At 65.7% G+C, this 56,908-nt stretch carries 55 protein-coding genes (1 of these 55 cut by a window edge); 41 read left to right on the top strand and 14 right to left on the bottom strand.

Features of this window, described 5'->3' with window-relative positions; translation table 11 throughout:
* From HR9077_RS16205 to HR9077_RS16150, 12 genes are all read left to right on the top strand, one after another.
* Window positions 1–596, top strand: partial view of an HD domain-containing protein gene (locus HR9077_RS16205; protein WP_136068139.1) — the 3' portion only. It extends 7 nt beyond the left edge of the window; only the last 596 of its 603 coding nucleotides appear in the window; its start codon lies off the left edge, out of view; it ends in the stop codon at window positions 594–596.
* Window positions 593–2,191, top strand: a complete 1,599-nt coding sequence (locus HR9077_RS16200) for a 5-guanidino-2-oxopentanoate decarboxylase (protein WP_136068137.1) — start codon at window positions 593–595, stop codon at window positions 2,189–2,191. The genes HR9077_RS16205 and HR9077_RS16200 overlap by 4 nt, the downstream gene beginning before the upstream one ends.
* A 42-nt stretch (window positions 2,192–2,233) precedes the next feature.
* Window positions 2,234–3,178, top strand: a complete 945-nt coding sequence (locus HR9077_RS16195; protein WP_458692926.1) for an ABC transporter substrate-binding protein — start codon at window positions 2,234–2,236, stop codon at window positions 3,176–3,178.
* On the top strand, window positions 3,175–3,906 hold the full coding sequence (locus HR9077_RS16190; RefSeq protein WP_136068135.1) for a class II aldolase/adducin family protein: 732 nt from the start codon (window positions 3,175–3,177) through the stop codon (window positions 3,904–3,906). Before HR9077_RS16195 ends, HR9077_RS16190 begins: the two co-directional genes overlap by 4 nt.
* A gap of 9 nt (window positions 3,907–3,915) precedes the next feature.
* Window positions 3,916–5,100, top strand: coding sequence for a pyridoxal phosphate-dependent aminotransferase (locus HR9077_RS16185; RefSeq protein ID WP_136068133.1), 1,185 nt, complete (start codon window positions 3,916–3,918; stop codon window positions 5,098–5,100).
* Between the two features lie 102 nt (window positions 5,101–5,202).
* Entirely contained in the window at window positions 5,203–5,988 is a 786-nt protein-coding gene (locus HR9077_RS16180) for an ABC transporter ATP-binding protein (protein ID WP_136068131.1), read from the top strand.
* 93 nt (window positions 5,989–6,081) lie between these two features.
* On the top strand, window positions 6,082–6,855 hold the full coding sequence (locus HR9077_RS16175; RefSeq protein WP_136068129.1) for a transporter substrate-binding domain-containing protein: 774 nt from the start codon (window positions 6,082–6,084) through the stop codon (window positions 6,853–6,855).
* A 66-nt stretch (window positions 6,856–6,921) separates the two neighbouring features.
* Window positions 6,922–7,626, top strand: coding sequence for an ABC transporter permease (locus HR9077_RS16170; protein ID WP_136068128.1), 705 nt, complete (start codon window positions 6,922–6,924; stop codon window positions 7,624–7,626).
* A 22-nt stretch (window positions 7,627–7,648) separates the two neighbouring features.
* Window positions 7,649–8,380, top strand: a complete 732-nt coding sequence (locus HR9077_RS16165; protein WP_136068126.1) for an ABC transporter permease — start codon at window positions 7,649–7,651, stop codon at window positions 8,378–8,380.
* 493 nt (window positions 8,381–8,873) lie between these two features.
* Window positions 8,874–9,953: a FecCD family ABC transporter permease gene (locus tag HR9077_RS16160; protein ID WP_136068124.1), complete on the top strand. Its 1,080-nt coding sequence runs from the start codon at window positions 8,874–8,876 to the stop codon at window positions 9,951–9,953.
* Window positions 9,950–10,732, top strand: a complete 783-nt coding sequence (locus HR9077_RS16155) for an ABC transporter ATP-binding protein (protein WP_136068123.1) — start codon at window positions 9,950–9,952, stop codon at window positions 10,730–10,732. Before HR9077_RS16160 ends, HR9077_RS16155 begins: the two co-directional genes overlap by 4 nt.
* Before the next feature lie 120 nt (window positions 10,733–10,852).
* Window positions 10,853–12,748, top strand: a complete 1,896-nt coding sequence (locus tag HR9077_RS16150) for a hypothetical protein (RefSeq protein ID WP_210725949.1) — start codon at window positions 10,853–10,855, stop codon at window positions 12,746–12,748.
* A gap of 39 nt (window positions 12,749–12,787) precedes the next feature.
* Here the strand turns inward: HR9077_RS16150 and HR9077_RS16145 are convergent, their stop codons facing one another.
* The 5 genes from HR9077_RS16145 to HR9077_RS16125 all read right to left on the bottom strand — a co-directional run bounded on the left by HR9077_RS16145 (window position 12,788) and on the right by HR9077_RS16125 (window position 17,501).
* Complete coding sequence (locus HR9077_RS16145) at window positions 12,788–14,071, bottom strand: TRAP transporter large permease (RefSeq protein WP_136068121.1); 1,284 nt, start codon at window positions 14,069–14,071, stop codon at window positions 12,788–12,790.
* Complete coding sequence (locus tag HR9077_RS16140; protein ID WP_136068119.1) at window positions 14,065–14,562, bottom strand: TRAP transporter small permease; 498 nt, start codon at window positions 14,560–14,562, stop codon at window positions 14,065–14,067. Before HR9077_RS16140 ends, HR9077_RS16145 begins: the two co-directional genes overlap by 7 nt.
* A gap of 23 nt (window positions 14,563–14,585) precedes the next feature.
* Window positions 14,586–15,587, bottom strand: a complete 1,002-nt coding sequence (locus HR9077_RS16135) for a C4-dicarboxylate TRAP transporter substrate-binding protein (protein ID WP_136068118.1) — start codon at window positions 15,585–15,587, stop codon at window positions 14,586–14,588.
* A gap of 97 nt (window positions 15,588–15,684) precedes the next feature.
* On the bottom strand, window positions 15,685–16,764 hold the full coding sequence (locus tag HR9077_RS16130) for an Ldh family oxidoreductase (RefSeq protein ID WP_168380976.1): 1,080 nt from the start codon (window positions 16,762–16,764) through the stop codon (window positions 15,685–15,687).
* Window positions 16,761–17,501, bottom strand: a complete 741-nt coding sequence (locus HR9077_RS16125) for an SDR family oxidoreductase (protein WP_136068116.1) — start codon at window positions 17,499–17,501, stop codon at window positions 16,761–16,763. The genes HR9077_RS16130 and HR9077_RS16125 overlap by 4 nt, the downstream gene beginning before the upstream one ends.
* Window positions 17,502–17,746: 245 nt before the next feature.
* Between HR9077_RS16125 and HR9077_RS16120 the strand changes: the two genes are divergently transcribed.
* Window positions 17,747–18,742: a GntR family transcriptional regulator gene (locus HR9077_RS16120; RefSeq protein ID WP_136068114.1), complete on the top strand. Its 996-nt coding sequence runs from the start codon at window positions 17,747–17,749 to the stop codon at window positions 18,740–18,742.
* Between the two features lie 20 nt (window positions 18,743–18,762).
* Here the strand turns inward: HR9077_RS16120 and pdxR are convergent, their stop codons facing one another.
* The gene (gene pdxR, locus HR9077_RS16115; protein ID WP_136068408.1) at window positions 18,763–20,196 is read right to left on the bottom strand and encodes a MocR-like pyridoxine biosynthesis transcription factor PdxR; all 1,434 of its coding nucleotides are present in this window, start codon (window positions 20,194–20,196) and stop codon (window positions 18,763–18,765) included.
* Window positions 20,197–20,347: 151 nt separating this feature from the next.
* On the opposite strand from pdxR, the gene HR9077_RS16110 reads away from it, so the two are divergent.
* The 5 genes from HR9077_RS16110 (at window position 20,348) to HR9077_RS16090 (ending at window position 22,882) form a co-directional block, all read left to right on the top strand.
* A complete protein-coding gene (locus HR9077_RS16110) occupies window positions 20,348–20,797 on the top strand; it encodes a GNAT family N-acetyltransferase (protein WP_136068112.1) in 450 nt (149 codons plus the stop codon).
* An 84-nt stretch (window positions 20,798–20,881) separates the two neighbouring features.
* The gene (locus HR9077_RS16105) at window positions 20,882–21,511 is read left to right on the top strand and encodes an FMN-binding negative transcriptional regulator (RefSeq protein ID WP_136068110.1); all 630 of its coding nucleotides are present in this window, start codon (window positions 20,882–20,884) and stop codon (window positions 21,509–21,511) included.
* Between the two features lie 313 nt (window positions 21,512–21,824).
* On the top strand, window positions 21,825–21,914 hold the full coding sequence (locus HR9077_RS16100) for a KGG domain-containing protein (RefSeq protein ID WP_136068108.1): 90 nt from the start codon (window positions 21,825–21,827) through the stop codon (window positions 21,912–21,914).
* 99 nt (window positions 21,915–22,013) lie between these two features.
* On the top strand, window positions 22,014–22,217 hold the full coding sequence (locus HR9077_RS16095) for a hypothetical protein (RefSeq protein ID WP_136068106.1): 204 nt from the start codon (window positions 22,014–22,016) through the stop codon (window positions 22,215–22,217).
* Between the two features lie 350 nt (window positions 22,218–22,567).
* Entirely contained in the window at window positions 22,568–22,882 is a 315-nt protein-coding gene (locus HR9077_RS16090) for a hypothetical protein (RefSeq protein ID WP_136068104.1), read from the top strand.
* A 585-nt stretch (window positions 22,883–23,467) separates the two neighbouring features.
* Here HR9077_RS16090 and HR9077_RS21930 read toward each other — a convergent pair.
* The 4 genes from HR9077_RS21930 to HR9077_RS16070 all read right to left on the bottom strand — a co-directional run bounded on the left by HR9077_RS21930 (window position 23,468) and on the right by HR9077_RS16070 (window position 26,626).
* A complete protein-coding gene (locus tag HR9077_RS21930) occupies window positions 23,468–23,605 on the bottom strand; it encodes a hypothetical protein (protein WP_168380975.1) in 138 nt (45 codons plus the stop codon).
* A gap of 203 nt (window positions 23,606–23,808) precedes the next feature.
* The gene (pncB, locus tag HR9077_RS16080; RefSeq protein ID WP_136068102.1) at window positions 23,809–25,011 is read right to left on the bottom strand and encodes a nicotinate phosphoribosyltransferase; all 1,203 of its coding nucleotides are present in this window, start codon (window positions 25,009–25,011) and stop codon (window positions 23,809–23,811) included.
* A gap of 87 nt (window positions 25,012–25,098) precedes the next feature.
* Entirely contained in the window at window positions 25,099–25,887 is a 789-nt protein-coding gene (locus HR9077_RS16075) for a sulfite exporter TauE/SafE family protein (protein WP_136068100.1), read from the bottom strand.
* 52 nt (window positions 25,888–25,939) lie between these two features.
* Window positions 25,940–26,626 carry a GntR family transcriptional regulator gene (locus tag HR9077_RS16070; protein WP_210725948.1) on the bottom strand — a complete coding sequence of 229 codons (687 nt, stop codon included), beginning with the start codon at window positions 26,624–26,626 and terminating at the stop codon, window positions 25,940–25,942.
* Window positions 26,627–26,767: 141 nt separating this feature from the next.
* Here HR9077_RS16070 and dctP point away from each other — a divergent pair, with 141 nt between their 5' ends.
* The 7 genes from dctP (at window position 26,768) to HR9077_RS16035 (ending at window position 35,770) form a co-directional block, all read left to right on the top strand.
* The gene (gene dctP, locus HR9077_RS16065; protein WP_136068096.1) at window positions 26,768–27,766 is read left to right on the top strand and encodes a TRAP transporter substrate-binding protein DctP; all 999 of its coding nucleotides are present in this window, start codon (window positions 26,768–26,770) and stop codon (window positions 27,764–27,766) included.
* A gap of 88 nt (window positions 27,767–27,854) precedes the next feature.
* Window positions 27,855–28,394 carry a TRAP transporter small permease gene (locus tag HR9077_RS16060; RefSeq protein ID WP_136068094.1) on the top strand — a complete coding sequence of 180 codons (540 nt, stop codon included), beginning with the start codon at window positions 27,855–27,857 and terminating at the stop codon, window positions 28,392–28,394.
* Window positions 28,378–29,706 (top strand): TRAP transporter large permease, encoded by a 1,329-nt coding sequence (locus tag HR9077_RS16055; protein WP_136068092.1) that lies wholly within the window; start codon window positions 28,378–28,380, stop codon window positions 29,704–29,706. The genes HR9077_RS16060 and HR9077_RS16055 overlap by 17 nt, the downstream gene beginning before the upstream one ends.
* A gap of 24 nt (window positions 29,707–29,730) precedes the next feature.
* Window positions 29,731–31,089 (top strand): malonyl-CoA decarboxylase, encoded by a 1,359-nt coding sequence (locus HR9077_RS16050; RefSeq protein ID WP_136068091.1) that lies wholly within the window; start codon window positions 29,731–29,733, stop codon window positions 31,087–31,089.
* The gene (locus HR9077_RS16045) at window positions 31,086–32,615 is read left to right on the top strand and encodes a malonate--CoA ligase (protein WP_136068089.1); all 1,530 of its coding nucleotides are present in this window, start codon (window positions 31,086–31,088) and stop codon (window positions 32,613–32,615) included. The genes HR9077_RS16050 and HR9077_RS16045 overlap by 4 nt, the downstream gene beginning before the upstream one ends.
* Before the next feature lie 132 nt (window positions 32,616–32,747).
* Window positions 32,748–33,641, top strand: a complete 894-nt coding sequence (locus HR9077_RS16040; protein WP_136068087.1) for a glycine betaine ABC transporter substrate-binding protein — start codon at window positions 32,748–32,750, stop codon at window positions 33,639–33,641.
* A gap of 89 nt (window positions 33,642–33,730) precedes the next feature.
* Window positions 33,731–35,770: a CocE/NonD family hydrolase gene (locus HR9077_RS16035; protein ID WP_136068085.1), complete on the top strand. Its 2,040-nt coding sequence runs from the start codon at window positions 33,731–33,733 to the stop codon at window positions 35,768–35,770.
* An 83-nt stretch (window positions 35,771–35,853) separates the two neighbouring features.
* On the opposite strand, the gene HR9077_RS16030 is transcribed toward HR9077_RS16035, so the two are convergent.
* On the bottom strand, window positions 35,854–36,117 hold the full coding sequence (locus tag HR9077_RS16030) for a Txe/YoeB family addiction module toxin (protein WP_136068083.1): 264 nt from the start codon (window positions 36,115–36,117) through the stop codon (window positions 35,854–35,856).
* Window positions 36,110–36,370, bottom strand: a complete 261-nt coding sequence (locus HR9077_RS16025) for a type II toxin-antitoxin system Phd/YefM family antitoxin (protein WP_136068081.1) — start codon at window positions 36,368–36,370, stop codon at window positions 36,110–36,112. Before HR9077_RS16025 ends, HR9077_RS16030 begins: the two co-directional genes overlap by 8 nt.
* Window positions 36,371–37,172: 802 nt before the next feature.
* On the opposite strand from HR9077_RS16025, the gene codB reads away from it, so the two are divergent.
* The 8 genes from codB (at window position 37,173) to HR9077_RS15985 (ending at window position 47,005) form a co-directional block, all read left to right on the top strand.
* Complete coding sequence (gene codB / locus HR9077_RS16020) at window positions 37,173–38,429, top strand: cytosine permease (protein ID WP_136068079.1); 1,257 nt, start codon at window positions 37,173–37,175, stop codon at window positions 38,427–38,429.
* Window position 38,430: 1 nt separating this feature from the next.
* A complete protein-coding gene (locus HR9077_RS16015; protein ID WP_136068078.1) occupies window positions 38,431–39,684 on the top strand; it encodes a PucR family transcriptional regulator in 1,254 nt (417 codons plus the stop codon).
* 10 nt (window positions 39,685–39,694) lie between these two features.
* The gene (gene codA, locus HR9077_RS16010) at window positions 39,695–40,945 is read left to right on the top strand and encodes a cytosine deaminase (protein ID WP_136068077.1); all 1,251 of its coding nucleotides are present in this window, start codon (window positions 39,695–39,697) and stop codon (window positions 40,943–40,945) included.
* A gap of 255 nt (window positions 40,946–41,200) precedes the next feature.
* Window positions 41,201–42,328, top strand: coding sequence for an isopenicillin N synthase family dioxygenase (locus HR9077_RS16005; protein ID WP_210725947.1), 1,128 nt, complete (start codon window positions 41,201–41,203; stop codon window positions 42,326–42,328).
* A 46-nt stretch (window positions 42,329–42,374) separates the two neighbouring features.
* Entirely contained in the window at window positions 42,375–43,475 is a 1,101-nt protein-coding gene (locus HR9077_RS16000) for a BMP family ABC transporter substrate-binding protein (protein WP_168380974.1), read from the top strand.
* Window positions 43,472–44,992, top strand: coding sequence for an ABC transporter ATP-binding protein (locus HR9077_RS15995; protein WP_136068073.1), 1,521 nt, complete (start codon window positions 43,472–43,474; stop codon window positions 44,990–44,992). Before HR9077_RS16000 ends, HR9077_RS15995 begins: the two co-directional genes overlap by 4 nt.
* A complete protein-coding gene (locus HR9077_RS15990) occupies window positions 44,985–46,064 on the top strand; it encodes an ABC transporter permease (RefSeq protein ID WP_136068072.1) in 1,080 nt (359 codons plus the stop codon). The genes HR9077_RS15995 and HR9077_RS15990 overlap by 8 nt, the downstream gene beginning before the upstream one ends.
* Window positions 46,065–46,078: 14 nt before the next feature.
* Window positions 46,079–47,005 carry an ABC transporter permease gene (locus HR9077_RS15985; RefSeq protein WP_136068070.1) on the top strand — a complete coding sequence of 309 codons (927 nt, stop codon included), beginning with the start codon at window positions 46,079–46,081 and terminating at the stop codon, window positions 47,003–47,005.
* Window positions 47,006–47,028: 23 nt separating this feature from the next.
* Here the strand turns inward: HR9077_RS15985 and HR9077_RS15980 are convergent, their stop codons facing one another.
* On the bottom strand, window positions 47,029–47,889 hold the full coding sequence (locus HR9077_RS15980; RefSeq protein WP_136068068.1) for a nitrilase-related carbon-nitrogen hydrolase: 861 nt from the start codon (window positions 47,887–47,889) through the stop codon (window positions 47,029–47,031).
* A gap of 270 nt (window positions 47,890–48,159) precedes the next feature.
* Here HR9077_RS15980 and HR9077_RS15975 point away from each other — a divergent pair, with 270 nt between their 5' ends.
* The 8 genes from HR9077_RS15975 to HR9077_RS22495 all read left to right on the top strand — a co-directional run bounded on the left by HR9077_RS15975 (window position 48,160) and on the right by HR9077_RS22495 (window position 55,602).
* On the top strand, window positions 48,160–48,825 hold the full coding sequence (locus HR9077_RS15975) for an ABC transporter permease (protein WP_136068066.1): 666 nt from the start codon (window positions 48,160–48,162) through the stop codon (window positions 48,823–48,825).
* A gap of 34 nt (window positions 48,826–48,859) precedes the next feature.
* Entirely contained in the window at window positions 48,860–50,026 is a 1,167-nt protein-coding gene (locus HR9077_RS15970) for an ABC transporter ATP-binding protein (RefSeq protein ID WP_136068064.1), read from the top strand.
* 4 nt (window positions 50,027–50,030) lie between these two features.
* Window positions 50,031–50,762, top strand: a complete 732-nt coding sequence (locus HR9077_RS15965; protein ID WP_136068062.1) for an ABC transporter permease — start codon at window positions 50,031–50,033, stop codon at window positions 50,760–50,762.
* 38 nt (window positions 50,763–50,800) lie between these two features.
* Window positions 50,801–51,691: a glycine betaine ABC transporter substrate-binding protein gene (locus tag HR9077_RS15960; RefSeq protein ID WP_136068060.1), complete on the top strand. Its 891-nt coding sequence runs from the start codon at window positions 50,801–50,803 to the stop codon at window positions 51,689–51,691.
* A gap of 39 nt (window positions 51,692–51,730) precedes the next feature.
* A complete protein-coding gene (locus HR9077_RS15955) occupies window positions 51,731–52,618 on the top strand; it encodes a glycine betaine ABC transporter substrate-binding protein (protein ID WP_136068058.1) in 888 nt (295 codons plus the stop codon).
* Window positions 52,619–52,688: 70 nt separating this feature from the next.
* The gene (locus HR9077_RS15950; protein WP_136068056.1) at window positions 52,689–53,531 is read left to right on the top strand and encodes a nitrilase-related carbon-nitrogen hydrolase; all 843 of its coding nucleotides are present in this window, start codon (window positions 52,689–52,691) and stop codon (window positions 53,529–53,531) included.
* A gap of 14 nt (window positions 53,532–53,545) precedes the next feature.
* Entirely contained in the window at window positions 53,546–54,850 is a 1,305-nt protein-coding gene (locus HR9077_RS15945; protein ID WP_136068054.1) for an MmgE/PrpD family protein, read from the top strand.
* 443 nt (window positions 54,851–55,293) lie between these two features.
* Window positions 55,294–55,602: a DUF2845 domain-containing protein gene (locus HR9077_RS22495; RefSeq protein WP_210725946.1), complete on the top strand. Its 309-nt coding sequence runs from the start codon at window positions 55,294–55,296 to the stop codon at window positions 55,600–55,602.
* A 47-nt stretch (window positions 55,603–55,649) separates the two neighbouring features.
* Here the strand turns inward: HR9077_RS22495 and HR9077_RS15935 are convergent, their stop codons facing one another.
* Window positions 55,650–56,759 carry a hypothetical protein gene (locus HR9077_RS15935; RefSeq protein ID WP_136068052.1) on the bottom strand — a complete coding sequence of 370 codons (1,110 nt, stop codon included), beginning with the start codon at window positions 56,757–56,759 and terminating at the stop codon, window positions 55,650–55,652.
* Between the last annotated feature and the right edge of the window lie 149 nt (window positions 56,760–56,908).

Here is a 56,908-nt window from a genome sequence, read left to right as displayed (position 1 = left end):
AGGCCCGCTTCACGCGCTTCGACGAGAGCACCGCCGACGACTGGGCGATCATCGACGCGCACTTTCAGATCTACCAGAACGACGCCAGCCGCCGGGTACTCGAGCACCTGCTGCGCCTCAAGGGCGACAACCACGGCTACCCGATCGACCGCTACGCGCACTGCCTGCAGACCGCCAGCCGCGCGCTCGACGCCGGCGCCGACGAGGAGACCGTGGTCTGCGCGCTGCTCCACGACATCGGCGACGACCTGGCGCCGGCCAACCACGCCGAGATCGCCGCGGCGATCCTCGAGCCCTACATCGACCCGCTCAACGTGTGGATGATCCGTCATCACGAGCTGTTCCAGGGCTATCACTACCGCGCCTTCTACGGTATGGACCCCCACGCCCGCGAGGCCTACCGCGACCACCCGGCCTACGCGCGCACCGTGCGCTTCTGCGACGAGTGGGACCAGCGCGCCTTCGACCCGGACTATCCCACGCGCCCCCTGGAGCACTTCGTGCCGATGGTCGAGCGGGTCTTCTCCCGCGAGCCGTTCGGTAATGCACAGGCGGAAACCTCAGGCGTGGCCAGTGATGCCGAGGTGCGTTCATGACGACCTGCGCGCAACGCCTGCTCGAGCTGCTCGAGGCCCACGGCATCGATACCGTGTTCGGCATCCCCGGGGTCCACACCATCGAGCTCTACCGCGGCCTCGCGGACAGCCCCTTGCGCCACGTCACCCCGCGCCACGAGCAGGGCGCCGGGTTCATGGCCGACGGCTACGCCCGCGCCAGCGGCAGGCCGGCGGCCTGCTTCATCATCAGCGGCCCGGGGATGACCAACATCGCCACCGCCATGGCCCAGGCGCTGGCCGACTCGGTGTCGATGCTGGTGATCTCCAGCGTCAACCGCCGCGATACCCTGGGCCGCGGCCAGGGTCGCCTGCACGAACTGCCCGACCAGCAGCGCACGCTGGCCGGGGTCAGCGTGTTCAGCCATACCCTGCACGGCGCCGAGGCACTGGACGAGGTCGTCGCCCGGGCCTTCGCGGTGTTCGCCAGCGCCCGCCCCGGCCCGGTGCATATCGAGATTCCGCTCGACGTGATGACCCAGCCGGTAGCCGATACGCCGATCAAGCCCGCCGCGGTCTACCCGCCGTCCGCGCCGGCCGCCGGGCTCGACGCCGCCGCGGCCTGGCTGGCCGGCGCCGAACGCCCGCTGGTGCTGCTCGGCGGCGGCTGCGTCGATGCCGCAGCGGACACCCGCGCGCTCGTCGAGCGACTCGATGCCCCGACCATGACCACCATCAACGCCCGCGGCGTGCTCGGCGAGCGTCACCCGCTCGACCTGGGCGCCTGCGCCAGCCTGCCCGCCGGGCGCCGGCTGGCCGCCGAGGCCGACGTGATCCTGGCGCTGGGCAGCGAACTCGGCGAAACCGACTACGACCTGGTCTTCGACGATGGCTTCGCGCTCACCGGCAGGTTGATCCGCGTGGATATCGATGCCCAGCAGCTGGCCCGCAACCAGGCCGCCGACCTGGCGCTGCTCGCCGATGCCGGCGAGGTCGTGCGCGGCCTGCTCGAGCGCTTGCCGGTGGCCGCCGCGCGGGACGCCGCGGCGCAGGTCAGCGCGACCAAGGCCGCCCTGGCGCTGCGCGAGGCCGACGACGTGGCGCCCTACGCCGAGCTTCTCGACACCCTGCGCGACGCGCTGCCCGAGGCGAGCATCGTCGGCGATTCCACCGGACCGGTCTACGCCGGCAACTTCATCGTCGAGATGCCCGCGCCGCGGCGCTGGTTCAATGCCGCCACCGGCTACGGCACGCTCGGCTATGGGCTGCCCGCGGCGCTCGGCGCGGCGCTGGCCGTCCCCGAGCGACCGGTGATCGCGCTGGTCGGCGACGGCGGGTTGATGTTCACCCTCGGCGAACTGGCTACCGCCCGCGACGCCGGCGTACCCCTGGCCGTGGTGATCTGGAACAACGACGGCTACGGCGAGATTCGCCGCTACATGGACATGCACGCGGTCGCCCGGCTGGGCGTCGACCTGCCGGCCCCCGACTTCGCCACGCTGGCCGAGGCCTTCGGCTGCCATGCGGCGCGGGCCGACACCCCGGTGGCGCTCGGCCAGGCACTGGCCGCCAGCCGGGCCGCCACGCGGCCCACGCTGATCGAGATCGACGCCGACGGCTGGGGCCGACGCCGCTGAGGCACGACCTAGCCGATAACAATTTCGAACCGAGGAGAGGCCATGAATTCCCGCAATCGCAACCGCCTGGCGATCGCCGCCCTGACGCTACTGCCGATGCTGGGCCTGCCCCAGGTCCACGCCGCCGACCGCGACACGACGGTCGACTTCATCGTGCCGCCGTGGCCCGGCGTGACCGTCAAGACCGAGATCATGGCGCAGCTGCTGGCCCCGCTGGGTTATGCCAGTGAAAAGCAGGAACTGAGCAGCACGGTGGGCTACAAGACCCTGCAGACCGGCGACAGCGACATCTTCATGGCCGGCTGGCTGCCCGCCCAGCAGGACAGCTACGACGCCGCCATGGCCAATGGGGCGATCGTCGACCTGGGCAACAACGTCAACGGCGCGCGGATGGGCTTCGCGGTGCCCGGCTACGTGTACGACGCCGGGGTGACCAGCGCCGAACAGCTCGATGACCACCGCGAACGCTTCGACGCCCGCTACTACTCGATCGAGAGCGGCTCGACGGTCAGCGATGACATCAACCGGGCCCAGCAGGACGACACCTATGGCCTCGGCGACTGGGAACTGATGGAATCCTCGACCCCGGGGATGCTCGCCGAGGTCCAGGCAGCCTACGACGAGCGGCGCTGGATTGCCTTCTATGGCTGGACCCCGCACTGGATGGTGCCGGCCTACGACATGCACATCCTCGACGACCCGGCCGGTGTCTATGGTGCCGACAACGGCCGCAGCGACGTGCGTACCATCGTCGGCCGCGAATTCAGCGAGGCCAACCCCAACCTCACCCGGCTGCTCGACCAGTTCGTGCTCAGCGCCGAGGACCAGAGCGCGTTCATCCAGGCCTTCGGCCGCGAGGGCCGCGATCCCGAGGCGGTCGCCCACGACTGGCTGGTGGCACACCGCGACAAGCTCGCCGCCTTCCTCGACGGCGTCACCACCCGCGACGGCAAGCCGGCGTTACCCGTCGTGGAGGGCAGCCTGTGAACCGGGACAGTCAACAGCGTGCCCGCCGCGATCTCGCCGCGGCGTATCGGCTGATCGCCCATCTCGGCATGGACGACGGCATCTATACCCACATCTCGGCGCGCCTGCCGGGCGACAGCGAGCATTTCCTGCTCAACCCCTACGGGCTGCGCTTCGATGAGATCACCGCCGACAACCTGGTGAGCGTCGACGCCGACGGCGCGGTGATCGACGATCCGCTCGGCCGCGGCGTCAATGCCGCTGGCTTCATCATTCACAGCGCCATCCACGCCGCCCGCGCGGACGTCGGCTGCGTGCTGCACACCCATACCGTGGCCGGCGTCGCGGTGGCCTGCCAGGAACGGGGTCTGCTGCCGCTCAATCAGTGGGCGCTGCAGTTTCACCGTCGGCTCGCCTATCACGACTACGAGGGTATCTCGCTGGATCGCGCCGAACGCCAGCGCCTTGTCGCCGATCTCGGCGACCAGCCGGCGATGATCCTGCGCAATCATGGCCTGCTGACTTGCGGTCGCAACGTCGGCGAGGCCTTCCTGCGCATGCGCGACCTGGAGCGCAGCTGTCAGGCACAGCTCGCCGCCCAGGCCAGCGGCGCCGCGCTTCGCGAACTCGATCCCGCCCTGTGCGACCACGTCGCCGGCCAGTACGTACAGTGGGCCGAGCGCGACACCGCCGACGGCGACGACCCCGCCTGGCTGGCCGAGCTGCGCCGTCTCGATACGCGCCCCTGAGGAGACGACATGCACTATTCCCGACTGACCACCCGTATCGCCGGCGAAGGCGCCGCCGCCTGGGACATCCATTACCGCGCCCTCGAGCGCCAGGCCGGCGGCGACGACGTGATCATCCTTTCGGTGGGCGATCCGGACTTCGCCACCCCCGGGCCGATCGTCGACAGCGCCATCGCCAGTCTGTGCGCCGGCGCCACCCACTACGCCGACGTGCAGGGCAAGGCCTACCTGCGCGAGCTGATCGCCGCCCGCCATCGCACCCATGGCGGCTCGGCCGGCCCCGACAACGTGGCGGTGATGGCCGGCGCCCAGTGCGGGCTCTACGCGGTCGCCCAGTGCCTGCTCGACCCCGGCGACGAGGTGATCGTCCCCGAGCCGATGTACGTGACCTACGAGGCCGCGCTGCAGGCCGCCGGCGCGACGCTGGTACGCGTGCCGCTGCGCGCCGGGGAGGGCTTCCAGCCGCGGCTGGCCGATCTCGAGGCCGCCGTCACCCCGCGCACCCGGGCATTGCTGATCAACAGCCCGCACAACCCCACCGGCCAGTGCCTGGGCCGCGACACCTGGCAGGGCATCGCCGAGCTGTGTCGGCGCCGCGACCTGTGGCTGATCTCCGACGAGGTCTACGCCGAGCTGGTCCACGACGGCGAACATCTGTGCCCCGCCACGCTGCCAGGCATGGCCGAGCGCACCGCGGTGATCGACAGCCTGTCCAAGTCGCACGCCATGACCGGCTGGCGGCTGGGCTGGGTGATCGGCCCCGAGGCGCTGATCGATCACCTGAGCAACCTGGCGCTGTGCATGCTCTACGGCAGTCCCGAGTTCATCCAGGACGCCGCCTGCGCGGCGCTGGCCAACCCGCCCGAGCAGTTGGCGTCGATGCGCGAGACCTACCGCGCCCGCCGCGACACGGTGTGCCGCGCGCTCCGGGGGAGCAGCGCGGTCGAGGTGCTGCGTCCCGCCGCCGGGATGTTCGTGATGATCGACATCCGCCGCACCGGGCTCTCCGCCCAGGCGTTCGCCGACAGGCTGCTCGACGAGCAGGGCGTGTCGCTGCTCGCCGGCGAGGCCTTCGGGCCTTCGGCGGCAGGCTTCGTGCGGCTGAGCCTGACCGTCGACGCCGAGCGCCTGGGTGAAGCCTGCCGGCGCATCGAGCACTGCGCCCGGGATTGCCTGGCGACGACCCTCGACTGATCGCACGCGCGGCCCCGTGGCGCGTCTTGCCCGGAGCCGCACTCTTTCCACCGGCAACAGGAGGGGTATGGCCAGCGCGACACTCCACCCCCGACAGCATCCATGACCCAACATACCGACAACGACGGCCTGGCGATCGATGCCCGGCATCTGGTCAAGCGCTACGCCGAGCATGAGGTCCTCCGGGACGTCTCGCTGCGCGTGCGCGAGGCCAGCGTGGTCTCGATCATCGGCTCCAGCGGCTCCGGCAAGAGCACCCTGCTGCGCTGCATGAACCTGCTCGAGACCCCCGACCGCGGCGAACTGACCGTCGCCGACGAGGCGATCCGCTTCACCCGCGACGCCGAAGGCGCCAACGTCGGCCTCGACCGCCGCCAGATCCAGCGCCTGCGCGCGCAGGTCGCGATGGTCTTCCAGCAATTCAACCTGTGGCCGCATCTCACCGTGCTCGGCAACGTCATCGAGGCGCCGCTGCGGGTGCGCGGCCTGCGCCGCCGCGAGGCGGTCGAGATCGGCGAGCATTTCCTCGCGCGGGTCGGGCTGGCCGACAAGCGCGACGCCTACCCCGCCTATCTTTCCGGCGGCCAGCAGCAGCGCGTGGCGATCGCCCGGGCGCTGGCCATGCAGCCCCGGGTGCTGCTGTTCGACGAGCCCACCTCGGCGCTCGATCCCGAACTGGTCAGCGAGGTGCTGGGGGTGATCCACGGCCTCGCCGACGAGGGCCGCACCATGCTGCTGGTCACCCACGAGATGGGCTTCGCCCGCGACGTTTCCCACGAAGTGGTGTTCCTGCACCAGGGCGTGGTCGAGGAGTGCGGCAGCCCGCGCGAGGTGTTCGAGAACGCCGCCAGCGAACGCTGCCGGCAGTTCGTCTCGAGCGTCGCCTGACACTACCGGGCATTCCGGCGTCGCCGTCCACGTGGCGGCGCCTCTTTCCGGGCCGCCCGATGCGGCTCGTCACAACAACAAGGGGAAACCTTGATGAAACGTACCTTGCTTCCTGCCCTGACCGCCGGCGTGCTGGCCCTGACAGCCATCACCGCAAGCGCCGCCGAACCGCTGAAGATCGGCATCTCCGCCGAGCCCTACCCACCCTTCACCTACAAGGGCGCCGATGGCGACTGGACCGGCTTCGAGGTCGAGCTCGGCCTGGCGCTGTGCGAGGCGATGCAGGCCGACTGCGCGATCACCCCGACCGGCTGGGGCGGCATCTTCCCGGCGCTCGACAGCGGCAAGATCGACATGATCATGAATTCGCTGTCGATCACCGACAAGCGCAAGAAGGTGATCGACTTCACCGATCCCTACTACTACACGCCGGGCGCCTACGTCGCCGCCAAGGACGCCGACTTCGCGATCCCCGACGGGCTCGACGGCAAGGTGCTGGGCGTGCAGGGCGCGACCACCAACGCCAGCTACGCGCGCCGCGCGCTGGCCGACAGCGGCGTCGAGATCAAGATCTACGACCGCCAGGAACAGGCCAACCGCGACCTGCTCGCCGGGCGCGTCGACACCATCCTCGCCGACAAGATCGCGATGACCGAGTTCGTCAAGCGCGACGCGGCCCGGGACTACGAGATCCGCGCCACCGCGCCACGCCACAAGGCCTTCGGCGAAGGCGTGGGGATCGGCCTGCGTCAGGACGACGACGCCCTGCGCGAGGATCTCGACGCGGCGATCGCCCGGGTGATCGACGACGGCACCTGCGCGTCGCTGTCGCAGAAGTATTTCGAAACCGATATCTGCGGCGGTTGAGCGCCCTGCCCCGGCGACGTGCCCGGCATCGGGTGCGTCGCTGCCACGTCAACGGAATGATCGCTTATGGATAGCGCTTCGAACGACGGCCTGCTGGCCTGGATGGGGCCGATCCTCCACGGCGCGCTGACCACCGTGGAGATCGCCGTGCTCGCCTACGCCATCGGCCTGGCACTGGGGCTGATCGGTGCCGGCGCAAGGCTGAGCCCGTGGCCGGCGCTGCGCGCGCTGGGCACCGGCTATTCGACGGTGGTCCGCGCGATGCCCGAGCTGCTGCTGATCATCCTGCTCTACTACGCAGGCAGCCAGGCCTTGACCGCCGCCTATGCGGCGCTGGGCGGCGACGGTCAACTGGCGATCGGCGGCTTCGCCACCGCGGTCGGCGTGCTGGCGTTCGTCCAGGGCGCCTACATGACCGAGGTGTTCCGCGGCGCGATCCTGGCGATCCCCCGCGGCCAGCTCGAGGCCGCCGACGCCTACGGGTTCTCTCGCGCCTGCCGCTTCCGGCGCATCGTGATCCCGGCGATGTTGCCCAACGCCCTGCCGGGGATGTCCAACCTGTGGCTGATCCTGGTCAAGGACACCGCGCTGGTCAGCGTGATCGGTTTCGAGGAGCTGTTCTTCACCGTTCAGCAGGCCGCCGCCAGCACTCGTGAGTACCTTTTGTTCTATGCCGTGGCCGGGGCGCTCTACCTGGTCATGACGCTGGGCTCCAACGCCCTGTTCGCCCGCGCCGAGCGCCACGTGCGGCGCGGGCAGGCCGGCACCTGAGGGCCGAGAGGAGGGCATACCGATGGATTTTTCCTGGCTTACCGATCCGTTCTACCAGCGCTATCTGTGGACCGGCTTCGTCAATACCCTGTGGCTGGTCGCCGTCTCCGGCAGCCTGGGGCTGGCACTCGCCGTGGGCGTGGCGCTGGCGCAGATTCGCGGCCCACGCCCGCTGGCACTGCTGGTGCGCGGCTTCACCACGGTGATCCGCGGCACGCCGCTGCTGGTCCAGCTGTTCTTCTTCTACGATGGCGTCGGTCGCCTGCTGCCGGCGATCCCCGGGGTGCAGGAAAGCCTGCTGTGGCCGCTGCTGCGCGACCCGTTCTTCTACGGCGCGCTGACCTTCACGCTGAGTGTCGGCGCCTATTCCGGCGAGGTGATCCGCGGCGCGCTGCTCAGCGTGCCGCCCGGGGAGCTGGCCGCGGGTCGCGCCTTCGGTCTGTCGCGCTGGCAGATCCTCTACCGGCTGTGGCTGCCGCGCGGCATTCAGATGTGCCTGCCGACGCTGACCGGCGAGATGATCCTGCTGCTCAAGTCGGTGCCGCTGGTCTCGACGATCGCCCTGATGGACCTGCTCAAGGCCGCCAACCTGGTGCGCGACGAGACCTTCCTGGTCTACGAGCCGCTGCTGCTGATCGCCGGCATCTATCTGGCGATGACACTGGTGCTCACCGCCGGCATGCGCCTGGTCGAGACGCGCTTTCCCGGCGCGCGGCCGGCCAGGTCGCGGCGTCGCCGGCTGCTGCCGGGATGAGCGTGGCAGAAAAGCAAGTCGTGCTCTCAACAAGTCGTTCTCTGAGGAAAGCGTTTCGCGGGACGATCAAAAATTTCCGTGAAACATGGGGCACTGTTAGCAAGCACTATCAACCGGATAGGCGACTTTCTTGGCCTAACCCAGGACTATGGACACGTGCTTTGTCGGCAATCGCTTACAGGAATATTTAACCTGGGTTAGATCGGGCTACTCTGAGCGGGCGTAGAGTGCCTACATCGACGCAAGGAAAGCGCCAGCAAGGAAGACCGAGCCAGGATGGCTCGACACGCCAAGGATGCATGGGCTGGATGCCCATGCATGTGCCGCAAGGACACGCAGCGCTCATGGCCCGGTCGCAGGACCGGGTCTTTTTTATGGGCGTTTTTCGCCCCTGTGGCATCGTGGCGATGGACAGGCCGCACCCGCGGCGGTTACACCTGGGGCACCCTGTTCCCGGCGACCGGCCAAACGAGCCCTGAATGATTCCAGCCCCATGAATTCACCGCTAGCCGTCTCATCCGACCCGCCGACACCGGACAGCGTGGCGCGTTACCTGGCACGCCGTCGCCGTCATTGCTGGCTGATTGCCGGCGTCGCGCTGCTGGCACTGGGCGCCCTGCTGGTCGATGTCGCCACCGGTCCGGGCCCCTACGCGCTGCGTGACGTGCTGCACGCCCTGATCGACCCCGCCGGGGCCTCGCGGGTGCTGCGCGTGGTGGTCTGGGAGATCCGCCTGCCGGTAGCGCTGATGGCCGTGCTGGTCGGGGTCAGCCTGGCACTGGCCGGCGCCGAGATGCAGACCATCCTCGACAACCCGCTGGCCGATCCCTTCACCCTGGGCATCTCCTCGGCGGCGAGTTTCGGCGCGGCCCTGGCGATCGTGCTGGGTCTGGGCGTGGTACCGGTCGCCGGCACGCTGCTGGTCACCGGCAACGCCTTCGTGCTGGCGCTGTGCGCCGCGCTGACGATATGGGCGGTCAACCGGCTGCGCGGCATCAGCGTGCAGACCATGGTGCTGCTGGGCATCGCCATCATGTTCTTCTTCAACGCCCTGCTCGGGCTGACCCAGTTCGTGGCCTCCGCCGAGGAGCTGCAACAGCTGGTGTTCTGGTCGCTGGGCAGCCTGGAGCGGGCGAGCTGGGACAAGCTCGGACTGGGCGTGCTGGCCCTCGGCGTGACGCTGCCGGTGTTCTTGCACGCCGGCTGGCGGCTCACCGCGCTGCGCCTGGGCGACCTGCAGGCCAAGGCGCTGGGCATCGACGTCGGCCGGCTGCGCCTGCGGGTGATGCTGTGCGCCTCGCTGCTCGCCGCCACCGCGGTGGCCTTCGCCGGCACCATCGGCTTCGTCGGGCTGGTCGGCCCGCATATCGCCCGCTTGCTGGTCGGCGAGGACCAGCGGGTGTTCCTGCCCATGGCGGCGCTGTGCGGCGCGCTGATCATGTCGCTGGCCTCGATCCTCTCGAAACTGCTGATCCCCGGCATCCTGTTTCCGATCGGCATTCTCACCGCGCTGATCGGCCTGCCGTTCTTCGTCTCGCTGATTCTGCGCAGCCGCCGCGAGGGCTGGGGATGAGTCTGGTCATCGAACATCTGGACTGCCGGCTCGGCGGACGCGCCGTGCTTCACGGCTTGGCGGGCCTGCGCGCCCGCCCCGGCGAGTTGACCGCGCTGATCGGCCCCAACGGCGCCGGCAAGTCGACGCTGCTCAGGGCGATCGCCGGCATCGTGCGGGGAGAAGGCAGCTTCGCCCTCAACGCTGAACCGCTGGCTCCGCTGTCGCTGACCCGGCGCGCCGAGCGGCTCTACTACCTGCCCCAGGAAACCCCCTCGCGTGCCGTGCTGAGCGTCTTCGAGGCGGTGCTCCTGGCCCGCCGCACGCGCATCAGCGAAGCGCCGGCCGCCGCCCTGGCCCGGGTCGGCGAGACACTGCGCGCACTGGAACTCGAGCCTCTCGCCGAGCGTGAACTGGGCCAGCTTTCCGGTGGCCAGCGCCAGCGCGTGGCGATCGCCCAGGCGGTGATCCGCGAGCCGCGGCTCCTGCTGCTCGACGAGCCGACCAGCGCACTGGACCTGCATCACCAGTTGCAGGTCCTCGACTGGCTGACCCGGCTGGCCGCGGAGCGCGGGGTCATCGTCGTCGTTGCCATCCATGACCTCAGCCTGGCGGCACGCTTCGCCCGCCACATCTGGGTGCTCAAGGAGGGCCGCGTCGCCGCCAGCGGCGCCCCCGGCGAGGTGCTCACCGGTGCACGGCTGCGCGAGGTCTACGCCATCGAGGCGCATGTCGAATGGCCCGCCGACGAGCCGCCCCGGGTCACTCCGCTGGCGCCCACCCGCCGGCTGGGCGACTAGGTTCGTTGCAACCGTGGCGCTACACCGCCACCATGATTGCAGAGTGGACATCAACATCGGCTACTACAGCTCAAGGACAGGCGCAGCCGGCGAGGCCGCGTATCGAGCCAAGGAGACACCATGCCCCAGCGCCCCACCCAGACGCTGCTCGCGATGACCATCGCCGCCCTGCTGGCGCCCGCCGTCGGTCAGGCCGAAAGCGCGCGGTCCGACGAACCCGCCCGACCCAGCGGCCAGCCGTCGAACGAGCTAGCGCAGATGCCGGTCGGTCACATCATCGAGCGCGAGATCCTGCCCAAGCTGGACTTCTACTTCGACAAGCTGCTCGATGAAGGCGAAGACATCACCCTCGACGGCACCGAGGCGTTCTCCGGCAAGGACAAGTTCCTGCCCGGCAAGATCGCCATCGGCCTGAGCTACCTGCTGCTCAACACCCCGCAGGACGACCCCAGGTTCGAACGCTACCTCGAGGGCTATCGGCGGATCGCCGACATGACCGTCGACGACCGCAACGAGACCTGGGGCATCTATTATTACGTCTCGGCGCTCAACCGGCTCAAGGACGCCGGGCTGCTCGAGCGCGCCATCAGTGATGAGACGCTGGCCAAGCTCAAGGAGAAGACCGACTGGCGGCAGTTCGTCGACACCGACGACATGAGCCTGATCGACCTGCCGACCAACTATTACGGCGTCGCCTTCTCGATCGCCCGGCTGCGCCACCTGCTGGGCTGGGAGGACGCCTCGGGCAGCGAGCGGTTGCTCGACAAGATGATGGACCACTACCGCGAGTACTCCGGCGAGTACGGCTTCTCCGACGAGACCAACGGCCAGGGGCGCTTCGACCGCTACAGCGTGCTGCTGATCGGCGAGATCTGCCAGCGCTTCATCGAGACCGGCATGCAGGTGACACCGCAGATGAAGGAGTGGCTGCGCAACTCGGTCGAGGTCATCCTGCCGCGGCTCAATGAAGAGGGGTACGGTTTCAGCTACGGGCGCAGCATCGGCGCCTACGGCGATACCGCGTTCCTCGAGGTGCTTTCGGCGGCGGCCTACCTGGACGTGCTCAGCGACGAGGAAGAGCGCATGGCCTATGCCTTCGCGGCACGCGCCACGGCCCGCTACGCCAACTTCTGGTACGACGAGGAGATGAACTCCGTCAACCTCTGGGACAACGGCCGCACCACCGACGACTACCGCGGCAAGCATCGCATTCTCGGCGAGAACTTGAGCCTCTCCCACCAGCTGATCTATACCGCCAACCTCTGGAAGGAGATCGGCTACCGGGGGCAGGCGCCCTCGCCCGAGTTCCCCGCCTGGCTCGAGACGCTGCCCGATACCACGCTCACCTGGTTCGCGCGGGGCGACTATGATCGCGCTCTGGTGACCTACCGCGACCGGGGCCATGTGATCAGCCTGCCGCTGATCAACGGCGGCAAGTCGCAGCACATGCACACCCCCTACTACCCGATCCCGTTCGCCAGCGGCATGCTCGAGGGCACACCCGACGAGAGCTACCCGCAACTGCTGCCGCGCATCACCCTGGAAGACGACTCGCAACTGATCCCGGCGGCCTTCATCCGCGACATCGAAACCCGCCAGAGCGGCGATACCTACACGGTGAGCTATCATCAGGACGAACTCGACCGGCTGGGCGAGTCCGAGCCGATCAAGGACGATCGCCTGGCGGTCGATACCCGCTACCGGCTCTCGCCCGGCAAGATCACCCGCACCGACACCTACCGGCCCAGCGAACCGCTGGACATTCGCGACATCCGCCTGGAGTTCGCCAGCTTCTCGGACGATGCCAGCCTCGACGGCAAGCACGCGCACTTCGCTCAAGGAGCGGTCAGCGATTTCCGGGTCGAGGGCCTCGAACAGTGCCAGGCGACCCGGGTCGACGGCGAGCCGCCCTATCAGACACCGGTCGGCCCGCTTATCACCCGCATCGCCTGCGAAAGCGGCGCGCACGAGGTCGACGGGCCGTTCACGATCCAATGGACCCTGGAATACGACTAGCCGGCGGCGGGCGGGGGATAGTCCCGCCCGCCGGGCCGCTCAGCGACCGAAGATCGCGTCGGGCAGGAACAGCACGATTTCCGGCACCAGCACGAGCAGCACGATGACCGCCACGGCGGCGATGAAGAACGGCACGGCCCCGCGCGTGTACTCCTCGACCGGGCACTTCATGATGGTGCATACCGCATACATCGCCGCGCCCACCGGCGGCGTGAAGTTGCCGATGGTCGCGGCGACGATGAAGACGATGCCGAAGTGCACCGGATCGCCGTCGAGGTTCTGCACCACCGGCAGGAAGATCGGCGCCAGCATGATGATCAGCACCGTGGCATCGACGAAGAAGCCGATGACCAGCACGAAGGCCAGGATCAACAGTTCGACGCCGATCAGGCTCTGGGTCTGCCCGACGATGGCGCCGGAGATCGCCTCCGGCAGGCGCTCCATGACGATGCCGTAGCTGAAGATCGCCGACAGCGCGATCAGCAGCATCACGGCGCCGACATCGGCCAGGCTTGCCTCGATCGCCTCCGCACCGCTGCGCGCGTTCATTTCGCGGTGCACTAAGAAGCCCACCAGCGCCACGTAGGCCACCGCGAAGGCGCCGATCTCGGAGGGCGTGAAGACCCCGCTGCGCAGGCCCACCAGCAGCAGCACCGGAAACAGCAACGCCCAGATCCCGCCGCGCAGCGCCTTGCCGGCCTCGCCGCGCGGCAACCGCGAGCTGCGCTCCGGCGGGTAGCCGCGGCGGCGGGCGATCAGCGACACCGTCAGCGAGAACGCCAGCCACAGCAACAGCGCCGGCACGATGCCGCCGGCGAACAAGCGACCTACCGAGACCTGGCCCACGCTGCCGAACAGCACCATGCCGATGCCCGGCGGCACGATGGGCGTGATCAGCGCACTGAAGCCGAGGATCGCCGTGGCGAAACCGCGCGCCAGGTTGCGCCGCAGCATCTCGCCGCCCAGCATCCGCGACTGCATGGCGGCATCGGCGATCGCCGAGCCGGAAACCCCGCCCATCATCGCCGACAGCGCGATGGTGACCTGGGCGAGCCCGCCGCGCAGCCGCCCGGTGATCACCGAGGCCAGTGCCAGCAGGCGCTGGGTGATGCCCGAGCGGTTGGCCAGGCTGCCCGCCATGATGAACAGCGGAATCGCCAGCAGGGCGAAGTTCTGGGTCTGGGAAACGGTCCGCTGGACCGGGATGGTGAAGGGCAGCGCCGGCTGCTGCAGGAAGAACAGCGCCCCCGAGATGCCGATGGCGAACGCCACCGGCATGCCGATCACCATCAGCACGAAGAAGGCCAGGGTCACGATCAGCATGGCGTGTCGCCTCCCTCGCTGGCGAATGGCTCGGCCCGCAGCTGGCGGCGCACCTTGAAGCCGGTGGTGATCAGCATCAGTACGCCGCCCACCGGCAGGCTGAGCGTCACCCACGAATAGCTGATCCAGGGAATCCCGCGGAAGCTACGCGCCCAGGAGGTCCACGACAGCCAGAACCCGGCGACCACCAGAAACACCAGAAACAGCGCGATCAGCAGGTAGTTGAAGAGCAACAGGCCCCGCTGGGCGCGCACCGGCAGCGTGCGCGTGAACAGATCCACCGACATCAACGCACCGCGCCGCCAGGCGATATCGGCGCACAGGAAGGTCGCCCAGGCGAACGCACAGGTCGCCATGTCGATCGTCCAGTTCAGCGGCACATGCAGGAAGCGGGCAACCCCGCCCAGCAACACGAGGGCCACCATGGCCACCAGCAGGATACCGGCGGCCCAGGTTTCGGCCCGGATACCGGCGCGAACCAGCGCGTGCATCGCTCACCCCCGTCTGCCCGGCTTCACTTGCCGATCTCCTCGGCCAGGCGTTGCTTGGCGTCGCTCAGACCGAGTGCCTCGTAGGCCTGCTCGCCGGCCTTCCTGAATGCCTCGCGGTCGATGTCGGTGATTACCGTCATGCCGTCTTCCTGCAGCTGCGCCTTGGCCTCGCTGGCGGCGGCCTCCATCCGACGCGAGGCTTCCTGGCCGGCCGTTCGACACTCCTCGACGAGGATCCGCTGGTACTCCTCGGGCAGCCCCGCGAACCAGCTCGCGCTGACCACCTGGAAGTTGACCAGGGTGATGTGGCCGGTCTCGATCGTATAGTCGAGGACCTCGCCCAACCCGCCGGCGGTGATGTTGGGGTAGACCAGTTCCGCGCCGTCGATCGCCCGCGACTGCAGGCCCGAGTAGACGTCGCCGAAATCCATCGCCACCGGCGCGGCCCCCAGGGCACGAATCGATTCCTGCCAGATCGGTGCCGGCGGCGTACGCACGCGTACCCCCTTGAGATCGGCCGGGGCATGGATCTCCTGGTTGGTGAAGAAGTGGCGCTTGCCCTGCACCCAGTCGAAGCACACCACCTGCAGGCCATAGTCGTCGGCCAGCTGCTGCTGCCACGCTTGCATGGTCGCTGCGTCGTTGAGCTTGTCGACGTCGGCCATCGACTCGATGAAGTAGGGGCCGTTGATCACCGAGATTCCCGGCACGTAATTGCCCAGCCGCGCGGCGTCGGTGTTCTGGCCGATGTTGGCGCCCTGGCGGATCTGTTCGATGATGTCCTCCTCGACGCCCAGCTGGGCGCTGTGGAAGACATCGATCGTCAGGTGGCCGTCGGTGCGCTTTTCGACGTTCTCGGCCCATTGCAGGAAGCCCTGGTGGAACGGCTCGTTGGGGCCCAGTACGTGATTGAAACGCAGCGTGAAGTCCTCCTGGGCCGCCGCGCCCGTGGGCAGCGCGGCGATCGCCACTAACGTGCAGGCGGGCGCCGCGAAACGGGTGAGTACCTGGCTTAGCGTGGGCATGCTCGTCTCCTTGTCGTTATCTCGCTTGCGTGCTGGATTGCCTCGGCTGCCGCGCTTGCAACGGACGCGACACCGCTTCAACCGGTTGTTCTTGGCGTCATGTGGCACCCCGCCGATTGTCGGGCGGCCAGGCCAGGCCGAAGCGTTCGGCCAGCGCCGCATAGTGGGCCAGCGTATCGGGGTCGAGCGGAATGCCGTGGCGTTCGCGCTCGGCGGCCTCGCGCCACTCCCGATCGCCCGGCGCCATGACCTCACCGCCGTCGACGGCCGGCGAGCCGCGCAGGGTTTCCAGGTAGCGCGTCATGCCCGCCTCGAAGGTGGCCGGCGCCACGAAGGCCGCCGGATCGAGCGCCAGCACGAAGGCGCCGAGCCCGCGCGGCGTGCTGAGGTCGGGGCCGGGCATCGGCGCGATGTCGAAGCTCAGCTGCATGCCGGTCAGCACCGCGCTGAGGATCTCCACCAGGCCGCCGAGCCCGGCGCCCTTGAAGCCGAACTCGCCACCCAGCGGGGCAAGCATGTCGGCCCGCTCGGCGTCGCGCACGTCCCGCCCTTCCACGTCCGAGGCGACGCCCTCGGGCAGCACCCGGGCCAGGCTGCGGTACAGCTGTACGCGGTTGTAGGGGATGGCGCTGGTCGCCATGTCGAGCAGCCACGGCCGCTGCCCCGCGACGGGCACCGCGGCGGCGATCGGGTTGGTGCCGTGAAAGCGGCTCTTGCCCTCGTGCAGGCGCACGAAGCTGTCCGAGTTGCAGAACGCCAGGCCGATGTAGCCCCGCTCGGCGGCCGCCAGGGCATAGGCGCCAGCGGGGCCGAAGTGCGAACTGCGCCGGATCGTCACCGCGCCGATGCCCTGCCGCCCGGCCAGCGTGACGGCTTCATCCATCGCCCGGTACGCGGCCAGCGCGCCGTGACCGTCGTCGCCATCGAGTACCGCGGTGGCACCGCCCGCTTCCAGTCGCAGCGCGGGGCGAGGATTGACGCGTCCGGCCTCCATCACCGTCACGTAGTGCTGCAGCAATCGTGCGCCGTGGCTGTCGATGCCCAGCCGCGAGCCGTGCATCATCGCCCGGGTCGCGGCATCCGCGGTCGCCGCGTCGGCGATCCGCGCCAGCACGTCGTGAATGAAGCGCTCGAGGCGCGCGGCCTCCACCCGCCGTGCGTCATGCGTCGAGGTCACAGCGTCTGCCCTCCATCGATGACGATGGTGGTACCGGTGGTGAAGCCGGACTCATCGCTGCCCAGCCACACCGCCGTGGCGGCCATCTCCTCGACGCTGCCCAGGCGGCCCATCGGCTGGCGGGCGATGAACTCGCGGCGCGTGGCCTCGGGGTCGGCCGTGGCCGCGATACGCGCTTCGAGCGAGGGCGACAGGGTGGTGCCGGGGCACAGCGCATTGCAGCGTACGCCGTTGCCGATGGCATCGCGGGCCACCGCCTTGGTGAGGCCGATCACCGCCGCCTTGGCGGCGCCATAGGCGGCGCGACGCGGCACACCGGTGATGCTCGAGGCCACCGAGGCGACATTGATGATCGAGCCGCTGCCCCGTTCGAGCATGCCTGGCAGCACCGCGCGGATGGTGTGATAGACCGAGGTCACGTTCTGGTCGAAGCTGCGCTGCCAGTCGTCGGCGTCGCAGTCGAGCAGGGTGCCGTCGTGCACCCAGCCCGCGCAGTTGAAGAGGATGTCGACGCGCTCGCCTTCGAGCAGTGCCGCCACCGCTGAAGCGTCGGTGACATCGAGTTCGGCGATGGTGATCCCCGGCGCCTGATCGGGCAGATCGGCCATCTTGGCCCGCGTCCGGCTCGCCGCGATCACCTGCGCCCCTTCGGCCGCGAAGGCCAGGGCCACCGCCCGGCCGATGCCCTGGCCGGCTCCCGTCACTACCGCTCGCTTACCGTTCAGGCGTGCCGCCATGCGTCCTCCGCTGGGCTGTGTCGTCGTGGCGCACCCCACTGATGCGCACCGGTAAATTGTCTAATGTGTACGTTAGACACCCATGGTCGGCCTCGCAAGCGCGGGGGACGGTCCTGCAACCAAAGTCGAGGAGGGCGGCGTTGCATCCTTTCGGGTCCGCGCCGGGCATGGAAGAATGCGATGCGGGCCGAACCCCCATCCGCCGTCACCGGCATCACAACCACGGGTCGAAGCGATAACCCACCATGACCGAGCCAACCGATCAGGCGGCGCCTCGCGGTGCTGCGCCCCGCCTTCACCAGCGGGTTCACGCGATCCTCGCCGAGGAGATCCACACCGGTCAGCTCGCCGATCGGGAGCGTCTCGCCGAGACGGCCCTGGCCGCGCGCTTCGGGATCAGTCGCGCACCGGTACGCCAGGCGTTGACGGCCCTGGCCGCCGAAGGACTCGTCGAGCGTCGTCCGGGCGGGGGCTTTCGCGTGCGTGCGGCGCATCACGCCGCGGCCCGGCCAGGCACCGCCCGCCAGCCCCAGGCGCTGGCCAGTCAACCCAGCTGGGAGAAGATCTACGCGGAGGTGGTCGACGAGATCGTCCCGCGCACCGCCTTCGGCGACTGGCGGGTCATCGAGAGCGAACTGGCCCGCTACCACGCTGTCAGCCGCACGGTGGCGCGCGAGGTGATGGCGCGCCTGCAGCAACGCGGCATCGTGCGCAAGGCCGGCCATTCGCGCTGGCACGCCCCGGCGCTGACCCCGGCGCACGTCAACGATGTCTACGAGATGCGCGAGGTGCTGGAGCCGGCGGCGCTGATGCGGGCCGTCCCGCACGTGGCGCCGGAGCGCATCGCGGCCATGGCCGAGCGGCTACGCACGGCCATGGCGCGGGCGACGACGCTGGCCGGGCATGAGCTCGACCGGCTGGAAGGCGACCTGCACGGCGAGGTGCTGGGGGCCTGCCCCAACCGCGAAATGCGCCAGGCGATTCGCTTCTATCACTCGCTGCTGGTGGCGCACAGCTTCCTGTACCGCTGGACGCCGCCGCTCTACGCCACAGAGCCGTTCCTGCCCGAGCACCTGCGCATCTTCGAGGCGCTCGAGACCGGCCACACCGCGCGGGCCGCCAAGGCGCTCGAGGAGCATCTGCGCGCCTCGCGCGAGCGCGCCATCGCCCGTGTCGAGGCGGTAGCCAGCGCGCCTCGCCCCGCGGCGTTGCCCTATCTTCAGGAAATCACCGACGCCTGAGCGTTCACTCCCCCTTGCGCTCAGCGGCTTTGCAAGTCCAGCCAGGCGCGGCTCAGCCAGCCACCGGCGTGCGCGATCTCGGCCTCGTCGCTGCCCGCATAGCCCAGCACCAGCCCCGGTTGGCGGGCCGGGCCGAGGTAATAGCGCGACAACGGCGATAGCGTCACCCCGGCCGCGTCGCCGGCCTCGACCAGCCGGCGCTCCTCGTCCAGCGAGTCGAGTCGCGCAACCAGGTGCATGCCGGCATGTCCCGACGACAGGTCGAGCCCCTGTACCACCGCCGGGGCCAGGGCCTGGCGCAGCCACACCTGGCGCTGGCGGTAGACACCGCGCATGCGCGCCACGTGCCGGGCGAAATCCCCCGCCTCGATGAACTCGGCCAGCGCCGCCTGGACGACGTACTGTCCTTCGCGATGCAGGCGGGCGTTGGCCCGCCGGAAAACCTCGACCAGCCCCTCGGGCAGTACCAGATACCCCAGGCGCAGCCCCGGGTAGAGCACCTTGCTGAAGGTACCGACATAGATCACCGGGGCGCCCTCGGCGAGTCCCTGCAGCGAGGCCAGTGGCGCACTGGTGTAGCGGAACTCGCTGTCGTAGTCGTCCTCGATGAGCCAGGCCCCGTGACGTTCGGCCGCCTTCAACAGCGCCAGCCGGCGATGCAGCGACAGGGTGACCCCGAGCGGGTATTGATGCGACGGCGTCACGTAGATCAAGCGCGGCGACGGCCCCGCCGCCCGCTCCGGGTCGAGCCCCGCCGCGTCGACGGGAACCGGCTGCATCGCCAGCCCGGCCATCGCGAAGCAGGCCTGCACGCCCCCGTAGCCGGGCTCCTCGAGCCACGCCGTGTCGCCGGCATCCGCCAGCAGCCGGGCGATCAGCTCGAAACCCTGCTGGGCGCCCTGGGTGATCAGGATCTGCTCCGGACGACAGCGCACCGAGCGCGACAGACGCAGGTAATCGCATAGCGCCGCCTTGAGCGCCGGCAGCCCGCCCTGGCTGCGGTAGTCGAGCCAGTCGGTGGGCGAGCGCTGCCGGTGACGACGCAACAGCCGCTGCCAGCGCTCGCGGGGCAACAGGTCGAGCGCCGGCACCCCCGGGACGAAGGCGCGATGGCCACGACTCACCATCGCACAGAAGTCGAGCAGCCGCTGGCCGCGGTCCGAGAGCGGCGGCGCGTCGAACGCCGTCGCCGCTGGCGGTGCCACCGGCAGCGGGCCAAGCTCGGCCACCCTCAGGCCCGAGCCCTGCCGGGCCTCCACGAAGCCTTCCGCCACCAGTCGATCCATGGCGGCCAGTACCGTGTTGCGGCCGATCCCCAGCGCCCGTGCCAGCCGCCGCGACGACGGCAACGCCTCGCCGGCGGTCAGTTCGCCCCGCTGGATCCAGTCGCGCAGCGGCGCGTACAGCCGCTGCGCCAGGGTCACGGTCCCGCTCCGAGGCTGATCCAGCTGCATGGCCAGGGCCTCGACGATCCACTCGCCACGGCGGCGTTCTATGGTCACTGGTTCCCTCGATATATTCGTAACTGGCTCTTATCGACAAACCACTATGCGCCGACACTGGATGCCTGTCATCTCTCGACGACCCGCCCTGTGGAGGCCCCTCATGAGCGTCATCCGCCCCGCCACGCTGTCCGACCTCGAGCCGCTGAGCCAGTTGCTCGACGATTACCGCCGCTTCTATGCTCAGCCGGGCGATCGGCCCGCCGCGCGCGCATTCATCGCTCAACGCCTGGCCCTGGCCGATTCGCGGCTGCTGGTGCATGGCGATGACGCGGGAGCGCTGAACGGCTTCGTGCAGCTCTACCCGCTGCTCTCCACCGTCAGCCTCGCCCCGCGCTGGTTGCTCAACGACCTTTACGTCAATCCCGAGGCGCGCGGCCGCGGTATCGGCCGCGCGCTGATGCAGGCCGCCGCGACGCTCGCCCGCGAGCATGGCGTCCCCCGCCTGACGCTCAGCACGCAGACGCACAACAGGACCGCCCAGGCGCTCTATGAATCGCTGGGCTGGCAACGCAACGACGCCTTTCACGGCTATACGCTGACGCTCGATTGACCGAAACAGGCACAGGAGATCCGACCATGCGTTCCTGCCACGCCTCACACCGGTATGCGCCCCAACCCGGCACCAGGAGGCGGCATGTATCTACCTGAACAGTTCGCGGTGACCGACCCGGGGCAGTTGCACGCCATCGTTCACGCCCACCCCTTCGCAACGCTGATCAACGCCGGCGGCGACGGGCTGACGGCCGATCACCTGCCGTTGCTGCTGTTTCCCGACGAGGGCACGCACGGCGTGTTGCGCGGTCATATCGCGCGTGCCAATCCGCTATCGCAAGAGGGCGGTGGCCAGGCATTGGCGATCTTCCATGGGCCGCATGCCTACATAACGCCGAGCTGGTATCCCGCCAAGCGTGAGCATAGTCGCGTGGTGCCGACCTGGAATTACCAGGTCGTTCATGCACACGGCCGGTTGCGCCTCATCGATGACCCCGAGTGGCTCGAGCGTATCGTCGCGGCACTGACCCGGCGCTTCGAGCAGCCTCGCCCGCGGCCCTGGAGCCTGGACGACGCGCCCCGCGCCTACGTCGAGGCCATGTGTCGCGGGATTGTCGGTATCGAGCTGGTCATCACCGCCCTGAGCGGCAAACACAAGGCCAGTCAACACCGCCCGCACGCTGAGCGCGTCAACATCCGCGCGGGCCTACAGGACGAGTACGCCCACGACGCCGTCAGCGCCCGTTGCCTGAGCGGCTTGGAGGAGGACTAGCAAGGCAGGCAGCCAGACCGACCAGCGCTCGGAGAGCCCGACAAGCGCTACGCCAAGGGCACTGGTTACTTGGCGCTCAAGGCGCTTTCCGGAATGAATTAACCGAGATAAACAACCCAGATCAAGAACGGATTTTTCTCTCAAAAATGCTCACCCATCGTTGCTTTTTTTACACATGCAGATTTGCCGAGTTCGCCGAGCGTGGCTAACTTCAAGAGTGTCACACGGAATTGTGACACTCGATATGAAGTGAAGCGGAAAGTCTTTTTACGATAGACACGCTCACATCAACCAGATTGAAAGGAGCAATATCATGGCTGAACATCGTGGCGGTTCTGGTAACTTCGCAGAAGATCCCCAGCGTGCATCCAAGGCCGGCCAGAAAGGTGGCCGCAACAGCTAAGCCGTAACCTCGACATGGAAACCGGTAAAGGGGATGTGCCAGGAATGCACAAGGACGTGCCGAAAAGCGAGAACCAAGTTCAAGGAAAGAAGCTTAATCATGGCCAATTCCGTCAAGGACAAGAACTACAACATGATTAGTTCTATCTATCATCTCGCCCAGGGCTCGGAAAATTGCAAGCAGTATGCCAGCGACGCCCAGCGTGACAACGATGACGAAGCCGCCAAGTTTTTTGAAGAGCTACAGCGCTTTTATTCGGAACATGGCGACAAGGCAGCCAGGATATTGAAGGAGCGTCTGTAGAGACTCGCTCCAGTCTGGCCGGGACAAGCCAGGCTAACCTTGCACCGACGGGACCGGTGATCGCCGGTCCCGTTTCTTGTACGACCGACATATATGATCCTCATTAAAATGCGGCCCGCAGCTATCCGAACCGAGTGCGATAAAGCTCGTTCAAAGCAATAAGGGCTCAGCATTCTACCGTGGAATCCGGGCCCTAATCGCGCTTCAGTTATTGCATGATGACTTTGATAAACGGTGCTGACCGCTTGTCGTGGAGTTCATGCCAGACGACCCCTTAACGACACTTGCTCTTATGACGATTCGCGGACTACGCTTTCCTTGTCACTCGATTTCTGCGCCAAGGAAGCCCCATGTCGGAATCCAACGGAAAGGATACAGGAAACGCAGACGGCAGGAATGCCGCCGATAATGCCGAGAGGGAAAAGAGCCGTCGCCTCGTCGACAAGGACAGGCCGAAAGAGGCCGCCGGCACCCGGCCCACGCAGGACCGGGATACCGAGGTCTACCGGCCCGACGCCAATGTCGACAACGAGAAGGAACCCGCCTCTCGGCAGACGCCGGGACACAACAGCTCGCCGGGCGCCCAGGCAAGCGAGCAGAAGAGAAGAAAGCGTCACATCGACGATGCCTCGGATGCAGTGGACTCACCGCGGCGAGACGGCTGATTCCCCTTGGCCAATGCCGGGCCCGCACGAGCCGAGTGCCGGGCGAATCCGGAAACCATCCATGCGTCTGCATCGACCCACTATCGCTTGCCGCCGGGCTACCTTGCATCGGCGAAGCCCTGACCGGCGAGGCAGTCATGCATCAGTCATCTTCGATATAGCGCCGTCCGAGCAAGCACGGCAGATGCAGTCAGACAACGTCAAATGGCGCCATGTTCACTCTCCACCGTCATCATGCGACTAGACGGCCCCTTCCTTGCCCGGGCGGTCACGGAAACGCTTCCATGGTGAGACTCAGACCTACACCTGATACTCTTCACGACGCTTATTCTTCTTATCATGGTCGGCGGCACCCTGTGGATAATACTCAACCTCTATACACGCATGATGCCGTCGATGCTGCCCTGGTAGCCGTACCCCTTCAGCGTCGCTTACCAACGGCACTGGCATGCGACTCGAAGGCGGCAGGCCACACAAGGCAAGCCGTGGGAGGGAGTTTCGTCGGTTCCCATCGACATGGCCTGTCGACAGGATTGGTCATCCAGGGGGAACGTCAAGCCATGGGCGTGACGACAGCTTTGAAGTTCAACCTAGATAGGCGGCAACGGTGTCGTGCACGGCACGCTGAATGCGTGCCGCGTCAGCCCAGTACTGCAGAACCTCCGGATCGAATTGCAGGCTTCGAGCCTCCACCGGGCGAACAATAGCGGATGATGTATTCATGAAAGCGCTCCTGATTGGGCTAACTTTCAATATAATACTTTTTTCGCTGCAGCGCAGCATATGCGACTAATGTCTTTTTATTAAGACTCTACTAAATTAATACCAGCCGCTACACGCCAATCGTTGCGCGCATTTTCATAACTTCTTCACGAAGATCGCTCGAAAGACGAAAGACGATGCGGCATCGCCTTCCACCACCTCGATCAATGCGGCACACCGAAAACACTTTTCATGTACTTGACGTAATCGTGGTCGCGGGAGGTGGCCTTGCCCGGTTCGTCGGAGATCTTTGCGACCGGACGCCCGTTGCACGACATCATCTTGATCACGATGTTCAGCGGCCTGAGCCCCGGCACGTCGCAGGTCAGGCTGGTGCCGATGCCGAAGCTGGTCCTGATCCGCCCCTGCAACGCCGTCTTGATCTCCATGGCCCTGTCGAACGTCAGTGCATCGCTGAAGATCAGCGTCTTGGTCATCGGATCGATGCCCAGCTTTTCGTAATGCCGGATACACTTCTCGGCGAAGATCATGGGATCGCCGCTGTCGTGACGCAGCCCGTCGAACAGCTTGGCAAAATACAGATCGAAATCGTTCAGAAACGCATCGAGGGTGATGGTATCGGTCAGGGCGACGCCCAGATGCCCCCGATACTCCTGCACCCAGGCCTCGAGCGCGGACTGCTGGCTGTCGATCAGCCGGCTGCCCAGTTGCTGATGGGCCATGATCCATTCATGAGCCATGGTACCCATCGGCGCAAGGCCGTGACGACGCGCGATATCGACGTTGCTGGTTCCGACGAAATTGCCGGGAAACTGGCGTTCGAGAACCTCGATGATGGCTTCCTGAACGGGTTGGGAAAGACGCCGGCGGGTGCCGAAATCCGCCAGGTTGAACCCCTTGAGCTCGTCGGGTGAGTAGTGACGGTTCAGCGTATCGATCTTGGCATGCAGCTGCGCCACAGCCTGATCGACGGTCACCTCGGGATACAGGGCGCGGTTACGGACCTCGCTGATGATCGCCAGTATGACGATCTCGTAGAGGATGCTATGCGACCAGGGGCCATCGATGACGATACACAGGTCATCGCCGTCCATGCCCACGACGACATATTCCGGGTTGAAACGGAACAGCTCAAGGAAGCGGATGAAATCCGGGGTCATGTAGGCAAAGCTACGCAGATAGGCCGATTCCTCCCGGCTCAACTTCAGCGTCGCCAGATAGTCGATCTGGGCCCGTATCTCGTCGACATAAGGCGCCAGGTCCTCGGCATTGCGAGAGCGGAATTCCCACGTCACGCTGGCATTGGGATACTTGTGGTGGACCCCCTGCATCATCGTGATCTTGTACCAATCGGTGTCCAGCAAGGAGTTGATGATGGGGCCTTGCGCACGGTAGGTATCAGTCAATGCCGCCTCCGGAGCCGTCGTCGTCCTGAAAAATGCCATGAGCCTAGTTTGCAGTCACATCCCGGTAAATGCTAATGGCCGGCCCTCTCAGAAGATGATCTTGACCCCCACCAGCAGGATGACCAGGGCGAACAGCTTCCTGAGCACGCCGGCCGGTAATCGATGGGCGACGGCAACGCCGAGCCTGGCGAACGGCACGCTGCACAGCACCATGCCGAGGAAGGCCGGCCAGTAGAGGAAGCCGGTGGCGTACTCGGGCAGCGCGGCGTGGCGATATCCGGTCGCCACGAAGGTCAGCGCGCCGAATGCCGCGATGGGAATCCCGCAGGCGGCCGAGGTGCCAATGGCTCGGGTCATGCTCGCCCCGCTGCGCAACAGCCACGGCACGCTGAGCACCCCGCCGCCGATGCCGAACAGCGCCGAGAACGTGCCGATCACCGACCCGGCGCCGAGCGTCTGGAGCGTACCGGCCCCTTCACCCGATGCGCGGGGCATGCGCGACAGCAGCAGCCTCAGCGCCAGCAGGATCAGGAACAGGCCGAACAGCAGCTGCAACTGGGCGGCCGGCAGCACGCTCGCCAGCAGCCCGCCCAGGATCGCCCCCGCGATCAGCCCCGGCAGTAATCGCACCAGCAGTGGCCGGGCCACGGCGCCACGCTGCCAATGGCCGAACGCCGACGAGGAGCCCGTCACCGCGATGGTCGCCAGCGACGTGCCGATGGCCATGTGGGTCATGACCGACGCATCGATGCCCTGCTGGGCGAATGCAAGGAGCAGCGCCGGGACGATCACCACACCGCCGCCGATGCCGAACAGCCCGGCGATGAAGCCGGCGACGCCGCCGATCAGGCAATAGAACAGTAACGACAACAGCATGCGAACCCCCGGCTCGGCTGTGAAATGCAGGCGAGGACGCCAGCCGATGGCCTCAGGACGGCTCGGCCAGCGTGACGCGGCTCAGATCCTTGACGCTCGCCACCAGGTCGCTGAACCGCTCGCCCTGGACCAGTACATGCGAGCGCAGCGCCTCCTCGGCCGCCTGGCTATCGCCCGCCTCGATCGCCGCCACGATGTGCCGGTGCTCGTCGAGTGACGACTGCATGCGGTGGCGCACCTTGAGCTGCAGGCGCCGGTAGGGCTTCAGGCGCATCTTCAACTGGCGGGCCTCGTCGGCGAGAAAGGCATTGTGGCTGGCGGCGTAGATGCAGCCATGGAAGGCTTCGTTCTCATAATAGTACTCGTCGGTATCGCCGTTCCCGGCGGCCTGCTCGCAGCGCGTCAGGGCGTCGCGGAGCTCGGCAAGCTCCAGCGCCGTGATGCGGCGCGCGGCGAGACGCCCGCACATCCCCTCCAGCTCCGCCATGACCTCGAACATCTCGATCAGCCGGTCGATGCCGACCTCGGCGACGAAGGTGCCCTTCTTGGGTTGCACGGTGACCAGCCCACTGGCCACCAACTGGTGGATGGCTTCGCGGACCGGAGTGCGCGAGACGTTGAATTCCTGGCCCAACGCTTCCGGATCTAGGCGCTCCCCCGGCACCCGGTGCCCGTTGAGAATGTCATTCTCCAGCGCGTCCCTGAGTCGCTGCGTGTTGGATCGCTTCATGCCGCCCATGCGTCACCTCCCGGCCGCTGCCTCTGCAACCATGGTCTAGGGTCAAAAAATTGACATAAATATATTAGCACCGCTATTAAAGTATACATCAGCACGCCTGATATATACCTAGCACAATAACAATCCACAGGAGACGCCACCATGAAACTCACCTCCCTCCCGCTGCTGACCGCCCTCGGCCTGGCCGTTGCCTTTAGTTCCGCGGCCTCGGCCGAAACCGTGCTGCGCGCTTCCCACCAGTTTCCCGGCGGCAAGGGCGACGTGCGCGACGAGATGGTCCAGTTGATGGCCAAGGAGGTCGAAGCCGCCGATGTCGACCTCGAGATCCAGGTCTACCCGGGGCAGTCGCTGTTCGACGCCAAGGAACAGTGGGGCGCGCTGGTGCGCGGCCGGCTGGACATGACCTCGTTGCCGCTGGACTACGCCAGCGGCCGCCACCCCGAGTTCTCGGCGACCCTGATGCCGGGCCTGGTGCGCAGCCATGAGCGCGCCCAGCGTCTCAACGACTCCGAATTCATGGACATGATCAAGCAGGTGATCAACGACGCCGGGGTCAAGGTCCTCGCCGATGCCTGGCTGGCGGGCGGCTTCGCCTCGAACGAGCGGTGCATCACCTCGCCGGATACCGTCCAGGGTCAGGCCATGCGCGCCGCCGGCCCGGCCTTCGACGAGATGCTGGCCACCGCCGGTGCGTCGATCGCCTCGATGCCCTCTTCGGAAATCTACACGGCGATGCAGACCGGCGTGCTCGACGGCGCCAACACCTCGTCCGGCTCGTTCGTCTCCTACCGCATCTACGAGCAGGTCACCTGCCTGACCGCCCCCGGCGAAAACGCCCTGTGGTTCATGTACGAGCCGATCCTGATCTCCCAGCAGAGCTGGGATGGCCTCAATGAGAAACAGCAGCAGGCCCTGACCGAGGCCGGCCAGAAGGCGGAAGCGTTCTTCGCCAGCGAAGCCGCCGCACTCGACCAGAAGATGGTCGACGTGTTCAAGGAGAACGATGTCGAGGTGGTGAACATGTCGGCGGAGGACTACAACGCCTGGCTGGAGATCGCCAAGGAGAGCTCCTACAAGACCTTTGCCGAGAACGTGCCCAATGGCCAGGCCCTGATCGACGCGGCGCTGGCCGTGGAGTGAGTCCACCGGCCCGGCCGCTGTCGCCGGGCAGTCGCTTTGTCGGCCGCCGTGTCCGGGCGGCCCTTCACTCATCGCTGAGGGAGGCGTCATGGCCCATACCTCGAGCCCCCCGTTGCTGCCCAAGCATGGCGTGACCGGGGGCTACATCCGCCTGATGGATGCCGTGTCCGGCGGCGTGGCGGTGCTGGCCGCCGCCGCCCTGGCCGCCGGTGTGCTCGCCGTCTGCCACATGATCTTCATGCGTTACGCGCTGGGCCAGAGCACCGTCTGGCAAACCGAGTTCGCGGTGTTTTCCGTCACCGGCGCGATGCTGCTCGGTGCCCCCTATGTGCTGATGACCGGCGGCCATGTCGCGGTCACCGTGCTGCCCGATGCGCTCGGTGGCTGGCTCAAGAAGGCCATGCTGCTGGTCGCCTCGCTGGTCGGCCTGGGCTTCTGCATCGCGCTGACCTACGGCGCCTGGCTGTACGTGCTCGAGGCCTGGCATGGCGGCTGGACCACGGGCACGGTATGGAACCCGCCGCTGTGGCCGGCGCTCGCGCCCATGGCCATCGGTGCCAGTCTGCTCTCGCTGCAGTACGTGGCGGAAATTCTTCGCGGGGAGTCCGAACATGGATCCAGTCACTAGCGGCATCCTGATCGTCGTGGCGCTGGTGGTGCTGATGGCCATCGGCACGCCGATCGCCTTCGCGCTGGGCAGCGTGGCCCTCGGCGCGCTGGTGCTCGACCGGGGCATGGGCGAGCTGACCTACTTCGGCGAGACCTTCTACGGCAGTCTCGCCTCGTTCAGTTTCGTGGCGATCCCGATGTTCATCCTGATGGGCGCGGCGGTGGCCTCGTCGCCCACCGGGCGCGATCTGTATCGCTCCCTCGACCTGTGGCTGGGCCGCGTCCCCGGCGGGCTGGCGATCTCCAACATTGGCGCCTGTTCGATCTTCGCCGCACTGTCCGGCTCGTCGCCGGCGACCAGCGCGGCGATCGGCAAGCTGGGCATCCCCGAAATGCGCAAGCGCGGCTACCCGGACGGCGTGGCGGCCGGCTGCATCGCCGCCGGCGGCACGCTGGGGATCCTGATTCCGCCCTCGGTGACCATGATCGTCTACGGCATTTCCACCGAGACCTCGATCGGCCGGCTGTTCATCGCCGGCGCCGTGCCCGGCGTCATGCTGGCCGTGCTGTTCATGACCTGGACGCTGATCGCCTGCAAGCTGGCCGGCGGCTACGACACCCCGAACCCGGTCGCCCAGGCGGCGGCCCAGGTCAAGGACAACGTCGAGGGCAATCTCAAGGCGCTGGTCCGGGTGCTGCCGTTCCTGGTGGTGGTCACCGGCATCCTGTTCGCCCTCTACGGCGGCGTCGCGACCCCTTCGGAAGCGGCCGGGGCCGGGGCCTTCCTGTGTCTGGCGCTGGCCATCCTGGTCTATCGCATGTGGCAGGCCAAACCGCTCAAGCTGATCATGCGCGACGCGCTGCGCGAGAGCGTGATGATCATGCTGATCATCGCCGCCGCGGAGATCTTCGCCTATGCGCTGTCGTCGATGTTCATCACCCAGACCGTGGCCGGGGCGATCGCCGATCTCGAGGTCAACCGCTGGGTGCTGATGGGCATCATCAACCTGTTTTTGCTGGTGGCCGGGTTCTTCCTGCCGCCGGTGGCGGTGATCGTGATGACCGCGCCGATCCTGCTGCCGATCATCCTCGCGGCGAACTTCGATCCCTACTGGTTCGCGGTCATCCTGACCATCAACCTGGAGATCGGGCTGATCACCCCGCCGGTGGGCCTGAACCTGTTCATCATCAAGGGCATCGCACCCGACATCGCGCTGCGCGACGTGCTGCTGGGCAGCCTGCCCTATGCCCTGTGCATGGTGCTGGGGATCGTGCTGCTGTGCTTCTTCCCGGGCATCGCCACCTGGCTTCCCGACCTGATGATGAACTGATCGCAACCGACAAGAGCATCGATCATGAACATGAGCTTTCTGCAGGAGCTGTTCAGTACCATCACCCAGCGTGATGCCTTGCGTCGCAAGCGCTCGGGCACCCTCGCCCCGGTCAGCCACGAGGGCTTGATCGGCGCCTGCCAGGCGTTGCTGGAAAGCGACGGCGAAGCCTCGAGCATCACCCTGGCGCGCCGCGCGCTGGACCTGTATGCGCGGCTCGACGAAGGCGACAAGCTGCGCTTCTTCGAGCGGCTGACCAGCGAATTCTCCGCCGACCCGGAGCGCATCGATGCGGCCTATCAGCGCTACCGGGACTCGCGGGACAACGGCGACCTGCAGGTGCTGTTCGATGTCTGCGAGCCCAGCCGCCAGGAGGTCCTGCGCCGCCTGAACCTGACCACCGACGGCACCCACGAACTGGTGGGCATGCGCGAGGACCTGCTGGGGCTGCTCAAGGCGCACCCCGACCTGCAGCCGCTGAACGCCGACTTCGGCCACCTGTTCGGCTCGTGGTTCAACCGCGGGTTCCTGGTCCTGCGGCGCATCGACTGGAACACCCCGGCGGCGATCCTCGAGCGCATCATCCATTACGAGGCGGTGCACGAAATCCAGGACTGGAACGACCTGCGTCGCCGCCTCGATGCCCGTGACCGGCGCTGTTTCGCGTTCTTCCACCCGGCGATCGGCGACGAGCCGCTGATCTTCGTCGAGGTGGCCCTGCACCGGGGCCTGCCCGACCGGATCCAGCCCATCCTCGATGGCAGCCAGGGCGTCATCGAGGACCCGGACAGCGTCGATACCGCGGCCTTCTTCGGCATCAGCAACTGCCAGACCGGGCTGCGCGGCATCTCGTTCGGCAACTTCCTGATCAAGCAGGTCGTCCAGGAGCTCAAGCAGGAGCTGCCCAACCTGCGCAACTTCGTGACCCTGTCGCCGGTGCCTGGCTTCCGCCAGTGGCTGGACAGCGTGCGCGAGAGCGAGGACCGCCTCGACGACGAAGCCAGCGAGACGCTGGCCCTGCTCGACGAGCCCGACTGGCACAGCGACCCGGCCAAGGCCGACCGCTTGCGGGACGTGATCAGACCCCTGGCGGGCCATTACCTGCTGCACGAGAAGAACGCCCAGGGCCTGCCGCTCAATCCGGTCGCCCGCTTCCACCTGGGCAACGGCGCGGAGCTGCATCGCATCAACTGGCTGGGCGACGTCTCGGCGAAGGGCATCCAGCAGGCCGCCGGGCTGATGGTCAACTATCTCTACGTGCTCGAGGAGATCGAGCGCAACCACGAGCACTACACCACCGACGGCACGATCGCGCGCTCCTCCAGCGTGCGCGACCTGGGACGGCGTGCCCGGAAACTGCTCACGGGAGAAACGGAAAAATGAGCGACAACCTGTTCGAGACGTTTGCGGCGCGCATGCAGGCCCGCGAAGAGGCCCCCTTCATCACCACCCGCGAGGGCCACGGCTATACCTATCGCCAGGCGCTGGCACGCAGCGCGCAACTGGCCGGCGCCCTGCAGGCGCTGGGCGTCGCCCCCGGCGACCGGGTGGCGGTACAGGTCGACAAGAGCCCCGAGACCATCCTGCTGTACCTGGCGTGCCTGCGCCTGGGCGGGGTCTACCTGCCGCTCAACACCGGCTACACCGCCGAGGAGATCCGCTACTTCCTCGGCGATGCCGAGCCGGCGCTGTTCGTCTGCCGGCCCGACGACCTGGACGCCGCCCGGCGCGTCGCCGACGAGAGCGGCTGCCCGCAGGTCGCCACCCTGGGCACCCGCGCCGACGGCAGCCTGATGGAGCAGGCCGAGCGGGCCACCCCGTTCGAGACCGTCGAGCCGCGCGAGGCCAACGATCTGGCGGCGATCCTCTACACCTCGGGCACCACCGGGCGCTCCAAGGGAGCCATGCTGACGCACCGCAACCTGGCCTCCAACGCCGCCTCGCTGGTCGAGGCCTGGCGCTTCAGCGAGGCCGACCGGCTGATCCACGCGCTGCCGATCTTCCACACCCACGGGCTCTTCGTGGCCTGCAACGTGGTGCTGATGGCCGGCGCCAGCCTGCTGTTCCTGCCGCGCTTCGACGTCGACACGATCATCGAGGAGTTGCCCAACGGCACCACGATGATGGGCGTGCCGACCTTCTACACCCGGCTGCTCCAGGACGAACGGCTGAGCGCCGAGCTCACCGCCAACATGCGCCTGTTCACCTCCGGCTCGGCGCCGCTGACCGCCGAGACCCACCAGGCCTTCGAGCAGCGCACCGGGCATGCCATCCTCGAGCGCTATGGCATGACCGAGACCAACATGAACACCTCCAACCCCTACGACGGCGAGCGCATCGCCGGCACCGTGGGCATGCCGCTGCCCGGCGTGGAAGTCCGCGTCACCGACCGCGAGAGCCACGAAGCGTTGCCCCAGGGCGAGATCGGCATGCTCGAGGTGCGCGGCCCCAACGTGTTCATCGGCTACTGGCGCATGCCCGAGAAGACCCGCGAGGAACTGCTCGAGGACGGCTTCTTCGTCACCGGCGACCTGGCGCTGGTCGACGAGCGCGGCTACGTGCATATCGTCGGGCGCGACAAGGACCTGGTGATCTCGGGCGGCTACAACGTCTACCCCAAGGAGGTCGAGCAGGTGATCGACGAGCTCGACGGCGTGGTCGAGTCGGCAGTGATCGGCGTGGCCCACCCCGATTTCGGCGAAGGCGTGACGGCGGTGGTGGTGCGCGCCCCGGACGCCGAGATCGACGAGGCCCAGGTCCTCGCCTCGCTGTCCGGGCGGCTGGCCAAGTACAAGCAGCCCAAGCGGGTGTTCTTCGCCGACAGCCTGCCCCGCAACACCATGGGCAAGGTGCAGAAGAACCAGCTGCGCCAGCAGTATCAGGATACATACGCGGCGCAGGCGCGCTGAGACGTGCGGTGACGGTCCGGCACAGCCGGATCCGTCATCGATGACATTTTAGAAACTCATCAATCGGGCTGCCCGGGTACGGTACTCTGGGAATCGACGAACGTCGCATCCCAACAACAAGGACCCCGTGCCATGAAACACCCCTTGCCCTCGCTGCTACTTGGACTCTCCCTGGCCCTGCCAGGGCTGGCCGCTCACGCCCAGAGCGACGACCCGATCGTGGTCGGCGGACTCAACTACACCGAACACCTGATCCTGACCTCCGCGACCGTGCAGCTGCTCGAGGCCCACGACTACAACGTCGACAAGCGCGAGGGGCTGGGCACCTCCGTGCTGCGCCAGGCCCAGGAGAACGGTCAGGTCGACCTCTATTGGGAATACACCGGCAACTCGGTGATCCTGTTCAACGACCAGCCCCAGCCCGAGGATGCCGAAGCCACCTACCGGACGGCCAAGCGCCTGGACGCCGAGAAGGACCTGATCTGGCTGGATCCGTCCGACACCAACAACACCTATGCGCTGGCGATGCGTCAGGCCGACGCCGAGGAGCGCGATATTCACAGCCTCTCGGACCTGGCCGCGGCCATGAATGACGGCGCCGAGCTGACGCTCGCCTCGAACGCGGAGTTCTATGCCCGCGACGACGGCTTGCGCCCCCTCCAGGAGGCCTATGGATTCAACTTTCCGCGCAGCGACGTCAAGCGGATGGACTCCGGGCTCACCTACAACGCGCTGAAGAACGGCAATGTCGACATCGCCCTGGTGTTCGCCACCGATGGCCGCAACGGCGCCTTCGATTTCGAGGTGCTCGACGACGACCAGGCCTTCTTCCCGGTCTATCAGTTGGCGCCGGTGGTCCGCCGCGACACCCTCGAGTCGCATCCCGACATCGAGGGCCTGCTCAACGCGATGGCGGCCGAACTCGATGACGCCACGCTGATCGACCTCAACAGCCGGGTCGACATCGACAAGCAGGAGATCGACGCCGTGGCCCATGCCTTCCTGACCGAGCAGGGGCTGCTCTAGGACAGCCCCGCAGGCAAGCCCTGCAAACACGCCTCACCGTTTACTGGCAGCGCCGTCCTGGCGCTGCCACCCAGTCAGCGAGTTTTCGTATGTTTCCCAGCGGTCTGACGCCCCAGGCAGACGAGGTGCGTGATTTCCCGCATGCCATCGTCGAGGATCCGGCACTCTTCATTCCCCTGCCCGATGGCACGCGGCTCGCCGCGCGGGCCTGGATGCCCGCCGACGCCGATCGCCATCCGGTGCCGGCGATCATCGAGTGCATCCCCTACCGCAAGCGCGACGCAACGAGCGCCGACGACGAGCGCATGCACCCCTACTTCGCCGGCCACGGCTACGCGGCGCTGCGCATCGACCTGCGCGGCAGCGGCGATTCGGACGGCGTGCTGCACGACGAGTACCTGCAGGGCGAGCAGGACGACATCATCGCGGCGATCGCCTGGATCGCCGAGCAACCCTGGTGCTCGGGGCGCGTGGGCATGCTCGGCATCTCCTGGGGCGGCTTCAATTCGCTCCAGGTCGCCACGCAACAGCCGCCAGCGCTCAAGGCGATCATCGCCGTGGGGGCCACGGTCGACCGCTACCATGACGACGTCCACTACAAGGGCGGCTGCGTGCTCAACGAGCACTTCGGCTGGGCCGCCTCGTCGCTGTCGTTCATGTCGCGGCCACCCGATCCCGCCCTGCGCGAGGACTGGCGGGCGCTCTGGCGCCACCGCCTGACCCACCAGCCGTTCGTCGCCGAGACCTGGTTCGACCACCAGACCCGGGATGATTACTGGCGCCACGGCTCCGTCTGCGAGCGCTACCAGGATCTCACCACGCCCGTGCTGGGCGTCACCGGCTGGGCCGACGCCTACGTCAATTTCGTGGCGGAACTGCTCGAGCACGCCCAGGGCCCCAGGCTGGGCATCGTCGGGCCCTGGCCGCACGCCTATCCCCACGTGGCGATACCCGGGCCGACCATCGGCTTCCTGCAGGAGGCGCTGCGCTGGTGGGACCACTGGCTGAAGGACGAGCCCACCGGCATCATGGATGAGCCGCTCTACCGGGTGTACTGCCAGGAATTCTCGAACGCCGACCCGGACTGCCGCCAGATTCCCGGGCAATGGCTGGCCGAGAGCCGCTGGCCCAGCCCCTTCGTCACGACGCGGGGCCTATCTCTCGCGGCGGGCGGGCTGCACGACGATCCGCGCTCGGCGCCGCCGCCCGGCACAGCAAGGCTGCAAGCACCCGCCGATAACGGCCGCCAGTGCGGCGAGTACATCCCCCATTGCAGCGGCCCCGAGATAGCCGGCGATCAGCGCGGCGACGATGCCCATTCGCTGGTCTACGACACCCCGGCGCTCTCCGACGAGACCGTCATCCTCGGCCGGCCGCAGCTCGACCTGCGGCTCGGCGTCGACCAGCCCAGGGCCAACCTGATCGTGCGGCTGTGCGATGTCTCCCCCGAGGGCATCTCGCAACGGGTTTCCTACGGTGTGCTCAACCTGTGCCACCGCGACAGCCACGTCACGCCCACCGACGTGCCCACCGACACGCCCCTGGATGTCCGGGTCACCCTCAACCAGGCCTGCCATCGCTTCGCCCCGGGCCACAGGATTCGGGTCTCCGTGACCACCGCCTACTGGCCGCTGGTCTGGCCCAGCCCCTACCCGGTCACCCTGACGCTGTTCGAAAGCGCCTGCCGTCTCGGCCTGCCGTGCCGGGCCTCGCACGAGGAGCCCCCGGTGCGCTTCGAACCGGCGGTGTTCTCGGGCCCGCTGCGTCACCGGGTGAACCGCGACGCCACCCAGCGCCGCGACATCACGCTGTCCCAGACCGGAGGCGACACCCGGCACGCCATCGTCGACGACTTCGGCGAGATCGCCTATGACCACGGGCTGGTCAACCGCGCCAGTGCCGACGAACGCTACGCGATCGACCCCGCCGACCCGGCCACCGCGCGCATGAGCAAGGCGTGGACCCAGACCTTCGAGCGCGGCGACTGGCAGGCGCACACCGAAAGCTGGGCGGCGCTGAGCTGCGACGCCGAGTGGTTCTACCTGGAGGCGCGCCTGCAGGCGTTCGAGAACGGGGAGCGTTTCATCGATCGGCGCTGGATCACACGGCGCCGGCGATGCTGGGTGTAATGCCAGGGGATGTCCGGTCCATGAAACGAGATGACGATTAATAGCGTCAGAACGCCCGAGGCGCTGCCTCGGGCGTTTTATGTTCAATAGTGATACCTGCAGGATATGATCGTTATCGCGACATCATCCACGGCATATACCAGACGGTTGGTCTCATCGATACGGCGTGACCAGAACCCCGTCATGTTTTCCTTGAGAGGTTCTGGTTTACCAATACCCTCAAAGGGGGAGCGCTTCACGTCAGAAATCAGCTTGTTAATTCTTTTGAGGGTTTTTTTATCCTGACTTTGCCAGTGGAGGTAGTCTTTCCATGACTCGTGCGTCCAGCAGAGCAAGCGACTATTCATCCCCATCCATCAACTCACGCTCGGCGACTTTTCCAGCCTTGTATTGTGCAATTGACTTATTCAGATGTTCGGCATTGGCAGGGGAACGCAGCAGATGGACCGTTTCCATCAGGCCATTGTAATAGTCAAGCGACATTACCACCGCGTTCTCGGCATCACGACGCGTAATGACCGTGGTGTCGGCATCGTTGACCACGTTATCCAGTACTGCCTTGAGGCTATTGCGAGCCTCGGTGAAGGAAATAATTCTCATCGGCCCTCTCTCCTGTACTGTTTACTGTACAATTCTAGCCTGACCAGCCGACATGTACAATATCCTGGCACACTCAACGCGTATCGTCACTTCTCCAGGCACTGTCTGAAAAGTCGACGAGCGAAGGTCAGACAAGGCAAAAATCAGCGAAAACGGACCGGGCTGGCGCACCAGTTTACGGGGTGTAAATGAGCATTTTGATCGGACTCGCGCCCGAGCTGATTTTTAACGCAGTATCGCCGAGCGCCGCAAGAGCTGGCGCCAGACCTTCCAGCGCGGCGACTGGCAAGCGCACACCGAAAGCTGGGCGGTGGTGGTTCTACCTGGAGGCGCGCCTGCAGGCGTTCGAGAACGGGGAGCGTTTCATCGATCGGCGCTGGATCACGGCGCCGGCGATGCTGGAACTAAGGCCACCGGGTGTCCAGTCCGAAAAAAGCCTGGCACCCAACCTCGGAACAGCTACCCCGGGACGCCCGATGCACCGCATCGGGCGTTTGTATTCGAAGGCCTTTCCTCGATCGTCTCCACGGCACGGCGTTTCGCCGCACGCATGGAATATCCGCCCCTTGATGGGGCATTCCCTGAACCAGAGCAGCGCAAGAACAGCGTGTGACAGGAGAAACCTCTCTACCTCCTGGCCCTGCTTGTGCAGAATGCACAGGTTATCGACACGCCACCGATCGGGAAGCGACAACCCCATCCAGTCTTGGCCATACCCCTGAACATTGGAACGAACCTTGCTTCATGGGAGGTCTGGAAAAGGGTATCTCTATCGTTTATGCGAACTTCTGCGGAGAACGCCATGGAAACCTCGGATTATCCACTGAGCGAAGTGCCCAACAGCGAACGCAAAGGGCTGCTCTCCACCTCGGCTGTACTGCTCGGCTTTACCTTCTTTACCGCCACCATGTGGGCGGGCGGATCACTCGGCAGCGCCTTCTCGTTCGGCCAGCTGCTGTGGGTGATTCTTGTCGGCAACCTGCTGCTGGGCGCCTACGCGGCGGCACTGGCCTACATCGCCTGCAAGAGCGGTCTCAACTCCGTGCTGATGGGGCGTTTCTGCTTTGGCGAGGCGGGCAGCAAGCTGTCCGACTTCGTTCTCGGCTTTACCCAGATCGGCTGGTATGCCTGGGGCACCGCCACCATCGCCGTGGTGCTGGTAAAGACCACCGGCCTGCCGGAGTCGCTCGAGACTCCGTTGATGGTGCTGTTCGGCCTTGCCTTCTGCGTCACCGCGATGATCGGCTTCCGCGGGCTGGACCTGCTTTCCCGCGTTGCCGTACCGGCGATGCTGCTGTTCATCCTGATCAGCCTCTACACCGGCATGGTGGATGTCGGGGGGCTTTCGGGTCTTGCGGGCCAGACGCCTTCCGAGAGCATGAGCTTTGCCGCGGCCATCACCGTGGTGATCGGCACCTTCATCAGCGGCGGCACCCAAGCCACCAACTGGAGCCGTTTCGCCCGCACGCCGAAGATCGCCGTGATCGCGACACTGGCCGCCTTCCTTGTCGGTAACGGCCTGATGGTGCTGACCGGCGCACTGGGCGCGATGATCTATCAGCAGGCCGATATCGTCGATGTGATGCTGGCTCAGGGCTTCGTGGTGCTCGCCGTTCTGATGCTGTTCCTCAACATCTGGACCACCCAGGACAACACCATCTACAACTTCGCCGTGGCCGGCTGCAACCTGCTGCGCACCGACAAGCGCAAGGTGGTCACCGTGGCCGGCGCCGCCATCGGCACCGTGCTGGCCGTGGGCGGCATGTACAACCTGCTGATTCCGTTTTTGGTGCTGCTAGGTACCTTCATCCCGCCGATCGGCGGCGTGATCATGGCGGACTTCTGGCTCAACCATGGGGGCCGGTATCCGAAGCTGGCCGACGTCAGCCTGCCCGCCTTCAACTGGATCGGCCTGGCCTCCTATGCGATCGCCTCCGGGATGGCTTACTTCTCCCCGGTGCTCCCGCCGCTGGTGGGCGTCATCGCCGCGGCCCTGTGCTACGGCATCCTGCTGAAGCTGCCGCTCGCCAGCCCAGCGCCGGGCCCGGCCGAAGACTGATATGGCGATAACCTGCGCCGAGATACCGCGGCTGCCCGGCCTGGAGGAAATCCGTTTCCGGGCTGGCCTGCAGGGCGGAAACCGCCCCGTTCGCTGGCCCTATGTCGCGGAAAACGACACCATCGCGGCGTGGGTGCGGGGCGGCGAGCTGGTATTCGTCACCGGTATCAACCTGCATCGCAGCGAAGCCAACCTGAAGCAACTGGTGAACGAGGCGGTGGAACACCAGGTCGCGGGACTGGTGATACTCACCGGCCCCGAGTATATCCGCGAGATCCCCGCCGGTGTTCTGGATCTCGCCAACTCGCTCAATTTCCCGATTCTCGAGCAGCCCTACTCGCTGAAGATGGTGCTGGTGACCGAGGTGATCAGTAACGCCATCGTTCAGGACAACCTGATCGGCCAGTCCACCAAGCTGTTCTTGACCCGACTGATCAACGGCTTCGCCGACGCGCCGGAGCTCATCCACCTGCGCGCCGCCGAGCTGGGCCTGAACGACGACCGTCCTTATGCGGTGGTGTCCGTGCGCCTTTCGGCCTTTCACCAGCGCCTGCTCAGCGAGGATCCCGACCAGCGCTGGCAACTGATCCATCAGCGCAACCAACTGGAACAACAATTCGGCGAGCTGCTGAAACGACGCGGCATCGACTGGCCCGTACTGGTGCTGGAGCAGGATCTGATCGCCATCTGGCCCGCGGACAGGAACCACGCCAGCGCCTTGTCCGACGACCTTGACGCCGCGCTGAGCCAGCTACAGAGCCGGATGCCGGAGCTGACACTCTATGCCGGCGCCAGCGACCTGCAGCCGGGGCTCAGCCAGCTCTCATCCGCCGTTGAGCAATCCCGGCAGGCGGTGCAGTTTGCCGTGCAGCACGGTGGCCAGCGGCTGTTTTTCTACGACCAGCTGGGCATCGCCCGTCTGTTCGCGGCGATCCCCCAGCGCAACCTGCTGGCCCAGTTCTGCCAGCAGCAGCTTGGCAGCCTCTGCTTCGCCCGGGATGACCGGTCGTTGCAGCTGAAAGAAACCCTGACCCAGTACCTGAATCTGTTCGGCAACCAGCAGCAGACCGCCGAAAGCCTGGGTGTCCACCGCAACACCTTGAGACACCGCCTGAAACGGATCGAGCAACTGATCGACCATCGCCTTGGCGATGCCTTCGTGCGGCTCAACCTGCAGAACGCCCTGCTGATCGAGCAGATTCTATTTCAGCATCACGATATCGACAGCCAGCTCCCCACGGCGAGGGATCATTGAAGAGGTTCTCATGAAAATCGTTAACGCCCGCCTGCGGCACAAACCCCAGCTCCACACCCTGGAGATCGCCGATGGGCTATTCGGCCGGATCGGCGAACAAGGCGACGCCATCGCTTGCCCCGAAGGGGCCATCGATGCCGGCGGCAAACTGCTGTGCGCACCCTTCGTGGAGCCCCACATCCACCTGGATGCGGCGCTGACCGCCGGGGAACCCAACTGGAACCAGAGCGGCACCCTGTTCGAGGGCATCGAGCGCTGGAGCGAACGCAAGCCGATGCTGGACGAGGCCGATATTCGTCGCCGCGTACTGGACACCATCGAGCTTCTGGTACGGAACGGCGTGCAGCATATCCGCACCCATGCGGATATCTCCGACCCCAGCCTGATAGGCCTGAAGACCCTTTGTACCCTGCGCGACGAACTCAAGGAGAAGATCGATCTACAGGTGGTCGCCTTTCCCCAGGATGGTCTGCTCTCCTTTCCCGACGGCTTACAGCTGATGGAAGAGGCGCTGGAGTTCGGCGCCGATGTGGTCGGCGGTATCCCGCACTTCGAGTACACCCGCGAGCTGGGCGTGGAATCGATGAAGACGGTGATCGGGCTGGCGAGGAAGTACGACCGCCTGGTGGATGTACACTGTGACGAGATCGACGACCCCCACTCCCGTTTTCTCGAAGTACTCGCCTGCGAAGCGCTGTTCAACGAGCTGGGCCCGCGCGTCACCGCCAGCCACACCACGGCGATGCACTCCTACGACAACGCCTACTGCTCCAAACTGTTCCGTCTGCTGAAGAACTCCGGCATCAATTTCATCTCCTGCCCCACGGAAAGCATCCACCTGCAGGGCAGGTTCGACAGCTACCCGAAACGTCGCGGCCTGACACGAGTCAAGGAGCTGCGTGACGCCGGTATCAACGTCTGCTTCGCCGAGGATTCGATCTTCGACCCCTGGTACTCCCTCGGTAATGGAAAACTGCTGCGCAGCCTGGATTTCGGCCTGCATATCTGCCAGATGATGGGCTATCGCGACTTCGAGAGCGCACTCGACCTGATCACCGACAACAGCGCCCGCACCCTGAACATCCAGGATCGCTACGGCATCGAAACCGGCAGGCCCGGCAATTTCATCCTGCTTGACGGGGAAGACGACTACAGCGTGCTGCGCAACCAGGGTGAAGTCCTGCTCTCGGTCCGTCAGGGCGAGATCATCATGCAGCGTGAACCCTCGCGGGTAACCAGCGAACGCTATATTTCAGCGTGACTCACACCGGGCCGGCGCACCATGCCGGCCCATTCTTGAGATCTAGCGCGCCAATTCCGCGCACCCGTTTCCAACCAGGCATGACCGTGCTTTCCAGGCCGAGGCGCTCCCGACTGAACCGGACGACGCCTGCAGGCCGCCAAGCCCTGATTGGGCAACATGCACAATCCTATCGGTAGCTAACTGTTCAATTCCCACTACTGGATTTTTCCTTCCAGGCCTTCCCCCATTTGGTACGCACCTTGCAAAGACAAGTTGAACGCAATCCATCTGGCCGGTCACTCGACGAACAACGTGCACAGTCAATCAATGCTCCGACCGGAACCCAATCAGGAATCGACAATGGCCACAGTGCTCACCGGCAACGGCCCCCGCGCCGTCAACAGCAGCGACCTCGACAGCCTCGTTGTCCCGTTCTCGTCAATACCGGTCATCGATTTTTCCGCCATGTACCGCGATGACGTGGACGCTCGCCATGCTGTCGGCGCAGCGGTGCGCAAGGCGTGCACCGAGGTGGGCTTTTTCTATGCCAAGGGCCATGGCGTTCCACAGAAAGTGATCGACCGGACGTTCAAAGCCGCTCATCAATTTTTCGATCTGCCGCTCGAAGAAAAGATGAAGGTCGATATCGCCAATTCTCCAAACCTTCGCGGCTATACCGGCCTGCTGGAAGAGAACACCAATATTGAAGGTCTGGGCGACCTGCATGAGGGCTTCGATATCGCGCTGGATCTGCCGGAAGACGATCCCGACGTCATGGCCGGCAAGTTCGGTTACGGCCCCAACCAGTGGCCGGAGAACCTGCCCGGTTTCAAGGAGGCGCTGCTGGATTACCAGGGCGCCGTACTGGATTTCGGCCAGAAGATCTTTTCCGCCTTCGCGCTGGCGCTGGATCTGGAAGAGGACTTCTTCGCGCCGCTGAGCACCAAACCGATGGCGCAGATGCGGGTGCTATCCTACCCGAGCCAGGACGGCCCCATCGACGAGCACCAGATCGGCATCGGCCCGCACTCCGATTACGAATGCTTCACCATCCTCTGTACCGATGAGATCCCCTCGCTGCAGGTACTGAATTGTGCCGGCGAGTGGATTCAGGCCCCACCGATCCCCGGCGCATTCATCGTCAACGTCGGCGATCTGATGGCGCGCTGGACCAACGGCTACTTCGCCTCCACCCTGCATCGCGCCATCAATAGATCCGGCAAGCAGCGCTACTCCATCCCGTTTTTCTACGGCCCCGACTCCGACGCCATGATCGAGGTCCTGCCCTCGTGCCAGAACGAGGACTGGCCCGCGCAGTTCGAACCGATCAAGGCCAGCGACTACATCCAGTCGCGCTTCAACGAAACCTATGCCCATCGCAGCGCGGAAGAGCAGTCCTGAAGGACCGCTGCCGTCGAGTCCGCCCCCTACCCGGAGACCCCCTTCGATGCGTAACCCGATTTCGCCCCCTGTGCTCTCGCTGGCCGCTATCGCCGGCAGCCTGCTGCTTGCCAACCCGACCCGGGCCGAGCCTTTCCAGTTGCAAGGCGATCCCAGGATCGCCTTCATCTATGCCGCCACCGCCCGCGACGGTGGCTGGAACGAGGCGATAGACAACGCCCGCCAGGAGGTTGCCGATGAGCTGGGTTACCCGATTGCCGTGGCGGAAAGCATTCCTGAAGACGCCAGCACCCTGAAGAACGCCATCGACCTATATGTACAGCGCGGCTTCAATATCATTGTCGGCACCACCTATGGCTACTCCGACGGCATTGCCGAAGCGGCCGAAAAATACCCGCATGTGGCATTCGTGAACGCTTCCGGCACGACCAATTCCGACAACCTGGAAAGCTTCTACGCCCGTACCTACGAAGGCTGGTATCTGGCAGGCATCGCGGCCGGCGCCGTGGCCGACAACGACAGGCTGGGCATGCTGGCAGGCTTTCCGGTCAGCGTGGTCAACTGGGATATCAACGGCTTCGCTCGTGGCGTACGGGTAAGCAACCCGGATGCGTCCGTCTCGGTGCTATACACCAACTCCTGGTGGGACCCGGTGAAGGAGGGGCAGGCCACCAAGTCGCTGCTCGAGCAGGACACCTCAGTCATCGCCAACAACCTGTCCTCCGCCTCCCCCTTCACCGAAGCGGAGAAAGCGGATGCCTACAGCGTCGGTTTCCAGCTCGACATGAGCGCGCAGGCGCCCAAGGGGCACCTCACCTCCGTGGTTTTCCACTGGGACAAGTACCTGATCCCCACCATCGAGGCAATCGCCGCAGGCACCTGGGAACCCAACCGCAACGGCGCCTTCCCCGGCATCGCCGAGGGTGTCGTGGATATCACCCCGCTGCCGGACAGCGTACCCGCCGAGGTCAAGCAGGTCGTCGCCGACAAGCGCGCCGCCATCATTGCCGGTGAGCTGACCCCGTTCGATGGGCCGCTGGTCGCCCAGGACGGCACCGAGAAACTGCCCGGCGGCGAATCCCTCGGCGATGAGCAGCTCTGGGCGATGGATTACCTGGTCCAGGGCACGGTCGGGGGCGGCCAATGAGTCAGGGTTCCGCCCTGCTGACCCTGAGCGCCATCGACAAGAGCTTCGATGTTCACCGAGTTCTCGACTCGGTGTCCTTCGAACTCGCCAAAGGCGAGGTTCACGCCCTGCTCGGTGAGAACGGGGCGGGCAAGTCGACCCTGATGAATATCCTCATCGGCGTGTACAGCGCCGATGCCGGCACCCTGGAACTGGAAGGCAAGCCGCTGAAGATCGCCAGGCCCGTCGACAGCGCGCGCCATGGCATCGGCATGGTCCATCAGCATTTCCGCCTGGTGGACCGTCTGACGTTGACGGAAAACCTGCTGCTCGCCGCCGATGATCACCCGGGGCTGAAACGCCGCGCCACCGCCCGCGACACACTGCTGGCCACAGCCAGGGAGATCGGCTTCACGCTCGACCCCGATTGCCCGGTGGGCGAGCTATCCGTGGCGGAGAAGCAGCGTGCCGAGATCTGCAAGGTGCTGGCACTGGGTGCACGCATCCTGATCCTGGACGAGCCCACCGCCGTGCTGACCGACTCCGAAGCCTCCTCCATGCTCGGCGCTATCCGTCGCATGGCGGAATCGGGCCGCAGCATCATCCTGATCACCCACAAGTTGCGCGAGGTAGTCGGCTTCAGCCATCGCGTGACGATCATGCGCCGTGGCAAGACCGTGGCTGCCGGGCTGGATACCGGCGACCTGTCCATCGAGAAGATCTCCAGCCTGATGATGGGCGCCTCCGCATCAAGCGTCAGTCCGGACAAGGCCCCGGGCAGTGTCCGGCCCCATGGGCCGGATCTGCTTGCCGTCTCCCACCTGCATGCGCAACGCGACGACGGCGCACCAGCGCTGAACGACGTGAGCCTTCGCGTGCGCGCCGGTGAAATCCTGGGCCTGGCCGGTGTGGGCGGTAACGGCCAGCATGAACTGGTGGAAACGCTCTGCGGCCTCCGCTCGGCCAGCGCCGGCAGTGTCATGGTCGACGGCGCCGATGCGCTGGGGCTGTCACCCCGACAGCGACGCAAGCTGGGCCTGCGCGTGATTCCCGCCGACCGCATGGCCAGCGCACTGGTGTCGGACCTCGACATCGCTGCCAACCTGGCGCTGACCTCGGTGGTCAGCGGCCGCTTCGGGCGACTCTGGCTCAACCGTCGCCGCATGGCGCGCGAAGCCAAGGCCAGTATCGAACGGCACGAGATCGCCGGTGCCCGGCCTCGGGGGCGAATGGGGCTGCTTTCCGGCGGCAACGCACAGAAAGTCCTGCTGGCCCGCGAGATCGACAGCGGCATGAAGCTGCTGCTGGCCCACTCACCGACACGCGGGCTGGACATACGCGCCGCCGCGGCCGTCCATCAGCGCCTGCGCGAGGCCGCCGCCGGCGGTGCCGCCTGCCTGCTGGTGAGCGAAGACGTGGAAGAGATCATGGCGCTGTCCGACCGCATCTGTGTCGTCAGCGCCGGCAGGGTCACCGGCGAATTGCCCGGCGATGCCAGTGCCGCTGATATAGGGAGGCTGATCCTGGGCCATGAATAGCGTCAGATTGACTCTCGAGCGGCGCCAGCGGATCAGCACGCTGCGCTCGACCACCACCTATGCCCTTGGCCTGCTTATCGGCCTGGCCTGCGGCCTGCTGGTGCTGCTGGCCGCCGGCGCGCCCGCATCGACCCTCCTGAACGACCTGGTGATCCAGGTCTTTTTCAGCGCGATGGGGCTGGCACAGACGTTGACGCTGGCGGTGCCACTGATCCTGGTGGGGCTGTCCGCCACCGCCGCCATGCGCCTGCGCTTCTGGAACGTGGGGATCGAAGGCCAGCTCTGGCTCGGTGCCATCGGCGCGACTCTGGTGGCACTCAATGATGTCGGCAGCGACTCCCTGCGTCTGCCCACCATGCTGATCGCCGCCGCCATCGCGGGAGCGGCGTGGATCGCCGTACCGCTGATATTGAAGCTGAAGGCCGGCGTGAACGAGCTGGTGGTCACCCTGCTGCTGTCCAACGTGGCCTACCTGCTGTTGCAGCATCTGCTGTTCGGCGCCTGGAAGGATCCGGTGAACAGCTTTCCGGTCTCGCCCCGTTACGACGACAGCGAGCAACTCGCCAGCCTGGGGTTCGGCAACCTCCATTCGGGCCTCTATATCGCCCTGGGTATCACGCTGCTGATGGCGATTCTGGTGCAGAAGAGCCGAACCGGTTTCTACGTCGATGTCATCGGCCACAACCGCCCCGCGGCGCTGGCCGCCGGCATTCCGGTGACCGCCACCATCACGCTGATGATCCTCCTCTCCGGCGCGCTGGCCGGACTGGCGGGCGGCCTGATCGTGACCGGTGTCGAACATCGCCTGACCCAGACCATCGGCATCAACACCACCTTCAGCGGCATCGTGATCGCCTTTATCGCCCGCTTCAATCCGCTGGCGGTACTGCCCACGGCCATCGTGCTGGCGGGCATCTACAACGCTGGGGGCACGCTGAAGGTGTTCTACGGCATTCCGGACGCCATCGTGGTACTGATCCAGGGCATCGTGCTGCTGACGCTGCTGATGATTCAGTTCTTCCGCAGCTACCGCGTATCACTGTTGATCCCGTCAAGAAAACAGCCCGCTTAAGCGCACGAGGTCATATGGAACCGTTCATCACCAGTTGGCTGGGCAGCACACCGGCTTTCGCCATCCCTCTCGCGCTGGCGAGCATGGGGCTGGTGCTCTGTGAGCGCGCCGGTGTCCTCAACATGGGCGCCGAGGGCTACATGGCGCTGGGCGCCATGACCGCCGCGGTACTGACACTGACACTGGGCAACCCGGCCATCGGCATCGTCTGCGCCGTGCTGGCCGGCGCGGCACTGGCCTTGTTATTCGGCTTTGCCGTGGTGATCATGCGCTGCGAACAGATACTGGCCGGCCTGGCCACCATGGCCGTGGGGCTGGGGATCGCCGGCGTGGTCGGGCGGCCTTACGTCCACAAGAGTTTCGAAGGGCTGCAGCCGCTGGATCTACCGGTACTGGATCGGGTGCCATTGATCGGCCAACTGATGTTCAACCAGGACGTCCTGGTCTATCTCACGGTGCTGACAAGCGTCGCGCTCTGGTTGCTGCTGGAACGTACCCGAGCCGGTCTGAAAATCCGCGCCGTGGGCGAAGACCCCGCCAGTGCCGACGTGGCAGGCGTGCAGGTGCAGGTTCAGCAATTGGCGGCAATCACCGCCAGCGGCGCGCTATGTGGCCTGGGCGGCGCTTACCTGTCGGTGGCAAGCAGCAGCATCTGGGTGGAAAACATGGTGGCCGGGCGCGGCTGGATCGCCCTGGCACTGGTGGTATTCGCCCGCTGGGACCCGCTCAAGGCCCTGGCCGGCGCCTTCCTGTTCGGCGCCATCGAGGCCCTGTTGCCACGCCTTCAGGCGATCGGCGTACCCGCTCCGACCTACCTGATGAACATGCTGCCCTACCTGTTCACCATCGCCGTGCTGCTGGTAACCGCCTGGTCCGGTTCGAAAAAAGGCATGGCGCCCGCCGCCCTCGGCAAGCCCTATGTCCGCCAGGATCGGCACTGAAGGGTCGCGCCAGCGGGCCGGGCTCAACCGCGACGCTCGTGCTCCAGGCGACGCGCCAGCAGCGAGGCCACCAGCGGGGTGTCGGCATCGCGATGGGTGGGCAGGGCGTAACGCGCCGCGGCGATGGCCTCGGGGTCGATATCGGCGCTGATCAGCCCCTCGCCGTCCGGGGCCCGCGCGACGACCCGCCCGTCGACGCCGACGATACAGCTGCCGCCCCAGAACCAGGCGTCGCCCTCGGGCCCGTAGCGGTGCGCCATGACCATCGGCGTGGCATACATCATGGCGTAGAAGCTCAGGCAGGTCAGCCAGTTGCCTTCGTCGTCGAAGTCGCCGTCGACCAGGCCGGCGGCGGCATTGATCGGCGCCAGGAGGACATCGGGGCGCTCCAGCATCGCCGCATGGGCCAGCCCCGGATTCCACAGGTCGGCGCAGATCATGACCCCGCACGACAGCGAGCGTTGCGACGCGAGCGTCAGGCGCTTGCCCGGGGTGAAGTGCTTGCCCTCTTCGTGGCCGCCGTAGGTGCACAGGTTGAGCTTGCGATGCACGGCGATGACCTCGCCCCCCTTGAGCAGGGCGGCGGCATTGGCGTACTCCCCGCGGGCGATTGTCTCGACGAAACCCACCACCGTGAGCATCTCGCCCGAGGCCCGGGCCAGTTCAAGAAGCCGGGGATCGTCGCGGGCCATGGCCACATGCGGCGTCTGCGCCATCAACGAATAGCCGGTTAACGAAAGCTCGGGAAAGACGAGCACATCGATGCCCGTTTCCCGGGCCTTGGCTATCCAGTGGCGGTGCGTATCGAAATTCTGTGTCAGGTCACCCAGCACACAATTGATCTGGGCGGCGCCGACTCGGTAGAGAGAAGTGGAAGCACTCATGGCCGCGGTTCTCCGTTGAATTGTCGGAGCATAAATAACTGTTTTCAGTATTTAAAGGATACGGTCCGTGGCCAGGATTTCATACTTTCATAGCACCATGAGCGTTCAAAATGAATAGCATTTCACATCCCAATGGACCACCCATCTTTAGCGCTGAAAAAGCGTGTTATGCTCGGCGAATAATTCGAAATTATAAAACGCCAGCCTATCCAGAAATTTACCCGCTCATGAAAGGAGCCTCGTCCCCGGGGCTCGTAGAGGGCAATGCCTGTGGAACTCATACAATACGTCCTCGATAACCTCGAGCTGCTGTTCGACCTGACCCTGGAGCACATCTCGCTGGTCGGGGTCGCGGTGGGCATCGCCACCTTGACGGGCGTGCCGATCGGCATCGCCATCACCAAGGACGAGCGTCTGGCCAAGGGCGTGCTGTACCTGGCCTCGGTCATCGTGACCATCCCCTCGATCGCGCTGTTCGGGGTGATGATTCCGCTGCTGTCGATCTTCGGCTACGGCATCGGCTATGTGCCCGCCGTGATTGCCGTGCTGCTCTATTCGCAGCTGCCGATCATCCGCAACACCTACACCGCGATCAACAACGTCAACCCGGCGCTGCGCGAAGCCGCCCGCGGCCTCGGCATGAGCCAGAACCAGCGCCTGCGCATGGTCGAGATCCCCCTGGCCGTGCCGGTGATCATGGCCGGTGTGCGCACCGCCGTGGTGCTCAATATCGGCGTCATGGCGATCGCCGCCTACATCGGCGCCGGCGGCCTGGGCACGCTGATCAGTCGCGGCATCTCGCAGTCCGACCCGCGCCAGCTGATCGTCGGGTCGATCGCGGTGAGCCTGCTGGCGATCGCCGTCGACTATGCCCTGCTGGCCCTGCAGAAGCGCCTGACCCCCAAGGGCATGGAACGCGACGCCAGCGCGATGTGAACGCGCCCACTGCTGACTCGACAAGGGTTTCCCCATGATACGACTCGATAACCTCACCAAGGTCTTCGACACGCCCAAGGGGGCGGTCGTGGCCGCCGACCACATCAACATGGAAGTGCCCGAGGGGGAGATCTGCATCCTGCTCGGCCCCTCCGGCTGCGGCAAGACGACCACGCTGAAGATGATCAACCGCATCATCCGCCCCTCCTCGGGCAAGGTGTTCCTGAACGGCGAGGACACCACCGGCATGAACACCCAGGACCTGCGCCGCAACATCGGCTACGTGATCCAGCAGATCGGGCTGTTTCCCAACATGACCATCGAGGAGAACATCACCGTGGTGCCGCGCCTGCTGGGCTGGGACAAGACCGCCTACAAGAAGCGCGCCCGCGAGCTGATGGACATGATCGCCATGGACGCCGAGGCCTTTCTGAAGCGCTACCCCAGCGAGCTCTCGGGCGGCCAGCAGCAACGCATCGGTGTCGCCCGCGCGCTGGCGGCCGACCCGCCGGTGATGCTGATGGACGAGCCGTTCGGTGCCATCGACCCCATCAACCGGGCGGTCATCCAGGACGAATTCCTGAAGATGCAGGCCGAGCTCAAGAAAACCATCATGTTCGTCAGCCACGACATCGACGAAGCCATCAAGATGGGCGACCGCATCGCGGTGTTCCGCGAGGGCAAGCTCGTCCAGTACTCCCCGCCCGACGACCTGCTCTCGGCGCCGAAGAACGCCTTCATCGAGTCCTTCCTCGGCGAGGACCGCGCGCTCAAGCGGCTCAACCTGGTCAAGGTCCGCGAGGTGTTTTCCGACGACCTGGGCACCGTGCGCCCGGACGACACCCTGGAGACCGCGCTGTCGCGGATCGACGAGTACGGCTACCAGAACGCCATCCTGATGATCAACGACCGCAACGAGCCGGCCGGCATGGTCACGCGCTCGGTAGCGCGCACCACCCGGGGCTTCTGCCGCGATCATTTCCAGGTCGCGCCACCGGTGGCCGAGCTCGACGACGACCTGCGCAAGGTCGCCTCGCAGATGTTCGCCAACGACACCACCTGGATGCCCTGCGTGGATGCGCGCGGCCGGGTCTGCGGGCACATCACCCAGCGGGCGATGACCCACCACCTGGGCTCGCGCTACCGCTCGCGCCCCGGGGACAGCGCGTCGATCCGCTCGGAAGCCGCCACCAAGGAGTAAGCCCATGCCGAGTCGTTCGCTGCAACGTGTGTGCCGCTGGCTGCTGGCGATCGCGCTGTTTCTGGCCGGCGTCTGGGCGCAGCGCAGCGGCATGATCGAGGAGTTCATCTTCTACCTCCCCGACGTGCGCTACCTGGCCGCTCAGCACCTGTTCCTGACCGCCGTGTCGGGCGGGCTGGCGATTCTGGTCGCCGTGCCGCTGGGCATCGTGCTGTCGCGCCCGAGCGTCGACCGCTATGCCGAATCGCTGATGCAGGTGCTCAACGTGGGCACCACCATCCCCACCCTCGCCGTTCTGGCGCTGTCGATGAGCTTTCTCGGCATCGGCACGGTGCCGGCGGTGTTCGGGCTGTTCGTGGCCACCCTGCTGCCGATCGCCCGCAACACCTACGTCGGCCTCAAGGGCGTCTCGCCGGCGCTGATGGAGGCCGCGGCGGGGCTGGGCATGTCGCCCATCCAGCGCCTGTTCCGGGTCGAGCTGCCCAATGCGCTTTATGTAATCTTCGCCGGCGTGCGCACGGCCCTGGCCATCAACGTCGGGACGGTGCCGCTCGCCTTTCTGATCGGCGCCGGCGGGCTCGGCGAGCTGATCTTCACCGGCATCGACCTGTACGACACCGTGATGATGCTGTCCGGCGCGATTCCCACGGCATTGCTGGCCGTGGTCGTCGATGCCCTGGTCGCGCTGATCGCCTTCCTCCTCGTTCCGCGCGGCGTCAATCCCGGCCGGGCCTAGCTTCGCGGCCCGTTCATTCTTTCGACAAGGTAACTCGCATGTTGAAACACCTGACTCGTACGCTGTTGTTCATGGCTTTCACGCTCGGTATCGGCACAGCCACCGCCCAGGCCGAGGAGATCGTCGTCGGCGGCAAGAACTTCACCGAACAGCAGATCCTAACCAGCATGACCGTCCAGTATCTCGAGCATCTGGGCTACGATGTCGACCAGCGCTCCGGCATGGGCACCACCGTGCTGCGCCGCGCCCAGGAGAACGGCCAGGTGGACCTCTACTGGGAGTACACCGGCACTTCGCTGATCAGCTACAACAAGGTGACCGAGAAACTCTCGCCCGAGCAGACCTATCAGCGCGTCAAGCAACTCGACGCCGAGAAGGGCCTGGTGTGGCTCGCGCCCTCCGAGGCCAACAACACCTATGCACTGGCCATGCGCGAAGCGGACGCCGAGCGGCTCGGCATCGAGACCATCTCGGACCTGGCGGCTGCGGTCAACGACGACGCCGAGCTGACGCTGGCCTCGAACGCCACGTTCTACGCCCGTGATGACGGCCTGAGGCCGCTGCAGAAGACCTACGGCTTTCGCTTCGGACGCGCCAACGTCAAGCGCATGGATCAGGGCCTGACGCTACGCGCGCTGACCCAGGGCGAGGTCGACGTCGCCATGACCACGGCCACCAACGGCCAGATACCCTCGCTGCCCATCGTGATTCTCGAAGACGACCGCCAGTTCTTCCCCAACTACGCACTCACCCCGGTCGTCCGCCAGGAGACGCTCGACGCCAACCCCGAACTCGACGAGCAGATGAACCGCGTTTCCGCCCTGCTCGACGACCGGACCATGGCCCGACTCAACTCGCGCGTGGACATCGAAAAGCAGTCCGCCGAGAAGGTCGCCCAGAACTTCCTCGCCGAGCACGGACTACTGTAAAGATTCACGATCACAACAACCCAGAGCAGGAGAGACAAGATGCTACGCAACCTGATCCCCCTGATGGCCGGCCTGGCCCTGACCACCGGCATGGCCACGGCGCAGGCCGACGAGATCGTCGTCGGCGGCAAGAACTTCACCGAACAGCAGCTGCTCAGCAGCATGACCACCCAGTACCTCGAGGGGCTGGGCTACGACGTCACCAAGCGCGCGGGCATGGGCTCTGCCATCCTGCGCCAGGCCCAGGAGAACGGCCAGATCGATCTCTACTGGGAGTACACCGGCACGTCGCTGATCAACTACAACGACGAGTCCGCCGAGGGCCTGACCGCCGAGGAGACCTACGCCAAGGTCAAGGAACTCGATGCCGAAAAGAGCCTGGTGTGGCTCGAACCCTCCGACGCCAACAACACCTACGCGCTGGCAATGCGCGAGAGCGACGCCAATGAGCGCGGGATCGCCTCGATCTCCGACCTGGCGGCCGCCATCAACGAGGGCGAGGCCCTGACCTTCGCCTCGAACGCCGAGTTCTACGCCCGCGAGGATGGTCTGCGCCCACTCCAGCAAGCCTACGACTTCCGCTTCGGCCGCGAGAACGTCAAGCGCATGGACTCGGGCCTGACCTACCCGGCGCTGCGCGACGAGCAGGTCGATGTCGCGCTGGTGTTCGCCACCGACGGGCGCATCCCGGCCTTCGGCTTCACGGTCCTCGAGGACGACAAGAACTACTTCCCCGCCTACTCGCTGACCCCGGTGGCCCGCGAGGAAACCCTCGAGGCCAACCCCGAGCTGGCCGAGCAGATGAATGCCCTCTCCGGGATGCTCGACGCCGAAACCATGGCCTCGCTCAACGCCCGCGTCGACGTCGACAAGGAGTCGATCGAGAACGTCGCGCAGGATTTCCTTGAACAGAACGACCTGCTCTAAGCCGCGACGGGTGTACCGGTAACGACGAAGCCGCCCTCTGGGGCGGCTTTCGTGTCAAGGAACCTCAAGCATGCACTATCAGGACCATCTCCAGGTCGGCAGCGCCCAGATCAACACCGTGCTGGGCGATGTCGACGCCAATCTCGATACCCATCGTCGGCACATCCGGGAGGCACGCGCGCGGGCGCTGGATTTGCTGGTCTTCCCCGAGCTCTCGCTGACCGGCTACGCCCTGGGCCCGCGGGTGCTCGACGTCGCCTGCCCCCGCCACGACCCGCGTCTTCTCGAACTGGCCCGGCACGCCGGCGACATGCAGGTGATCGTCGGCTTCGTCGAGGAAGCGAGCCCCGGCGAGTACTACAACGCCCTGGCCACCCTGCACGCCGGCGAGATCGTCGCCATCCACCGCAAGCTCAACCTGCCCACCTACGGTGGCCTGGAGGAGGGCAAGTGGTTCACCCACGGCGAGACCCTCACCAGCACCGAGGTACGCCCCGGGTGGACGGCCACCTCGCTGATCTGCGCCGATCTGTGGAACCCCGCCCTGGTGCACGCGGCGCTGCTGCCCCGGCCGAGCGTGCTGTGCGCGCCGATCAACTCGGCCTCGGCGATCGTCAGCGAGACCTTCTCCAACGAAGCCAACTGGGCGCTGAACCTGCGCTTCTACGCCATGACCTACGGCACGCCGGTGGTCATGGCCAACCGCTATGGCCCCGAAGGCGATCATCATTTCTGGGGCGGCTCGCGCATCCTCGACCCGCGCGGCGAGACGCTCGCCGAGGCCGAAGCCGGCGAAGGGCTGATCGACGCCACCCTCTCGCGCACCGCCATCGCCCGCGCGCGTTTTGAACTGCCGACCCTGCGCGACGCCGACACGCCGCTGATTCGCCGCCTGATGGACGGCTACCGTTAACCCGAGGAACCCACATGGCCGCTGCCGCCCCACTCGACTGGATTCACAACTTCGACCCCGAGCGCCTGGAGGCCCGCCACTACGAGCACGCCAAGCGTTGCCTGCTCGACCTGGTCGGCGTGGCAGCCGGGGCGACGCGCACCCCGCTCGCCCGGCACGCCCGACGCTTCGCCACCCGCCAGTACGGCGGCGACCGCCCGCTGCTGTTCGCCGAGGGGAATGCCTCGCCGGCCGGCGTCGCGCTTCACGGCGCCTGGCTGATCGATGCCCTCGACGCCCACGACGGCCAGGTGCTGACCAAGGGCCACGCCGGGGTCGCCATCCTGCCCGGGCTGCTGGCCCTGCCCGAGGTCGCATCGCTGAGCGGGCGGCAGTTTCTCGGCCTGCTTGTACTCGGCTACGAAGTCGCCACCCGCGCGGGGATCGCCCTGCATGCCACCAGCCCGGACTACCACACCTCCGGCGCCTGGAACGCCCTGGGCGTGGCCGCCGTGGCCGCGCACCTGCTGGGCCTGGAGCGGGCGACACTGCACGAGGCCCTGGGCATCGCCGAGTTCTACGGCCCGCGCAGCCAGATGATGCGCTGCATCGATCACCCCACCATGGTCAAGGACGGCTCCGGCTGGGGCGCGATGACCGGCATCTCGGCGGCGCTGCTGGCCGAGGACGGCTTCACCGGCGCCCCGGCGGTGAGCGTGACGGACGAGGATGTCGCCGCCATCTGGCGAGACCTGGGCGAGCGCTGGTACCTCCACGAACAGTACTTCAAGGCCTACCCGGTGTGCCGCTGGGCCCAACCGGCGGTGGAAGCCGTGCTGGCCGCCCGTCCGGCGGATCTCGACCCCGAACGGGTGGCGCGCATCGAAATCGTCACCTTCCACGAGGGCAAGCGCCTGCACGTGACGCACCCGACCACCACCGAGCAGGCCCAGTACAGCCTGCCCTGGCCGGTGGCCTGCGCGCTGGCCACCGGCACCGTGGCGGTGGACGGCATCACCGAGCGGCTGGGCGACCCGGCGCTGGCGCGCCTCGCCGAGTGTGTCGAGATTCGCGAGAGCGACGACTTCAACGCCCGCTTCCCCGCCGAGCGCTGGGCCAGTGCCGTTCTGCACCTGGATGACGGCACCCGCCTGGAAAGCCCGGCCTGCGAGGCGCGCGGCAACCCCACCAACCCGCTCGCCGATGCCGAACTGCTGGCAAAGTACGACGCCCTGGCCGAGCCCGTGCTGGGCGAACGGGCGACACGGCTGCGCGAGGTAGTGATGAGCCTGGAGACACGCCCCGCCAGCGACCTGCTGGCCCTGCTGGGCGCGCCCTGACGACGCCAGCAGGCCCAGAACGACACTCGGCGCCTCCCAAGGGAAGGCGCCGAGTGCGTTTGAGGCGGCATTATCGAGATCGGCAAGCTTGATGGAGCATGGGTGCGGCTGCGGTTCGCTTGCCTCCGTCTGATCAAGACTCACGCAGCCTGACGTGCGCTGAGTGCGAGCGGATAGAGCGTCTCCCTAGCATCCAGCGCATCAATAGGAGGTGTGGTAAGAATGCGGCCGTGACACTCCGGCTGGCAGAAGCCTGATGGATAAGGAAACCATATTGAGATAGCTTTGGTTGTGGGGGTGAATTGATCCCGCTAACCTGAAACCACCCTTAGTTATTGGTAAGCTGGACCAGCAGCTACGCTCGATGGCTACAACACAGGGCTGAGATATAGTGTTTGGAATTACGCTCTTAAAAGCTGGCTGTGCCAAGAGAGAATGTCATTATGATGGCTAGATATGTTCATGTCGCTATAGTAGCTTTTTTGTTAGCTATATCCAGTATTGCAAGGCCTGCTCATGCGATGCGCTGCAATGGTGATTTAGTAAGCATAGGTGACTTAACATTTGATGTGGCCAGAATTTGCGGCGAGCCCAAATGGAAGCAAGTCTCTCCTCCTGAAACAATAAATGGGCGCATTGTGAAAGGCGCTGTTAGGGTTGAGCGCTGGGTATATGGGCCGAAAAATGGTGTGTACCTATATCTTCGCTTTGTTAATGGCGAACTTAGGTCAATTGATAGCCAGAGAGAATGAGAAACAAGCCTGTGGGTGGTTATATGAATCACCCACAGAGCCAGAGTTTAGCCGGCCGAAGAAATGATATCCAAGATGGTGTCAATGGGGGTGGAATAGGCATTGGTAACTATTATCCTCGTATTATTACCTGCTGCATTTACAGCTTGCTGTAGGTGATCACTGGTCAAACTTGACCCATCAAATACAGCCGTGAGTTTTTTGTTATTTCCCGCTGCTGAAATTATATCAAGCAGTGTTGATACACTAATATCTCCCGCAGTATTGACACTTAAACTGGTGTTGTTTCCAGCTGCTCTCAGTGCTTCCTGAAGCATGTTTGAGTCAAGCTGGGAGCCATTGAAATCAGCACTAAAGAGTTTGATGTTTCCCGCAGCTTGAAAGATATTGAGTATCCGCTGCACAGGTAAAGCCTGGGTAGTATTGACACTAAGACTTGTATTGTTGCCAGAAGCTCTAAGAGCTCCTTGTAGCATGCCGGTATCAAGCTGAGCGCCATTAAAATCAGCGCTAAGAGCCTTAGTATCACCTGCAGCCTGTAAAATACTATTTATGCGTTGCTCAGACAGCGCCTGGGTAGTATTAATACTAAGGCTTGTATTATCGCCTGCGGCATTAAGAGCTTCTTGAAGCATGCCAGCATTGAGTTGCGCACCATTAAAGTCGGCGCTAAGGTTTTTATTATTTCCTGCAACCCCTAGGAGGCTGAGCAAGTGAGTTATGTTTAGATATTGTGCGGTATTTATCGATATGCGTGTTTTTTGCCCCGATGCCTTTATTGCTCGCTCCAGGTTATTACCTGTTGGCTGCGCCCCATTAAATGTTGCGCTAAATGACTTCTGATCTCCTGCTAAGCCGATAGCATCTAGCAAATAGGATATCCGAGTCGTCTGGGCCGTGTTGACACTAATGCTTGTCTTATCACCAGCTGCTCTCACCGCGCTTTGCAAATCGCCATCGTCAATTTGTGCTCCATTGTAATCCGCGCTTAAACTCTTCGTGTCACCCGCCAAGCTAAACAGCTTTTCGACTGTAGCATTGCTAAAAAACTGAGTGGTTCTGATGCTTATCGATGTGTTGGAGCCAGCAGCAGAAATAGCTTGCTCTAGGTAATCTCTCGTAAGACGAGATGCATCATAGCTCAATGATAATTTCATATGCCTGGTGCCTCTTATGGGTTAATTTATGTTTTCACCACTATTTTAGAATAGTAGGCATACAGTTAGCGCGCAAACGAATGCCTGGCATCTGCGGCTTAACGTCGATTGACATAGCGCTACACGAAAGATGTACACACGAAAACGCC

This window comes from Modicisalibacter radicis, from assembly GCF_900961225.1.
Taxonomy (GTDB): domain Bacteria; phylum Pseudomonadota; class Gammaproteobacteria; order Pseudomonadales; family Halomonadaceae; genus Modicisalibacter.
Note: the sequence above shows the minus strand (reverse complement) of the source record. Positions and strands in the feature narration are given on the sequence as shown.

Bases quoted from the DNA above. Each gene is read 5' to 3' on its own strand.
- HR9077_RS16200 (WP_136068137.1), top strand. From the start codon at position 593: ATGACGACCTGCGCGCAACGCCTGCTCGAGCTGCTCGAGGCCCACGGC.
- HR9077_RS16195 (WP_458692926.1), top strand. From the start codon at position 2,234: ATGAATTCCCGCAATCGCAACCGCCTGGCGATCGCCGCCCTGACGCTA.
- HR9077_RS16185 (WP_136068133.1), top strand. From the start codon at position 3,916: ATGCACTATTCCCGACTGACCACCCGTATCGCCGGCGAAGGCGCCGCC.
- HR9077_RS16180 (WP_136068131.1), top strand. From the start codon at position 5,203: ATGACCCAACATACCGACAACGACGGCCTGGCGATCGATGCCCGGCAT.
- HR9077_RS16175 (WP_136068129.1), top strand. From the start codon at position 6,082: ATGAAACGTACCTTGCTTCCTGCCCTGACCGCCGGCGTGCTGGCCCTG.
- HR9077_RS16170 (WP_136068128.1), top strand. From the start codon at position 6,922: ATGGATAGCGCTTCGAACGACGGCCTGCTGGCCTGGATGGGGCCGATC.
- HR9077_RS16165 (WP_136068126.1), top strand. From the start codon at position 7,649: ATGGATTTTTCCTGGCTTACCGATCCGTTCTACCAGCGCTATCTGTGG.
- HR9077_RS16160 (WP_136068124.1), top strand. From the start codon at position 8,874: ATGAATTCACCGCTAGCCGTCTCATCCGACCCGCCGACACCGGACAGC.
- HR9077_RS16155 (WP_136068123.1), top strand. From the start codon at position 9,950: ATGAGTCTGGTCATCGAACATCTGGACTGCCGGCTCGGCGGACGCGCC.
- HR9077_RS16150 (WP_210725949.1), top strand. From the start codon at position 10,853: ATGCCCCAGCGCCCCACCCAGACGCTGCTCGCGATGACCATCGCCGCC.
- HR9077_RS16145 (WP_136068121.1), bottom strand. From the start codon at position 14,071: ATGCTGATCGTGACCCTGGCCTTCTTCGTGCTGATGGTGATCGGCATG.
- HR9077_RS16140 (WP_136068119.1), bottom strand. From the start codon at position 14,562: ATGCACGCGCTGGTTCGCGCCGGTATCCGGGCCGAAACCTGGGCCGCC.
- HR9077_RS16135 (WP_136068118.1), bottom strand. From the start codon at position 15,587: ATGCCCACGCTAAGCCAGGTACTCACCCGTTTCGCGGCGCCCGCCTGC.
- HR9077_RS16125 (WP_136068116.1), bottom strand. From the start codon at position 17,501: ATGGCGGCACGCCTGAACGGTAAGCGAGCGGTAGTGACGGGAGCCGGC.
- HR9077_RS16120 (WP_136068114.1), top strand. From the start codon at position 17,747: ATGACCGAGCCAACCGATCAGGCGGCGCCTCGCGGTGCTGCGCCCCGC.
- pdxR (WP_136068408.1), bottom strand. From the start codon at position 20,196: ATGCAGCTGGATCAGCCTCGGAGCGGGACCGTGACCCTGGCGCAGCGG.
- HR9077_RS16110 (WP_136068112.1), top strand. From the start codon at position 20,348: ATGAGCGTCATCCGCCCCGCCACGCTGTCCGACCTCGAGCCGCTGAGC.
- HR9077_RS16105 (WP_136068110.1), top strand. From the start codon at position 20,882: ATGTATCTACCTGAACAGTTCGCGGTGACCGACCCGGGGCAGTTGCAC.
- HR9077_RS16100 (WP_136068108.1), top strand. From the start codon at position 21,825: ATGGCTGAACATCGTGGCGGTTCTGGTAACTTCGCAGAAGATCCCCAG.
- HR9077_RS16095 (WP_136068106.1), top strand. From the start codon at position 22,014: ATGGCCAATTCCGTCAAGGACAAGAACTACAACATGATTAGTTCTATC.
- HR9077_RS16090 (WP_136068104.1), top strand. From the start codon at position 22,568: ATGTCGGAATCCAACGGAAAGGATACAGGAAACGCAGACGGCAGGAAT.
- HR9077_RS21930 (WP_168380975.1), bottom strand. From the start codon at position 23,605: ATGAATACATCATCCGCTATTGTTCGCCCGGTGGAGGCTCGAAGCCTG.
- HR9077_RS16075 (WP_136068100.1), bottom strand. From the start codon at position 25,887: ATGCTGTTGTCGTTACTGTTCTATTGCCTGATCGGCGGCGTCGCCGGC.
- HR9077_RS16070 (WP_210725948.1), bottom strand. From the start codon at position 26,626: ATGGGCGGCATGAAGCGATCCAACACGCAGCGACTCAGGGACGCGCTG.
- dctP (WP_136068096.1), top strand. From the start codon at position 26,768: ATGAAACTCACCTCCCTCCCGCTGCTGACCGCCCTCGGCCTGGCCGTT.
- HR9077_RS16060 (WP_136068094.1), top strand. From the start codon at position 27,855: ATGGCCCATACCTCGAGCCCCCCGTTGCTGCCCAAGCATGGCGTGACC.
- HR9077_RS16055 (WP_136068092.1), top strand. From the start codon at position 28,378: ATGGATCCAGTCACTAGCGGCATCCTGATCGTCGTGGCGCTGGTGGTG.
- HR9077_RS16050 (WP_136068091.1), top strand. From the start codon at position 29,731: ATGAACATGAGCTTTCTGCAGGAGCTGTTCAGTACCATCACCCAGCGT.
- HR9077_RS16045 (WP_136068089.1), top strand. From the start codon at position 31,086: ATGAGCGACAACCTGTTCGAGACGTTTGCGGCGCGCATGCAGGCCCGC.
- HR9077_RS16040 (WP_136068087.1), top strand. From the start codon at position 32,748: ATGAAACACCCCTTGCCCTCGCTGCTACTTGGACTCTCCCTGGCCCTG.
- HR9077_RS16035 (WP_136068085.1), top strand. From the start codon at position 33,731: ATGTTTCCCAGCGGTCTGACGCCCCAGGCAGACGAGGTGCGTGATTTC.
- HR9077_RS16030 (WP_136068083.1), bottom strand. From the start codon at position 36,117: ATGAATAGTCGCTTGCTCTGCTGGACGCACGAGTCATGGAAAGACTAC.
- HR9077_RS16025 (WP_136068081.1), bottom strand. From the start codon at position 36,370: ATGAGAATTATTTCCTTCACCGAGGCTCGCAATAGCCTCAAGGCAGTA.
- codB (WP_136068079.1), top strand. From the start codon at position 37,173: ATGGAAACCTCGGATTATCCACTGAGCGAAGTGCCCAACAGCGAACGC.
- HR9077_RS16015 (WP_136068078.1), top strand. From the start codon at position 38,431: ATGGCGATAACCTGCGCCGAGATACCGCGGCTGCCCGGCCTGGAGGAA.
- codA (WP_136068077.1), top strand. From the start codon at position 39,695: ATGAAAATCGTTAACGCCCGCCTGCGGCACAAACCCCAGCTCCACACC.
- HR9077_RS16000 (WP_168380974.1), top strand. From the start codon at position 42,375: ATGCGTAACCCGATTTCGCCCCCTGTGCTCTCGCTGGCCGCTATCGCC.
- HR9077_RS15995 (WP_136068073.1), top strand. From the start codon at position 43,472: ATGAGTCAGGGTTCCGCCCTGCTGACCCTGAGCGCCATCGACAAGAGC.
- HR9077_RS15990 (WP_136068072.1), top strand. From the start codon at position 44,985: ATGAATAGCGTCAGATTGACTCTCGAGCGGCGCCAGCGGATCAGCACG.
- HR9077_RS15985 (WP_136068070.1), top strand. From the start codon at position 46,079: ATGGAACCGTTCATCACCAGTTGGCTGGGCAGCACACCGGCTTTCGCC.
- HR9077_RS15980 (WP_136068068.1), bottom strand. From the start codon at position 47,889: ATGAGTGCTTCCACTTCTCTCTACCGAGTCGGCGCCGCCCAGATCAAT.
- HR9077_RS15970 (WP_136068064.1), top strand. From the start codon at position 48,860: ATGATACGACTCGATAACCTCACCAAGGTCTTCGACACGCCCAAGGGG.
- HR9077_RS15965 (WP_136068062.1), top strand. From the start codon at position 50,031: ATGCCGAGTCGTTCGCTGCAACGTGTGTGCCGCTGGCTGCTGGCGATC.
- HR9077_RS15960 (WP_136068060.1), top strand. From the start codon at position 50,801: ATGTTGAAACACCTGACTCGTACGCTGTTGTTCATGGCTTTCACGCTC.
- HR9077_RS15955 (WP_136068058.1), top strand. From the start codon at position 51,731: ATGCTACGCAACCTGATCCCCCTGATGGCCGGCCTGGCCCTGACCACC.
- HR9077_RS15950 (WP_136068056.1), top strand. From the start codon at position 52,689: ATGCACTATCAGGACCATCTCCAGGTCGGCAGCGCCCAGATCAACACC.
- HR9077_RS15945 (WP_136068054.1), top strand. From the start codon at position 53,546: ATGGCCGCTGCCGCCCCACTCGACTGGATTCACAACTTCGACCCCGAG.
- HR9077_RS22495 (WP_210725946.1), top strand. From the start codon at position 55,294: ATGATGGCTAGATATGTTCATGTCGCTATAGTAGCTTTTTTGTTAGCT.
- HR9077_RS15935 (WP_136068052.1), bottom strand. From the start codon at position 56,759: ATGAAATTATCATTGAGCTATGATGCATCTCGTCTTACGAGAGATTAC.